The sequence below is a fragment of the Acinetobacter sp. A3 genome, from assembly GCF_012371415.1.
In the GTDB taxonomy this organism is placed as follows: Bacteria; Pseudomonadota; Gammaproteobacteria; order Pseudomonadales; family Moraxellaceae; genus Acinetobacter.
In genome coordinates this window covers 210181-254244 of record NZ_JAAZQW010000001.1, presented here as the reverse complement: position 1 = coordinate 254244, position 44064 = coordinate 210181, and the positions used below count along the sequence as shown (strand labels likewise).

The following is a 44064-nucleotide window of genomic DNA, read 5'->3' as shown; positions in this document are numbered from 1 at the left end:
CTTGCTGAACATGAAATTTCAGATACAATAGCCAACCTGTTAATAACTCATTTGGAACCAAGTAAGGCATTACAAGCAAAAGCATCAAGCTTAAGCAATGTAACTAAGACCCGAACAAGTCCATAACAGTTGTGCTGGCGACAATAGCAAGAGTGAACCACCTGATCCCTTCCCGAACTCAGAAGTGAAACCTCTTCGCGCTGATGGTAGTGTGGGGTTACCCATGTGAGAGTAAGTCATCGCCAGCTCATTATTCGAAACACCTTCAACTAACGTTGAGGGTGTTTTTTTATGCTGAAAAAAAGAAAATAAAGAATACTAAAATATCTGTATTAAAAAATATTTATGATTTTAAATTAATCTATGTTATATCTTATAAAATGGCATAAAAATTGCTTATTAGAGCTTATTGGATTAAGTTGTTGAAAATCAATTATTTTAAAAGAGTAGTAAGATATGAAGTTATCGGTTGGACTTAAAGTTGCAAACTCCTTGTCACTGACACCGCAGTTACAACAAGCCATTCGTTTGCTTCAACTTTCAAGCTTGGAGTTAGAACAAGAAGTTCAAATTCAATTGGATAGTAATCCTTTATTAGAAAAAATCGAAGAACAAAGCAGTATTGAAAGCTTATCAACACTCGAAGACCAAGAGCGAGATCAGAAAGATTTAACAAAAGAACTAAATGCAGATCATTTGCCAAATGATTTGCCGGTAGATACGGATTGGGATGATGTGTATACCCACTTACCGACCAGTTTAGGGGCGGCAGAATATGAAGAGCGAGAGGATAATCGTCAAGGCCACTTAGGGCTAAAAGAACACATGCATACGCAAATTAATTTGTTGCATTTTTCGCAAGTTGAACAGTTAATTGCATATTGTATTGTCGATGCTTTGGATGACAATGGTTTTTTGGATTGTGAAGTATCGGAAATTACTACATCGGTGCAGCATCTATTGGCATCTATGGACTACGAAGATGAAGTGGAAGATGACGAAGTTCTAGTGGTGCTAAAACATATCCAGCGTTTAGATCCAATTGGGATTGGTTCACGGAATTTGGCTGAGTGTTTATCTATTCAACTTGAAAGTTTGGCTATAGATGTGCCATACCGTCAGGAAGCGCTACAGTTAATGCAGCATTATGAGCTCTTAATCTCGAATGATTTGCCGAAACTACTGAAGCAAACAGGTTTGAACACTACGCAGTTACAACATGCCGTGGCATTGTTGAAAACATTACAAGCACATCCTGGTACTGCATTTGAAGATCAGGATTCAGACTACCAAATTCCAGATGTGGTAGTTAGTAAAAAACAGGATCATTGGCATGTGCAACTCAATCCAGATGTTGTGCCTAAGCTTAGAATTAATTCCTTTTATGCCAATATGATTAAACGCGCAGATCAAAGTGAAGATAATCAATATTTGCGTAATCAAATGCTAGATGCGAAAAACTTTATAAAAAGTGTTGATGAACGTCATAAAACCTTATTAAAGGTAGCGACTTGTATTGTGCAACATCAACGTGAATTCTTTGAAATTGGCGCAGAAGGCATGAAGCCTTTAATTTTACGTGACGTAGCTGATGAAGTTGAATTACATGAATCGACCGTTTCACGGGTAACGACCAATAAATATATGCTCACTCCACGTGGATTGTTTGAATTGAAATATTTCTTTTCAAGTCATGTTGCGACCAGTTCTGGTGGAGAAGCATCTTCAACTGCGATTCGTGCAAAAATTAAAAAACTCGTCTCTGAGGAAAATCCGCGTAAGCCTTTGTCTGATAATACAATTGCAAATTTGCTGAAAGCCGAAGGTATTGATGTGGCGCGCAGAACGGTGGCGAAATATCGTGAGTCATTAAATATTGCATCATCTTCTGAACGAAAAGTCTTGATCTAATTTTTAAAATCGGTCTATTCTAAGGATTCATTATGACTAAATAATGAATCTTTTTTCTTTGAAGGAATAGTTAGACATGATTTAAAGTGACCTCTACAGTGATCTGTTATTTGGCAATCAATCATGTGAACTATGCCTTCCTAATCCTAATGAAGGTGAGGGATAGAATTATGCAAATAACAATTCGTGGACATCACTTAGCTATCACCCCTGCAATTGAAGAAAATATTCGACTTAAGTTTGCACAAATGACCAAACATCTGGATCAGGTCAATAGTATGCAGGTGAAATTAAGTAAAGATCATCAAATCGATAAACATTCTAAAAAAGGCAGTGCCAATCATATTGCTGAAGCGATTATTCGCTTGCCCGGCACCGAGCTGTTTGCGCAAGCTTGTGCGGATGATATGTATACTTCTATTAAGATGATGACTGAAAAATTAAAACGCCAATTAGAGAAGCATCGGAAGATGCAACTGGACTACCAGCCTTTAGCGATTTAGCCTTAAGGTGGTTTTAAAAGAGGTTTTTGATAAACCTCTTTTTTTATTGCGATAATGTATACGATTAATGAATAATTTTTTCTATTTATAGTAAAATGACAGGTTTTTACACCGTTGGTCCTATAAGAGGTCTTTGTGATGAATAGTGAACAGCTCACTGAAATTTTAAAAGCTGCTTTTCCAGAGGCTGAAGTTGCTGTAAGTGGGCAAGGCGGCAAGTTTGATCTTCGTATTGTAGATAATCAATTTGAAGGCAAACGTCCTGTTGCTCGTCAACAAGCAGTGTATGCACCATTGAATAGCTATATTGCCAGCGGTGAAGTTCATGCGGTAACAATTCGTGCAATGACACAAGAAGAATGGCGTAAAGCAAGCTTATTTGGAGCTTAATAATTTAATGGATAAATTTTTAATTCAGGGCGGTAAAAAGCTCGAAGGTGAAGTGCGTATTTCTGGTGCAAAAAATGCAGCGTTGCCACTTCTTGCTGCAATGATTCTTGCAGAAACGCCAATTACATTGAAAAACGTTCCAAATTTAAAAGATGTAAATACTTTGGTGAAGTTGATTGCGGGTCTAGGCATTACCATGTCCTATGAAGGCGACACGGTAATTGCGGATACTTCAACACTTGATAACCAGTTTGCACCGTATGAGTTGGTAAAAACCATGCGTGCCTCTATTTTGGTGCTTGGCCCATTGGTGGCGCGCTATGGTAGTGCAAAAGTGTCTTTACCTGGTGGATGTGCCATCGGCTCACGCCCTGTTGATCAACATCTTAAAGCTCTAGAGGCTTTGGGTGCTGAGATTGAAGTTGAAAGTGGCTATGTACATGCCAAAGTCAACGGGCGCTTAAAAGGCGCTGAAGTGGTTTTTGATATGGTGACTGTGGGGGGGACTGAAAACATCCTCATGGCTGCAGTGTTGGCAGAAGGTGTGACCACCATCCGTAATGCAGCACGTGAACCAGAAATTACCGATTTAGCGCAAATGCTGATTAAGATGGGCGCTAAAATTGAAGGCCTAGATACAGATACTTTAGTGGTCACTGGTGTTGAGCATTTGCATGGTTGTGAATATTCAGTAGTCGCTGACCGTATTGAAACAGGTTCATATTTAGCTGCTGCTGCAATTACGGGCGGTAAGGTAAAAACCACGCATACAGATCCTGCATTATTGGAATCTGTATTAGACAAGTTTGAAGAAATGGGTGCAGAAGTCACACGTGGAGATGACTGGATCGAGTTGGATATGACTGGTAAACGTCCTAAAGCAGTAAGTTTTAGAACGTTGCCACACCCTGAGTTCCCAACCGATATGCAGGCACAATTGATGGCTGTGAATGCGATTGGACGTGGTTTTGCTACAATTTCTGAAACAATTTTTGAAAACCGTTTTATGCATGTCCCAGAGTTGTCACGTATGGGTGCCAATATTCAGGTTGAAGGCAACGATGCTGTCGTGACAGGGGTGGAAAAATTATCTGCTGCACCTGTGATGGCAACGGATTTACGTGCATCGTTCTCTTTGGTATTGGCAGCATTGGCGGCAGAAGGGGAAACATTGATTGACCGTATTTATCACATTGATCGCGGTTATGAGAATGTAGAACAAAAGTTACAAGGTTTAGGCGCCCAAATTAAGCGAGTAAATTGATGAATGACATGAGAAACGATGATCCTAATTTTGACGTAATGGGCAATTTTGATCATGGTTTAACTTTGGCATTAAGTAAGGGGCGAATTCTAAAAGAAACTTTGCCTTTATTGGAAACTGCGGGAATTAATTTACTAGAAGACCCAGACAAGTCACGTAAATTAATTTTTCCGACTACACACAAGCAGGTACGTATTCTGATTTTACGTGCTTCAGATGTGCCAACTTATGTTGAAAATGGTGCGGCGGATATTGGTGTTGCAGGTAAAGATGTATTGATGGAACATGGCGCGCAAAATGTATATGAGCCGCTTGATCTAAAAATTGCCAATTGTAAATTGATGACTGCGGGAAAAGTTGGTATGCAGCGCCCGAAAGGTCGTTTAAAAATTGCCACTAAATATGTGAATTTAACCCGTCAATACTATGCGAGCTTAGGCGAGCAGGTTGATGTAATTAAACTTTACGGTTCAATGGAATTAGCACCATTGGTCGGTTTAGGTGATTACATTGTCGATGTGGTGGATACAGGCAATACTTTGCGTGCCAATGGTTTAGAGCCTTTGGAAGAAATTTGTAAAGTATCTTCACGTTTGATTGTGAATAAAGCCAGTTTTAAACGTAAGCAGCATTTGTTGAATCCAATTTTAGCACAGCTTGAAAAAGCAGTGGCAGAACGTGAGTTAGCCAAACAACAGTCGGCTTAATCACAAACAGTAAATCAATCTTAAAAACCGCCATTCAATGGCGGTTTTTTCATGTTTGCCATTATTCTATTCTTGAATGATTTTGAACGTGAATTTCCATAAAACATGCTTGCTTCGCAATGCATAGATTCCCACAAAGCCCTTGAAACAAGGTAAACTAAAGTTTTCTATCAAACCTTGTGGGTAAATTGATGCGACGTTTATCGACTCAAGATCAAAGCTTTAAACAAGCCTTTGCAGACTTGTTGGCTTTTGAAACTGTCAGTGATCCTGAACTTTTAAAAACTGTAGATCAAATTATTGCTGATGTGCGTCAGCATGGCGATGCTCAGGTTCTTAAACTCACTCAACAGTTCGATCGACATCCAGCGCATCAGTTTTCAGAACTTGAGTTAAGTCAGGAACAGCTCAAAGCTGCTTTTGATGGTCTGACTACAGAAGTCCGTGAAGCTTTGGAGTTGGCTGCGACACGTATTCGTGAATTTCACCAAGCGCAAAAACAAGACGGCTGGACTTATGTAGATGCCTTGGGCAATACGCTTGGACAAAAAGTGACTCCTTTGGATCGTGTAGGTATTTATGTCCCAGGTGGTTTAGCATCTTATCCATCTTCGGTGTTGATGAATGCAGTACCTGCACATGTGGCGGGTGTGCCTGAAATTATTATGGTTGTACCAGCACCGAATGGCGAACTGAATCCACTGGTTTTAGCTGCAGCTTATTTGGCAGGAGTTACCCGTGTCTTTACCATTGGTGGAGCACAAGCCGTTGCAGCTTTGGCCTATGGTACAGAAAGTATCCCATCTGTAGATAAAATTACAGGGCCAGGTAACCGTTTTGTGGCAGCTGCGAAACGTGCTGTTTTTGGTCAAGTCGGTATTGATATGATTGCAGGACCATCTGAAATTTTGGTTTATGCAGAAGGGGAAAATAACCCTGAATGGTTGGCGATGGATTTATTATCTCAAGCCGAGCACGATACCGTGGCGCAATCTATTTTTATTACGCCAGATGAAAAATTGCTGAATCAGGTCGAGCAAGCGATTGAACAGCACTTAGCGAACTTGCCTAAAGCAGAAATTGCCCGCACTTCTATTGCAAATCGTGGGGCATTGGTTTTAGTAAAAGATCGTCAGGAAGCGATTGAACTGATTAATCAAGTTGCGCCTGAACACTTGGAATTGTGTATGGATGAGCCACAAGTGATGGCTGAGGAAATCCGTCACGCAGGTGCAATCTTTATGGGGCGTTATACGCCTGAAGCGATTGGTGATTATTGTGCAGGGCCGAATCACGTTTTGCCAACCTCGGGTACTGCACGTTTTTCATCCCCACTTGGCGTGTATGATTTCCAAAAACGCTCAAGCCTGATTATGTGCTCAGCAGATGGTGTGAAATCTTTGGCACGTACTGCAGATATTCTGGCGCAACAGGAAAACTTGGATGCGCATGCGAGATCAGCACGTTATCGCTATCAACCATAAATAAAAAGCCAACCTCTCCCTAACCCTCACTTGCGCTTCATTTTAAAGCAGTGCTTTAAAATTGCTCAGGAGAGGGAACTTACATTGAAAGAATTAGTTGTCCGCTAAAACAATATGTAGGTTATAGGAGATTCCTCTCCCTCTGGGAGAGGTTAGGAGAGGGTAAATAAGAGAATAAACATGTCAAATATCACCACAGAACAAATGCGATTTTGGAGCCCTGAAGTACGTGAGCTTGAGCCGTATGTACCAGGTGAGCAACCTAAAATCCAAAATTTATTAAAATTGAATACCAATGAAAATCCGTATCCGCCTTCACCTAAAGTGGTGGAAGCGGTACAGCAGGTTTTAGAAAACTCGGCAGATGTGCTGCGTTTATATCCAGACCCAGATGCAAGCGAGCTAAAGCAAGCTATTGCCAAACAGCAACATGTGGCTGTTGAAAATGTCTTTGTGGGCAATGGTTCCGATGAGGTTCTTGCACATATTTTTAAAGCATTTTTTGTTCAAGAGTTGCCGCTACTTTACCCTGACATCACCTACAGTTTTTATCCTGTTTACAGTCAGTTCTTTGGGGTAAAAACCAAAGTACTACCGCTAAATGATGATTTTGAAATTGTAGTCGCCGATTATAAGCAAGCCAATGGCGGCATTATTATTACCAATCCGAATGCACCAACCAGTATTGCTTTAGGTTTATCTGCCATAGAAGAGGTGTTGCAGGCCAATCCAAATTCTGTAGTGGTTATTGATGAAGCCTATGTCGATTTTGGTGCAGAATCCGCAGTGAAATTAGTAGAAAAGTACGACAATTTAGTCGTCTGTCAAACGACTTCTAAATCGCGTTCTTTGGCGGGTTTACGTGTTGGATTTGCCATTGCACAGCCACATTTAATTGCCGCATTGGAAGCCGTAAAAAATAGTTTTAACTCTTATCCAATGGATCGTTTTGCGATAGCCGCTGCCGTAGCATCCTTTGAAGATCAGGCTTATTTTGAGGCACAATGCCAAAAAGTTATTGCTAGCCGTGAGACATTGGTTGCAGATTTAACAGTATTGGGTTTTAAGATATTGCCATCAAGTGCCAACTTTATTTTCGCATCACATCCTGAACATGATGCAGGTGAATTGGCTGCAGCATTACGTGAACGTGGCATTATTGTGCGTTATTTTAATAAGCCAAGAATCAACCAATATCTACGCATTACCATTGGTACAGACCAACAAAATCAGCGCTTGGTCGACACCTTAAAACAAGATATTTTGGCTTAATTGCTTACATTATAAAAAAGCGAGTGGATCAAATCATCCACTCGCTTTTTTGTGATTCAGCTTTTTAATTGAATCATATTATTCGGCAGGTGTGTACCATGTGTTGAGTAAGTCGAGCATTGCCGAAACTTTATCAAAACATTCCAGATATTCTGCCTCATAATCTGAAGCGATGGTAATTCCACCGCCCGCCCATAATGAAACATCCTGCTGATATTTTTGAATAGAACGAATGAGTATATTCCAAGAACCTGTGCCATCGGCATCAAAATAACCCATCGATCCACAATATGCGCCACGAGGCGCGCCTTCCAGTTCATCTATAATTTGCATGGCCCGAATTTTAGGGGCACCTGTAATTGAGCCACCGGGCAAGGCCGACATCAACACATTAAAAGGATTAATCTCAGCTTTTAAGGTTGCAGTAATCTCACTGACCATGTGGTGCACTTGATTAAAAGATTCAATATCAAATAATTTAGGTGTTTTTACGCTACCAGTTTCGGCATAAACACTTAAATCATTACGTAATAAATCCACAATCATGACATTTTCAGCTTGATCTTTTTGGGACGTTTGTAATTGAAGTTTAGATTGCTGATCTAAAAGCGGATCATCATAGCGTGGTGTGGTACCTTTAATGGGCTTGGTGGTAATTTTCCGATCTGCTTCAAATTCAATAAATAGCTCTGGTGAGCAGCTTAGAATTTCAAAATCATGGATGCGTAAATAACCTGCATAAGGCGCATTGGTCAGTTGCCAGAATTCTGCTGCAGTTGTTAAAAGTTGACCCTCAGCTTGGGCTGTAAACTCTTGTGTCAGATTGATTTGGTAGCAATCACCCGCCACGATATAGCCTTGTACACGCTTAAAAGCTTGTTGATAGTCGGTTAAATCCCAGCGTGCCTGACAAGGCGTCATGAGATGGAAAGGCTTGGCGGGTGCTGTTTGAAGTATATGGTGTGCGATAAAATCATAAATTTCTGCAGCAGATTCATCTGAGCTATAAAAATACCAACCAGTCGCTTCTTGTTGTAAATAACTTTTAAATTGACCTAAAAATAATGTGGGTTGCTGACGTGCCTGAAAATTAATATGTTGTTGGGCGGCCGCATCATAACCGACAAAGCCCATCACACTACATAAAGCCGATGTATCTGTTGCTGATGGAGAAAGATATGAAGTTAAATCTAGTGTATTGGCACTACGGGCATATTGGTCTAATGCTGTTTTTTCATAGAATTCAAGCCGCTGATTTTGTTGAATACAATAAGCATCTGCCAAAAAAGCAATTCGTGACTGTCCATTATTTTGCAAATAAATACTATGTGAAAGCCCAGCAAGTGCTTGCAAAATGCTTTCCGCTAAAAAACTGGCATCACATAATAATTTTTTAAAATGAAGAGGATAGGACATAAAGCAGAATGGTTGAGAGATTAAAACTGCTATTTTACATCATTGTTGAGAATAAAAACTGAATAACCGTTTATCGGTAAGCCGAGTATTGCGACAAACAGCAGTTGAACAAAAAACAACTCAGATATACCTTTGTATGTGCAAACCGACTACTCAAGGAATGTGTGTTAGTGTTGTCCTCATCAAATAAAAAAACAATTACTAGCACTGAGTGGTAAAACCAAAAAAATAATACTCTCGGGAGAGTAATAAGATGAAAAAATTTACTAAACTTGCTTTGGTATCATCAATTGCGTTAACGACAAATGCAATGGCAATGCAGGCAATGGATGACGCTGCATTAAGCGCAACTACTGGTCAAGATGGTTTAAGCATCGGGATTGGTATTTCTAAAGTAGAGATCGAAAAACTTTTTATTCACGATAACGATGGTTTGGCTGCTAAAGGTAAAGCTGGTGACCTAGGTTTTGGTGGCACAGGAACAGCTGGTGCAATTGTTATTAAGGGTAATGGCCTGTCAGTTTTAGATAAAGATGGTGTAGAAACAAATGTAGTAAAAGATCGAGGTGTAGTGATTGGCGCAAACTATGATAATGGTGGTGCTTATTTATTAGACTCTCGTAACTTAGCAGATTTGGTTATTGATACAGATGCGGGTACGGGCACAAATGGTGCATTTATCAACGTTGCAGCACAAGTATCTGGTTTGGATATTCAAATTGGTGAAATTGGTGTAACTGCTTCGGGCAAGCAAGGTGTTGATGATAATGCTGATTCAATTCGTCGTGGTGGTGTTGATACTAATTATAACGCAATCCTATCTGGCTTAACGTTAAAAACAGGTACAATGGATGCCAATATTCAATTGGGTGCAACGCCACAAGGTGCCATGATTAAACTTGATACCACAATGGTGGGCGGTTTAGAAATTAAAAACCTAGGTATTTTAGATAACTCAACGAAAACAGCTGACCGTGCTGCAGGTGAAATCTTTATTGAAAGCATTAAAGTTACTGATGCTAATTCTACGAACTTAACCTTAAAGCAAGATATTAGTATCTTTGGTAAAGACGATGCTAGCAATGGCTATATTCAAATCATTAGCCATGGCGGTGCTAAAGATAACTATGTAAAAGGTATCAAATTGGGTAGCCGTGATGCTGCTTCTATTGGTGACATGGAAATCCAAGGCTTGCAAACTTATTATGGCGCACCTACAGCGTTGGGTGGTGAAGGTTACCAGCAAGGTGCAAAAATCACCATTTCGGGTCACTAATTTAAACACTGAAAAAGCGCGTGAATTCACGCGCTTTTTTTTACAAATAAACTCATGAGTACGCAAAAAAATAAAGAAAGCACTGTTTTTTTTTCTATAAAACGAGTATCTTTCTAAATACAAGGAAGTAGAGTGAAAGCTCTAAAATAAAAATATCAGGCAGGTATTGCCGAGAACTAAAAAGTAAAAATATATGTTAGAGATCGCTTTGGGCTCGGCATTGATCTATTACGCTGCCACGCAAGCCTTTGATTTAAAAGAACAGCATCCAGAAGCTGTGCACTATACAGAAACTTTGGATTCTAGAAATAATTCATTTACCCGTATGCATAGAGAACCTGTGCAAATTAAACCTGCTTTAGAAGATCAATTCCGTGGCATTGTACGCCAAGCCTATGACTATAGCTGTGGTTCTGCAGCGTTAACGACGTTGCTCAATGGTTATGTTGGCACACAACTGAACGAACAACAGACCATGAGTGGTTTACTTCGTTATGGAGAGTATGAGCGAATTATCGAGCGTCGTAGTTTTTCATTGTTAGATATGAAGCGCTTTGTTGCTGCTTTGGGGTTAGAGAGTGGGGGGTATCGTGGTGAATTTGAAGATTTAGTTAAGCAAGGGCAGCCTGCAATTGTGCCAATTTCTTATGCAGGTTTTAAACATTTTGTGGTGTATAAAGCCTATAAAAATGGGCGAGTTTATGTGGCTGACCCAGCTTTGGGCAATATTAGTTTTGATGAAGAACGTTTTAAGGACGTTTGGGAAAACAACACCCTGTTCTTAATTAATGTAGCACCTCAGCATCGACAAAATATGTTGGCATTACATGAAAAAGATTTGCGTCATGTTGAAGATACTACCGTGAATCGCTATGCCTTTGTCGATATTCAATATCCACAATTTGCCATGGAAAAAATTGCCGATAAAGCATCGACTATACGTTTAGAGCGTAATTTAAATAAAGATTCTGAGAATTATGGACAGTATGAGCATCGCTATTTAAGACTCTACTATAAAAACAAATAATGCATTGTTCACAACATACAAAAATAAAAAATGGAAGGGGTAAATCATGGATCGTAAATGGATGAATAAAACCTTATTGGCGCTTAGTATCCAAATGATAATTGGGGTAGCGTATGCTGCAGAAGAGCCACAGCTAGGGGAATATGAAACAACAGCTGAACAACAGGCTGAAGTATCAGAAGCAACAGCTGAAGTTTCCGCCACAACAGCTGAAACAAACAGTACCGAGGCGGTAGAGACTCCAACAAATGGGCAGCAGGCCGTATCTTCAGCATTGCAGCAACAAGAGGGTGATGCAACCAAAGAGGCAAACTTAGAAGAAGTCTTTACCTCAAATGAACGTCAATATTCATTGATGAAACAGGGTGAAATCTCATCTTACTACGACATTGATTATACCTATTATCGTGATACTCAGCTTGATCTTGAAATGGCACAGGGTCAATTATATCAATTACGTGTTCAAGAGAATGCTACTCACGCTTTAACCAATACCTTTACTGCACAGTATGGCTTGCGTGACAACCTAACCTTGTCAGCATCTTTACCTTTAGTGGCAAAAACAGATTTATTAAAAGATACTACAGCTGCTGGTTTAGGGGATATTTCATTAGGTGCACGTTGGGAGCCGTTCCCACTTAAAGCAGGTCGTTTACCTTTAATTTTATTTGCTAACCTTTCGACCAAAACAGGTGATAGTCCGTACGAAATTAACCCTGTCAAAGATTTGGCCACAGGGAAAGGCTATTACTCGGTCGGTTTTGGGGCAAGTACCCGTAAATATATTGATCCTGTGGTCTTGTTTGCCTCAGCATCTGCCAACTATGGTTTAAAAGAAAGCGGCTTGAATCAAATTCGTGGTAGCCGAATTATTGAAGAGTTTGAACCGGGTGTTAGTGGTGGTTTTGCATTTGGTTTTGCCTACTCGTTTAACTACGATGTGTCAATGACCATGTCATATCAGCAAAGCTTTAATACTGGCTCTGAATTTACTTATCATACAGGTGAGAGCTATTCGCCAGCCGATCAAACTAGCTCAACTTTAGCAATTTCACTTGGGGTTCGTGTATCACCAGAGACCATCGTCAATGGTACAGTGGGTATTGGTTTGACTGAAGATGCACCAGACGTGTCACTAGGTTTGTCTTTCCCATTAGATATTCTCGGTTTTGGTAAAAAAATTCGCTAAGAGGCTAGTCGCATGAAAATGATACGACTTCGCCCGTTAGTGACTGCTATTTTACTATCGGGCTGTTCGGGCGCTGCATTTGCGCAGCTTGGGCAAAACTTATCTGTAGATATTCGCTCTTTAACCATGGGGAATGCAGTTACTGCCGATCCACCTGGTATTAGCGCGATTCACTTTAACCCTGCAGCACTGACTAAAATTGAAGGTCTACAAACTGATGTGCAAGGGGTATTGGCACATTTTGATGTGCAGCGTGAGCTTTCTGTACCTGCTGGTTATGATGTTTTTGGATACTCTGATGACCCTGTCGTGTGTAATGATGGGCCAGAGATCATGGCAGATTTCTGTACCGACTTTAAGGGGACAGTACAGGCAGATGTAGAGTATCCGACCCTTTATGTGCCTATTCTGAAAAAGTTTGTGGATTTGGGTAAGGGCATGCCGTTGGCAGCTCCAACCAATGGGATTGCCTATAATCCTCCAGGGTCAAAAGTGACTTTTGCCACGGCACTGTATGCGCCTTTAATTGCAGGCTTTGGCGCAGAAGATGGTAACCCAGGTAATTTTATGGGGCAGCAAGTAGCGCTAGAGCGTATTACTTATTTGTCACCATCCATCGCTTATCAAGTGAATGATGAGTTGTCGGTTGGGGCTTCCATTGGTATGTCTTATCAAGCCATTGCCATGAACACCGATTTACGTTTCCCGAATGAGTTGATCGGGATGTTGCGTATGGTGGATGAGGTCGTTTGTACCCCATTTAAAGAAAACTCAGACATTATTACTGATATTTTATTGCTCGGTATTTGTAATGCTGAAGAAGGGATGAACCCTTTTTCTCGCTTTGGACAAATGCAACTGGCAGTCGAACAGAGTCTGAGCCCAAGTTATAACTTGGGGATTCTATGGGAACCAACTGAAGATTTTAGCTTTGGTATGGTGTACCAAAGTGCCGCTAAAATGCGTTTAAAAGGCAAATATCATATTGATAACTCTAAAGCACCACGAGAGTTAATCAATGGTTTGATGTCATCTCCGACAGGGCAAATTCTAGCGGCGATTCTTGGCTTTCCAAGCTATATTCCAGCCAGTGAATCTGGTTTGGTATCTATGGATTTTGAATATCCTGCGCACTTTCAGGCGGGGATTAAATACAAAGTCATGCCTGATTTACAGGTGAATTTTGATGTCGGTTGGACAGATTATAAAGCTTGGGATAAATTTAAATTTGAGTTTGATCGTCAAATTTCTGCCCTTAAAATTGCAAAACTACTTTCAGAGCATGTTTCTGATAGCTCTTTGGCTTTGCCGCTTGAGTTTCAGTCGCCATGGAGTTGGGGAATTGGTGTTGAATATTCAGCAACCGATCGCTTAAAACTACGTGCGGGTTATGAACCACGTGGCAGTGCTATTCCTGATAATAAACGTAACACCATGGTACCTATCAACAATGCGCGTTTGTTTGGTTTGGGCGTAGGTTATCGTTTTGATGCAGATACAGATTTAGATTTATCGATTGGCTTTTTACAGAGTAAGGACAAAATACCTGCCAATACCAGTAGCTTAGCCAACAAAGAAGGTGTGAATAACTTGTTATTAAACCCTTATGCGGGGCTAAACGTAAAAACAGATACCAAAATTACAATTCTTGGATTGAGTTATAGAACACGATGGTAAGTTCAGTACAGAAAATAAAACGGACTTTATTTTCAAAGTCGATTGTGTTGCTGCTCGCCAGCACAGGATCGGTGTGTTACGCCAATCAGTTTTACACCCTTATTGGGCCAGATGGTCGTCCGATTGTGGTGCAGCGTAATGCCGCAGAAAAAAAGAAAACCATAGCCGCGCTGGAAACAGCACAAAAACAAAAGAAAGAGCAGCAAAAACCAGCTCCACCCGTTGTTCAAGCTGTTCCTGCACAACAAGTGATACCAGCCACCTCACCACAACTTAAAAGTACATCGGATAATGCTGCTCAAAAGACTCTCAAAGAGCAAATACAAGAAACTGCACCAAGCTCTAAAGTTGTTGTTCAGCAAGCAAGAACGATGCAACAGCAGCAAAAAGTACTCGTAACTCAAGATGTTGAACAATCCAAGCCATCTTTAATTGCAGAGAACACTGACATAGCCTCAAGCACACAGAAGCTTGTAAAAGCATCTAGCGTAGATGTTGCGAAAACCAAGCCAAAAATATCGAGTGTAATCGGCTTGGAAGAAAATTCTGCATCACCTCTTTCTCAGTCTGCAATTGTGGTTGAGGCGAAAGCTGAAACAGATGCGACATCATCAGGTTTTATGGAGATGGCGGGTGAGAAATATGTCAAGAGTGAATATTTAGAAGACCAAGAATTTAATTTAGAAGGGAAAAAGCGTTTTTACAGCATGCCTGAAGGGGTAATTGATACGAAGCATGGTGGTGGTGCACGTATGCAGGTGGTTGAGCGTGAACGAGGTGTGAATCGTTCTGTTCTACAAAAAATTTTCCAAAAGAAACCAGTAATTGAGCCACAAGCAATTGTTTTAGCAGCAGACTATTATCGTGTGTCCCATGCAGAAGCAGTAGCTAGTTTGGGGCAAAGTTGTTTTACTGAAACTAAAAAAAACAAAGCCAAAGTTTTAAAAGCACAACAGGATTTAAACTTATGGCCGCGCGCGCCACTTACTGAAAAGTTTGATTATGAGTTGGTCAAAGTATCCGATTCAATTCAGAATATACAAATCAACTCTTATGCGACTAAACAAAATAATCCGACTTTTTATTGGCCATTTGTGGTATTTCTAGATCAGAAAGGTTGTGTGATTGAAGGTGCTGGCGGCTTTAGAAATCAGGATACTGCCAGCAATGGATTACGCCATGAGGTTATTGAAGGTATTATTCAGCTGCCTGCAAACAGTCATTATTTACTCTTAACCCCATTGGCTTCTGCGGTAGATATGGAACATCGAGCGCTCAGTAACCAAGGACAATTAAAACTCATTGCGATACGCTAACAAAAATAAGAGAATTCAGGATGAAAATTAGACAGATTTTACCTTTTGCGAGTACGGCATTGCTGGCAGCTTTAAGTGGTTGCGGTGGAGAAAGTGCCAACATTAATCCAGAACCAAACCCTGTACTCTACGTGAATGGAAGTTGCGCCTCGAATACTACCGACTGTGTCGAGTTTGCGTTGGATTACCCAGTTGATGGTTTGAACTTTACCTGTAGTAGTGATGCCAGTAAAACTTATATGACCTTCATTGAGCCAACGAGTAATGCTGCTACTGGAAAATGTAAGGCAGGCGATAAAGTACACTTCTTTATTCAGGAAAAGACCAATCAGCAAATTGATTTGGGCACAGTATCACTAGCAGATATTGGGGTAGTGAGTGCGGCAGGTGCAGGGTTCCCACGTTTAAGCGTGTTGGATATGGCAAGAGGCTTAACTGGTCGAGCAGCCACAAGTTTAAATAATCCTAGAGATGATACTGTTCAAGTGGCGACTGCCATTGTGAGAATTTTACAGGCTTTGTCTGTTGAAACAGGAAAATCTGTCCCGGGTGATATTCAACCTTTATATATTTCAACCCTGAAAAAAGAACAATTGGCTGATATAGGCACTTCTGTTAAGGCTGCTGATTTTAGTTCAGGTGCCTACGCTTTAATTTTACGTCCTTGGGTAGATGTGTCCCCAATTTCTCAGGAAACAGCATCTCAGGCCCTGAATACTTTGGTATATATGAATAATTCGGCATTGTATCAAGCCAATTATCCAATTTTGGCTAAAGAAGATTCTCAATTACCCCAAGGTTTATATGGTTGTAACTTAACAGATTGTAAGACAGCAACCCCTGCATTAAAGCACTTAATTGGACAATATCAGCTGATTACGGACCGTGCAGGTTATACTTTCGGTTACGGCGTGCAGTGGAAAGGGGCTGTAACAGCAAGTAGTGCTAATCCAATCTTATCTGTGAGTGGTGACCTGATTCGTAACGCACGTCCTGACCGTATGACAGCAGCTCCACAAACGACTTGGGTTGATCCGCTTACCAAGCGTATAACAGAACCATTCCGTTTTAGTGTAAGCACCAATACTGCCGATGATTTTCAAATTACTCAAGGTAAAGTCTATAACGACTATTTGATTGCGGGCACAGAGGGCTTTTATAAACTTCTGACTAAATTAAGTACAGCAAATCCTGCCGATTACGGTTTGTGGCAGCAAACTATTGGGACGGATCAGTTTAAAGGTTCATTTGATGCCTATAAATTTTTTCCAGTGAACTTTTTAGATAATCGTGTTTTTAAAACCGTGAAAAATGTGAATGTTGATGAGTCTTATATTTTCCCTTTATATGCGACCTTAACTTTCAATTTTGCGAATAGCACGGCTACGCCAGTCAAACTGGGAATTGTGCTGGATGAACATGGCAATATTCGGACAGATATTGGAGCAAATGCAACGGAAACAGACATGTCGGGTCAGTGTGCAACTCTGAGTCAATCTGAAGCAAATTTGGTAGATACAAATGGTATCACTCAACATCGTATTGGAGTTTTAGGTACAGCTGATGTAGATAATAAGGCCGTAACGTTGCGTATGATATTGGCCAATTCACGTTTTCAGCAATTGGATGGAGCTGTGATTGGTTTAAATACCAAAATTGAACAGGTGGAAGGGACTAGCAATCAAAGTATCGTAGTGGGTGGGGCTCGTGCCAATATTGGCAATTTGGTGGCTGGAAATTCGACTCATATCACCTTGTCAGACTTTAGTGGTTCTACGGTGCATTGGAGTAATATTTATAATGCACAGTTAGCGACTTACGTGAATCAGAGCACAAATCAAGCTTCTGAAGCTGATCAGGCCTTAAGTAAAATTCAAGGTGGTACCGTAAGTATGGCGGTGGCAAGTTGCGATCAGGAAAATAAAGTCCGTACCTAATCGCTTCATCATGTTGAAAACAATAAGCCCATCTTGACGATGGGCTTATTTTTTAACTGTTTGTTACTCGCTGTGGAATTAAAGCTTTCATACTTAACCCGTATGATCGGTACGAGAACCTAATGTTTCTAAATGTGTGGTGAAATGATTGTTCTTTCGATCTGCAAAGTAGTGTTGCAAAGTTCTTTCTACACTCGGGAAAGCCAGTTCTGACCACGGAATTTCATCTTCGCTAAATAGGCGTGATTCAATGGTTTCCTCACCTGCACCAAATTGACCATTCAACAATTGCGCCTTGAACAGCACATAAATTTGTCCAATACGCGGAATGTTGTACATACAATACAGTTGTTCAATCTCAATTTCTGCTTCGGCTTCTTCACGGGTTTCACGTGCTGAACCTTGTTCCATGGTTTCAAACATTTCCATGTAGCCCGCAGGTAAAGTCCATAGACCATAACGTGGCTCAATGGCACGGCGGCACAACAAAACTTTATTTTCCCAAGTGACCAAGGCACCGCAAATGACTTTAGGATTGACGTAATGAATCGTGCCACAGGTACGACATACCTGACGTAGTTGTTGATCGCCAAGCGGTATTTTAGTTATTGTTTTTTGCCCACAATTGCCACAAAAGTTCATATTGATCGTCATTGCCGAAGGGAGTTCTCAGAATAACTGAAAATTTCGACTTTGGCATCCTCTCTATCTATTGCTCGTGCATTTCAGCTATGATGAAATAATAAAACAAGGAGAACAATAAAGTATGTTTGATCATTCGCTCACGCATCTATTACAGCAACGTTTGCGCTTTTCCAAAACACTAAGAGAAGCGCATGCTGCGGTATTGATTGCAATTACAGATGAGCATGATCCTAAAGTACTGTTAACACGCCGTTCTACTTTATTAAATAACCATGCAGGTGAAGTGTCTTTTCCTGGGGGGAAACGCGACCCGCAAGATACCAGTAATATTGTGGTGGCATTGCGCGAGGCACAGGAAGAAACTGCGTTAAATCCCTTTGATGTGCAATTGATCGGCGACTTGCCTATGCAAAAAGCCCGTAATGGGATGTTGGTTAAACCTGTGGTGGGGCTCATCTCTCCAGAAGTTGAATTAATTCCACAACCTTCAGAAATTGATCGAATCTTTTTTGCATCGTTGCAGCATTTGATGGAAGCACCACCCATGCCTTATGAGGTGAATTTTGCCCAACAAAAATTATATTTTCCGAGTATGCAAGTTGAAGATGAAGTGGTTTGGGGCTTAACCGCGCGCATGTTGGTGTCCTTGTTTGAATACGGTCTGGATTATCGTAAAGAATGGCCGTTCTTACTGAACTCACCCAAATTTAAAAAATAAGCTGACTTTATAACAAATACCGACATTTACACTCAAAGGAAGGAATCATGCTGTATAAATTTCAAGGTCATGCACCTAAAGCTTTACAACAACCGTGGGATGGCTGGGTGGCTGATAATGCCACAGTGATTGGTCAGGTAGAGCTTGGACAAAAAGTCAGTGTTTGGTTTGGCGCGGTGATTCGAGCCGACAACAGCAAAATCAAAATCGGGCATTTTAGTAATGTGCAGGAAAATGCGGTTTTGCATACCGATGCAGGCATTGAAATGAATATTGGTGATTATGTCACCATTGGGCATCAGGCCATGCTACATGGTTGTACCGTGGGCGATAATAGCCTGATAGGCATTAATGCTGTGGTGTTGAATCATGCTGTGATTGGGAAAAATTGTATTATTGGTGCCAATGCTTTAATTCCTGAAGGCAAAGTCATTCCAGATAATTCTGTGGTGATGGGCTCACCAGGCAAAGTCGTGAAAACTTTAGATGAGTCGGCTGCAGCGCGTTTAAAAATGAGTGCTTTGCATTATGCAGAGCACTTTCCGCATTTTGTGAACTTGGAGCCTGCTACGCTTTAGGTGCATCTATTCTGTTGCTATTGGTGCGTATTCAATATAACGCTGCAAACCTTTCAGCAATAAATCTTGCTCGACTTGTGGTTGATATTGCTGCAAAAACTTGGCAAAGAGCGGGGCATCGCCACCTGTTAAAATCAGTTTACGTGGCGATTGCCGAATTACATGTTCAATGGTGCTGAGTAAACCCAATAGAATACCATGATGAACCGCGTCGATGGTGCTGCGTCCTGGGGAGAGTTCATCAAAGGCCGCATCTGGAATTTTAATGCCTTTGGTATTTTGAATGAGCGCATCACGTTGTAAATACAGATTCGGTAAAATGTAGCCGCCTATATGAGTTAATCCATCAGCTAAATCAATAGTCAAAGCTGTACCACAACTGATGACACAGTAGTTTTCTTGTGGATCACTGGCAACGGCAAGCACTTGTAGCCAGCGGTCAATCCCAAGTTGCTTAATGTCATATTCACAGTGCAAGCCTGCATAATCTGCATGTACTTTGGCATAAATCACAGGCACATTCAGAGTCTTTAAAATCAAATGAATGCGTTGGTTGTTCTTCTGATCTTGTACTGAAGACACACCGACTTTATGCACATTCAGGCTTTTAAAATGTTGAATTAAGCCAAGTAATAAATCGGCAGGAGATTGCAAATGTAATTCTGCCTCATGCTCGATCACACGTTCATTCTCAGTTACCCAGTACTTCAGGCGGGTATTACCAATATCTAGCCATAAATTTTTCATGATGTTGACTCGGTGGCTAAATCAAGCGGGCGTAATCGACCTTGATAAAAAACTTCGATACCCTGTGCCGTTTCAATTTGCACTGCGCCATCATCCTGAATACCTAAAAACACACCCTCGCACGTGCCTTTAAAGTGTTCAAATTCCACTCGTTGTTGTTTGAATGCTGCATAGTGATTAAAGCGGGATGCTAAATTGTAGCAATCATGATTAAACCAGTCGCAGGCTTGCTGGATAGCAAGATAAAGTTCTGCAACTAAACTGACACGGTTTATTGAGGTTAAACCAAGCTCGGTCAGAGATGTGGTTTTTTGATCAATGACGGGTGAGCTGACAGGTGAAAGATTGAGTCCGACACCGACGATTACTTGCTGAGCCGAAATTGGCTCAATTAAGATGCCGCCCCATTTGCCTTGTGGGCTGTATAAGTCATTCGGCCATTTTACTTGTAGATCAAGCGCCTCTAGACTCGGCATTTGCAAGATATTTAACGCAACTTCTAAAGCTAAACACCCATTTACAGGTGTTCGTAAATTTAGCAATGTGCTTAAATAGATGTTCCCTTCGGGTGATACCCATTGCCGTTGACGTTGTCCTCGACCATGCGTTTGTCTGGTACTACAGACCAAGACACTCTGCACACCTTTTTGTGCAATTTCCCGTACATCATCATTGGTAGACGTGGTAATCGGCTTCAGGATGAGTACTTCTGGAAGCTGACCTGCTTCTGTGAGTTGTTGTTGCAGTTGTCGGGTTTCTACATCCATACGAATTTACAAATAGTGGAATATATTTATGGAGTTAATCATATATTTATTGATTGGTGCAATTGCCGGATTTACAGCAGGGCTGTTTGGTGTCGGTGGTGGCTTAATTATTGTGCCAATTTTATATATTGTGTTCACTCAGCTCAATTATGATCCTTCGGTGTTAATGCACATGGCCGTGGGAACGTCATTGGCGACCATTATTGTGACTTCAATCAGTTCAGTCAGTGCGCATCATAAAAAAGGTGCGGTGATGTGGTCTGTGTTCCGTAATCTTGCACCAGGTTTGGTGGTGGGTGCATTTGTGGGAGCAGGCATTGCCGATTTTCTTTCTGGTCAAGGCTTACAGTTACTCATTGGTGCTTTTGCGTTGTGGGTCGCTTTTAAAATGTTTAGAGGGGCAAATGTTGCAGTAGCTCCATCTCATCATTTGCCATCTACACCAATGCAAGTCATGGCAGGCGGTGGAATTGGCATCGCCTCTGCGATTTTTGGTATTGGCGGCGGCAGTTTAACTGTGCCGTATTTAAGCCGTTATGGTGTCGTGATGCAAAAAGCTGTAGCAACTTCAGCAGCTTGTGGTTTGCCAATTGCAATTGCAGGCGCATTGGGTTTTATCTGGTTTGGTAAGCAAGCAGAAGTCGCTGTACCGAATACCATTGGTTATATTCATATTTATGCCTTTATTGGTATTAGTGTGATGAGCTTTATTACGGCAAAAGTAGGCGCTAAAGTCGCACATCGCTTATCGCCAGCAATGCTAAAAAAATGTTTCGCCTGTTTGTTGACCACAGTCGGATGTTACTTTGTCTATCAGGGGCTGCGTGCATTTTTCTAATTTCTGCGGGCAGTATTCTTTATTTTTTATCTATTTTCTTTATTTTAAGCCGTGTAAAATTGGCTATAGCGCCATGAAATTGTCAGACAATGTCATGGTTATGTGATCTGTTTCGCAGTAAAAAAGTCAGATGCTTCGTTTGGGACTGTGGTGTTGCAGTAAGTTTGCTGCTCAATACTTATGCAGTAGCTGTACATCACACAGTCCTGAACTTCATCGCTGCATCTTATAAAAACAAGATAGGAACAGTATGCAACAACAAGAATCAGAGAGTTTGTCGGAACAAATAGCCCAACATATTGCCGAGCAAATTATTAGTGGCGATTTGGTTGAGGGTGAGCGTATTCAGGAACTGCGCATTGCCAAAGAGCTAGATGTCAGCCGTGGATCGGTGCGTGAAGCGTTGTTGTTATTGGAACGTACCCATCTCATTGAAATTTTTCCGCGCCGTGGGGCAATGGTGACAGAAATGTCGGCACAGCAAGTGCGGGCGTTATTTGATAGCAGCAGGTTGCTGTTGGGCTATATTGTGCAACGCATTGCCGATACGTGGCGCATAGATGAAGCTGAAATCTTACAGCAGCTTTTGCTGCAGTTGGCAGAGCAATGTCGTTTGGGCAATACCGAAAAATTTTATGATTTAATATTTCAATATTTGGCACAGCAGCCCGACATGGTTGGCAATATCTATTTGATGAAGTTTTATCAGGAATTGTTGCCTTCACTAAGACGTAGCTATTTTTTAACCTTAAATACCTCGCGTCGGGAGTTACAAGAATCTTTGGAATTATTTAAACTGGTGAGTGATGCAATTTTAAGCAGAAAATCACAACAAGCCACTTTATTTATGGAAGATTTTTGCCGACACTTGCGCAACTTGGTGTTGGAATCTCTGACCCGTATGAAACAGATCGAGCTTGCCTGGGCAAGACGTTCACGCCGTTAATTGGGACATTATGCGTTTAAGCAGCTTAAAACTTTCTGGCTTTAAATCTTTTGCCGACAATACGACCTTACATTTTAAAGCCAACCGTACCGCTGTGGTGGGGCCAAATGGCTGTGGTAAATCCAATGTGATTGATGCCATTCGTTGGGTGATGGGTGAGTCCAGCGCACGTCAGTTGCGTGGTGGCAGTATGCAGGATGTCATTTTTACGGGAACCGCCAAGCGTAAACCGGTAGGCGTGGCCAGTGTAGAACTGCGTTTTGACAATACCTACGGCAAATTAGGCGGTGCCTATAATGCCTATAATGAACTGTCGGTACGTCGACAGGTCAACCGTGATGGCAAGTCAGAATATTTTTTAAATGGTACCAAATGCCGCCGTCGCGACATTACCGATATTTTCTTGGGCACAGGCCTAGGCCCACGCTCTTATGCAATTATTGAACAGGGTATGATCAACCGTTTGGTTGATGCCAAACCTGAAGAAATGCGGGTGTTTATTGAAGAAGCAGCTGGCGTGTCACGTTATCAGGCGCGTCGTCGTGAAACCATGCTGCATTTGGATCACACCACACAAAACCTTGCGCGTTTGGAAGATATTGCTGCCGAACTCAAATCACAGCTGAAAACTTTAAAGCGTCAGTCCGAAACAGCCATTCAGTACAAAGCACTTGAGAGTGAAATTCGTACCATTAAAGTAGAAGTGCTGTCTTTTCAATGCGAACACAGTGCACGTTTACAGCAAGAATATACCTTGAGTATGAATGAACTTGGGGAAAGCTTTAAACTGGTACGCTCGGAGCTGACCACATTGGAACATGATTTAACTGCAACCAGTGAATTGTTTCAGCGTTTGATTCAGCAATCGACGCCGTTGCAGCAAGAATGGCAGCAGGCAGAAAAAAAACTGGCTGAACTCAAAATGACACTGGAACAAAAACAAAGTTTGTTTCAGCAAAATACTGCAACCTTATCGCAATTGGAACAACAAAAAGCACAAACCAAAGAGCGTTTGCAGTTAATTGAATTGCAGCTAGAGACTTTGTCCGATCAACAAGATGAACAGCAGCGTAATGTGCAGCAGCAAGACCAGTTAGCGCAGCAACATCAACAGCAGTTGCAGGATTTAAAAGCCCAGCAAAGTGGTCAAACCGAGCAGTATGCACAAATCAAGACACAAGTAGAGCAACAACAGCAAAAACATGTGCAAATGCAGGCACAAAGTGAGCAGCTTGCCAAAAACATCAGCCGAATTGAACAGCAAAAACAAACCCTGACTCAGCAATTTGCACAGATTCAGCAGCAGGATGGGCAAGACAACCTACAGCAATTACACGATGACAAGCAGCGTTTGCAGATGGAATTAGGCGTTTCAGAACAGCTTATTCAGGAAACTACGCTGCAACTGAGTACATTGCAGGCACAGTATCAAGCGCATCAAACACAGTGTGCAGCGCTGAAATCCGAAATTCAGATTTTGCAGTCTGAGCAGAAAAATCTAAATCAATTGCTTATTAAGCAAAGCCCCAAAGTGGCAAACGATGTAGTGCAGTTGATGCAAGTATTACAACTTGCAGATACAGCCAAAGCACATGCCAGTTTGATTGAAAAGTTTTTATCTAAATGGCTGTCTGCACAGCTGGTCGATTTAAATAGTACCTTTCAGGACAGCTGCGCACGTCAGTTAAAAGTTAATGCTGTTATAGATCACCAAATATCGGCCATGCAATTGTCTGGCTGTGAATGTTTAAGTGACTGGATTACTGCACCACAAAGTTCTTTATGGCAACAGGTTGCGATTGCAGAAAATTTATCACAGGCTTTTGCTTTGCAAACGCAATTGCAAGCAGGGCAATCTATTTTAAGTTTAGATGGTTATCATGTTGGCCCTGATTGGGTGATTGGGCTGTTTTATGATGAAGCCGCGCAGGCGGGGCAAGGGGCGCTCAGCCATCGGATTCGTTTGGATGAAATTGAGCAGGCTTTGGTGCTGCAATTGCCGCAATGGCAACAGGCAGAACAGCATTTGCCTGAATTGCAGCAACAACTACAACACATCCAACAGCAATTACAGCAGCAACAGCAGGTGCTGAAACAGCAGCAACAGGCTGTACAGGCCGTGGATGTACAAATTGCGAAAGCCGAAAGTGCAGCGCAGGCCTTTGCTGTACAGCAACAGCAGTTGCAAAATCAATTGGCACAGTTAGATGAGCAGCTTGAAGAAGATGCCATGCAAAAAGATGATCTGGAAATTGATTTGCATGCTTTGGCATTTAAACTTGAGCAGGCCTTGCCGCAATATAAAACCTTGCAATTTCAGGTCGAGCAGCTGAACGAGCAATTTGATACAGCACAACAATCATTTCAGCAGCAGCAACAAGAGCTAGAGTTACTGCGTCGTCAAGCAGTGCAAACCCAGCAGCAGACTGAATTATTGGAAAAAGATGCCACCTTTTTAAAAGCACAGTATCAACAAATTGTGGCGCAAATGGAACAAGCCAAAAAGTTTGTTGATCCAGTCCAACTAGAATTACCTGCGCTGGAAACGCAGTTTAGCGAGCAGCAGCAACAGACTGAAAAACTGCAAAAAACTTGGCAGGAATGGCAAGTAGAATTGAACAGTGTGCAGTCTAAACAGCAGCAATTGACCGAACAGCGCCAGCAACAGCAGCAGCAAGATGAGCAGCTACGTGCACAGCTTGAAGAAAAGCGTTTGGCGTGGCAGTCGGCCAAGTCGGACTATCAGCATTATTCTGAACAGTTAAAAGATTTAAACAGTGAAATCATTACTGGTTTACAAATTGATGTGACTGCACATCAGCAGAAGCTGGTCAAAGCGCAGCAGCAGTTTGATAAATTGGGTGCAGTCAATTTGGCGGCATCGGAAGAATATGAAGAAGTTTCCACACGTTTTGCGGAACTGAGCCATCAAATTGAAGATTTGGAAAATACTGTGTCGCAGTTGCAGGCGGCCATGAAAAGTATTGATCAGGAAACCCGTAAATTGTTTATGAGTACTTTTGATCAGATCAATGCCGAATTGCAGGAGCTGTTTCCAAAAGTCTTTAATGGCGGTGAAGCGAGTCTGAGTTTGGAAGATGATTGGCAGTCTGGGGTAAAATTAATGGCACGTCCACCAGGCAAGCGCAACAGTTCCTTAGCTTTACTTTCTGGTGGTGAAAAAGCACTGACTGCGTTGGCATTGGTTTTTGCAATTTTCCGTTTAAATCCAGCGCCATTTTGTGTGCTCGATGAAGTTGATGCACCGCTAGATGATGCCAACGTGGGACGTTTTTGTAATTTAGTAAAAGAACTTTCTGAACAAGTCCAATTCATTTACATTACACATAATAAACTTGCTATGACGATGGCAACCGACCTCTTAGGTGTTACCATGCCTGAACCGGGAACCTCAAAATTAGTAACCGTAAATTTAGAAGAAGCCGCAGAATACGGCCTAGTCGCGGAGGCATAATATGGAAATCACCACAATCGTTGGAATTGTCATCGCTATTATTATCATGGCGTTTGGTTTAAAAATGATTCTGAAAAAACCAGCAGATTCAGCGCCGTCATTGGACTCTGAATTGCAGTTTAATGCAGATAGTCAAAAACCAATTATTCCACGGCATGTACGTGATCAATTGCAGAGCGACGCCACTCCAGTTCGGGTAGAACCGACTTTGACTGCAGATGCCGTTCATGAACCCCCAGTTTCTGCCAAGACTGAACCACAGGCATTTTCTGATGATACTGCAGATAAAAGTACTGAAGCGACTCAATCTACGGCAAATCTACAGACCGATGTGTCAGCTCAAGATGCCTCTGAAACGACTGCTCAGGTAACGACTGAAACAGCGCCAGTAACTGCCGATGTCGCTGAGCCAAGCACTGCAACAGTATCGACCACATCTAACACGACCGAATATTCATTGTCAGATGAAATTCAACAGGTAATCGCAGAAACTGAGCCAAACACCAGTGAACAGGCCAAAACATCAAATGAATACAGCCTGAATCAACACATTGAAACTGCGGAAATTTCAGAATTTAACGAAGAAAGCAGCATTTTAGATTCGCACTTGCATGAACAAAAAATCATGGATGAAGAAAGTGCTTTGGCCACAGCGGAATCTTTTATTGCGCTGAATGTATTCCCAGAGCGTCGCATACTTTCGGGTGATAAGGCCTTAAAAGTATTGATGAAATACGGTTTGCGTTTTGGTGAAATGTCATGTTTCCATCGTTATAACGAAGATGGCACTAAGCTATTATTCTCTGTGCTACAAATTAATGATGAAGGCGCAGATGGCTTTGATTTAGAAACGCTATCGACTGAACAGGTTAAAGGTTTGGCATTTTTCCTCGCTTTACCGCATAGCGATGTGCAAAATGCTTTTGACACCATGGTTAGTATTTCGGGACTGATTGCGCGTGAAATTGATGGTACGGTCTATGACCAAAACCATTTGGAATTTACCCCACAATTACGTGAGCACTGGCGTCATCAAGCGATTGATTATCGTGCGGGTCAGGCAAGTCATAGCTAACATGCTGCATTTGTGCGCAATGTAAGCATAATTGCGTAGAGTATTATTGATCAAAGTGATCTGAGATAAATTGCAACTTGTGGTAGGCATTTTTATAATGCTGTCAGCAAAATGGTAGCCTCGGCTACATAGAAACAGAAGGGCGGAACAAGACCGCCCTTTTTTATGGTGGAAAATATGTCTGTAGATTTAACTGTCGTGGCGCAAATGCGTCAATTGATTCAACTGCTTGCCAAGCACAATCATGCCTATTATGTGATGGATCAACCGACAATTACAGACAGTGAATATGATCAGCTTTTCCATCAGCTCAAAGCGCTAGAACAGCAATATCCAGATTTGGTGCAGCCTGATACCCCAACCAATAAAGTCGGTGGTACGCCTTTGGCGAAATTTACCAGTGTGACGCACACTGTACCGATGCTGTCTTTAGGCAATGTTTTTAATCAGGAAGAATTATTTGCCTTTGCACGACGTGTTGAAGAGCGCTTGCCTAACCAAACTATTGAATACGATGTTGAACTCAAATTTGATGGTCTGGCCATTTCGCTTTGGTACGAGCATGGGGTATTGGTGCGTGGTGTGACCCGTGGTGATGGCGAAACTGGAGAAGATATTACCCACAATGTCAAAACCATCCGTAATTTGCCTAAAGTCTTGAGTGCGGATGCAACTGCCATTCCTGAATTTTTGGAAGTGCGTGGCGAAGTGCTAATGCCAAAACTTGGCTTTGAAAAACTTAACGCTGCCAATACAGCCAAAGGTGAAAAAACTTTTGCCAATCCACGTAATGCGGCAGCGGGCAGTTTACGTCAGTTAGACCCGAATATTGCCGCATCGCGACCTTTGGCATTCTATGCTTATGGTATTGCGCAATGTGTACCGCATCATGGGCAAAGTACCATGTCAGACAGTTTAACGTGGTTGGAACAGTTTGGTTTTGAAATTGGCGAACGTCATTTTGTTTGCAAGAGCATTCAAGAGGTTCAAGCTGCTTATGAACAAATTAACCTTGAACGCCCGAATTTAAGCGTTGAAATTGATGGCATGGTGGTCAAGGTCAATGAGCTGAAACAGCAACAGCAATTGGGTTTTTTAAGTCGTGAACCACGTTGGGCAACTGCTTATAAATTCCCTGCCGTGGCGGCTTTAACTACTATTGAAAATATTGACTGGCAAGTAGGTCGTACTGGTACGCTAACTCCCGTAGCGCGTTTAAATCCAGTCGCAGTGGGTGGTGTGACAGTATCTAATGTGACCTTGCATAATATTGGTGAAATTCACCGTTTAGATGTGCGTTTAGGCGATACCGTTAGCGTTTACCGTAGTGGCGATGTGATTCCGAAAGTGGAAAAAGTCTGGCCAGAATTCCGCCCTACAGATGCACAGGAAGTCCATTTGCCAGAACAATGCCCAGTGTGTGATTCACCTGTGGTGATGCCTGAGGGTGAGGCACTGGTACGTTGCTCGGGTGGTTTGTATTGTGCCGCACAACGTATTGAGGCGATTCGTCATTTTGTCTCACGTAAAGCCATGGATATTGAAGGTTTGGGCGATCGTTGGGTCGAGTCCTTGCTGCACCTGAACTTACTGCAAAATGTGGCGGATATTTATCATTTGCATGAACACCGTGATGCCTTGCTCAGCATTGAAAAAATGGGTGAAAAGTCAGTTCAGAACCTGATTGACTCGATTGAAAATAGTAAAAAAACCACATTGGCAGCGTTTATATATGCTTTAGGGATTCGGGGGGTGGGTGAAACCACAGCACGCATGCTTGCCAATACTTTCCAGACTTTAGAGGCTTTGCGTGAAGCAGACCTAGAAGCATTAAAGAAAACTCCAGATGTGGGGGATATTACCGCAGAATGGATTTTAGATTTTTTCCAAGCACCGCATAATTTAGAAGTCTTGGACCGATTATTGGCAGCAGGCATTCATTGGGATGCTCCGATTGCACCAACACGTCAGCCGTTAAATGGTGAGAGCTGGGTGATTACGGGTACTTTAAGCCAAATGGGACGTGATGAGGCAACCCAACTATTGCAAGCGTTGGGTGCACGGGTCAGCGGCAGTGTGTCAGGCAAAACCAAATGTGTTGTGGCAGGTGAGAAAGCTGGCTCAAAGCTAGAAAAAGCTGAGAAGTTGGGTGTGCAAGTGATGAATGAAGCTGAGTTTATTCAGTTGATGCAAGAATATGGTGTGCTTGAATAAGCATCATCCATGCATATTTTATCTGCTTTAAAAACAAAGGCACTTCCATGATGAAGTGCCTTTGTTTTATTTAGAGAAGTTGACGATTTAGCGTTTTTTCACAATCCCGTCATCAATCAATTGCTGAAAGTGCTCTACCAAACTGGTTTCAATATTGCGGTAGTGCATGTTTAATTCACGCTGACTTTTTTCCGCATTAAAATAAATTGGGTAGCCCATATTCAGTTCCACAAATTTACGGGAAAAACCAAGTAAAGGACCAAAGGCTTTAAAGGCAAATTTAGGCAACTGATTACGTGGGAACGGATATTTACGGCCAAAATGCAGCGCTAAAATTTTGCCCATTTCCAGCAAGCTGAATGTACCACCACTAATAATATAGCGACCTTGCGCTGCAGGGTTAAAAGCGGCTTGAATGTGGGCATCGGCAACATCTCGTACATCTACAATACCATTCCACATGGCTGGCACACCTGCTAGCGTTAAGCCATTGGCAAATTGCAAGAGAACCTCCACGCTGCCCGATTGCGTGTTTTTGGTTAAGGATGGCCCGAGCACCAAAGCAGGGTTAATACAGACCAAATCCCAGCGTTGCTGTGCTTGTACCATTTCCCAAGCTTTACGTTCTGCTGCTACTTTTGAATAAGGATAAGGCTGATGTTCAGGACTACTGGTCGTATTCCAATGGCTTTCATCAAAACGGTTGTGTGCAGTCTTTAAAATATCAATCGCATCACCATAGGTTGCGGCAATACTAGAGGTGACCACCACACGCTTTACCGATGCAGTACGGTTAACACTGTTTAAAACATTTTCGGTGCCAATCACCGCAGGTTCAATAATGTCTTTTACTGCGTCTTTATAATTGGTGACCACAAAGGGTGAAGCCATGTGCAGCACAATTTCACAGCCCTGCATGGCGGCATCAAACGCACCATCTTCAAGTAAGTTGGCCTGAAATAATTGCAAGCTGCCAGTGCTGTTGGCTGCAATATCGGTCAGGTGCTGAAAACTGTGGGTTTTGTTGAGGTCACGGACTGTGGCATGCACTTGATGACCTTGCTCCAATAAGTTTTTAATCACCCAACTGGCAATATAGCCTGTTGCGCCTGTGACTAAAATGGGTGCAGAGGGATTTAGATTTGTCATTATTTTACGTAAGTGATGGAACTTGTGGCTATGATAATGCAGCTGGGTTTTAAAATCCGCTTTTCGGGTATTTTTCACAATACCTGAACGTCAAAATGAGTTTTCATTCTGTATTTACAAAATGATGCAAAATCATTGTGTTGTCATTTTTATTGCACCGTTTTTCCAAGCGTTTGTTTTATATATGGGAATTTTTAAACTAAATTGCAAATGCGTATGTTTCTCATTTTAATTTTATAAAAATCATAGGTTTACAATAATTAACTTTTGCAATTTAAACCGAATATGTCCATAATGACTAGATCAAGAAAGGGAGTGAAGAAAATGCGTGGCAATCCAGAAGTCGTAGACTATCTAAATATGTTGATCGGTGGCGAACTGGCTGCTCGCGATCAATACCTGATTCATTCGCGTATGTATGAAGATTGGGGCTTAAGCAAAATTTTTGAGCGCATTGACCATGAAATGCAGGAAGAAGCGCAACATGCAGATGCCTTGATTCGCCGTGTGTTATTCCTTGAAGGCACACCGAATATGCAACGTGATGATGTTGATGTGGGCGAAGATGTGGTGTCTTGCTTAAAAGCCGATTTAAAACTGGAATACGAAGTGCGTGAAAAATTGGCGCAAGGCGTAAAATTGTGTGAAGAAAAAGGCGACTATGTCAGCCGTGATATGTTGCGTCAGCAAATGAGCGACACCGAAGAAGACCACACTTACTGGTTAGAAAAACAATTACGTTTAATTGAGCTGATTGGTTTGCAAAACTACATTCAATCGCAAATGTGATGTAAACAAATACCCCAAAGCCCGATCTATTCAGATCGGGCTTTTTTATCTGTGTTTTAAATTGAACAAGCTATGATGGCTGAGCAGATTGGGTATACTGAAGCTATTTTTCAATTTGAGAGTAAGCAGCGTGCAACAACAAATTTTATTGATTACGGGCTGGGGCGGTGGCACTGCTTTATTGAACCCATTGCAGCAAGCTTTGATTGCACAAGGTTTTCGGGTTGAACTGATCAATATTTTTAACGCTGCCGATGCACAAGTGTTACAGCAACAGGTGGAATTGGCACGCCAGTTTGATGTGATTATGGGCTGGTCACTCGGCGGTCAATTGGCAACACTACTGGTCGATGCGATTGCCCATCAATATGCAGAATATAAAACCTTAATCACGATTGCGTCTAATCCGTGTTTTGTGGCACACGCAGGGTGGGATACCGCTATGCCTTCAGCGACTTTTGCTCAATTTAAACAATCTTTTGAACAAGACCCAATTCTGACGTTAAAGCGATTTGGTTTTATGGTGTGTCAGGGTGTCAGCAGCAGTAAAACCGATTTGCTGCAATTGCAAAGTTTGGTGCAGGCACAGCCTCAATCTTTACTCAAACACGGTTTGGCTTTACTGGAAAACCTAAACTTGGTGAATAAGCTACAACAGTATGTAGGTCAGCAGTACCATATTTTTGCCGAGCAAGATGTTTTAGTTGATTGCAAAGTTGCTACTAAACTTCAAAATTTAGCTGCAAAGTTCTTAAGTGTAGATGTTATATCAGGCTCGCATGGGCTGCCATTGTTCCATGCAGATGAGCTGACTAGCAAAATCTGCCAATATTTACAGAAAAATCCGTCAACTCAGGGATAAGTGACAAATCTCGCAATTTATTTTGCAGGCAGACAGGTTTAAGATTTACGACAGCTTAGTTTTGTAATTTCAAGGATGAGGACAGGATGACAGAACAGATGGATTTGGCTTTTGATCGTGAACATCTTTGGCATCCTTATACCTCTATGACTCAGCCGCTGCCGACTTTCAAAGTAAAGCGGGCATTTGGCAGCACCATTGAACTTGAAGATGGTCGTCAATTGATTGATGGTATGTCATCGTGGTGGTGCGCGATTCATGGTTATAATCATCCTGAACTGAACCGTGCTGTCACAGAACAACTCGACAACATGGCACATATCATGTTTGGTGGTTTAACTCACAGCCCAGCCATTGAACTTGGGCGTTTGTTACTGCAAATCACGCCACCAAGTTTAGATAAAATTTTTTATGCAGATTCAGGTTCAGTTGCGGTAGAAGTCGCCTTGAAAATGGCCGTGCAATATTGGACTGCACAAGGCAAGCCTGAAAAAACCAACTTTATTACCACTCGTTCTGGCTATCATGGCGATACATGGAATGCCATGTCAGTCTGTGACCCTGTCACAGGGATGCATCAGGTTTTTGGCTCAAGTCTGGCACAGCGTTATTTTGTTTCCACACCGCAAGTCGCATTTGATCAAGAGTGGAATCCTGACGATATTGCAGAGCTGGCGCAAAGTTTGGCAGACCAGCATCACAATATTGCTGCCATGATTATTGAGCCAATTGTGCAAGGTGCAGGCGGTATGCGCTTTTATCATCCCGAATATTTGCGTCAGGCTAAATTGCTCTGCGAACAATATAATGTTCTGCTAATTTTTGATGAAATTGCTACAGGGTTTGGGCGTACAGGCAAGCTCTTTGCCTGGGAACATGCACAGGTCGAACCCGATATTATGTGCATAGGCAAAGGACTGACAGGCGGTTATATGACTTTGTCTGCAACCTTGGCCACAAAACAGGTGGCAGAAACGATTTCGCAAGGTGAAGCAGGTGTGTTTATGCACGGCCCGACCTTTATGGGCAATCCATTGGCCTGTGCGGTTGCGCTAAAAAGCACTCAATTATTATTGTCACAAGACTGGCAAGCCAATATTCAACGTATTCAGCAGCAACTTGAACAGCATTTAACGCCATTAGCGAATTTGGCATGGGTGCAGGATGTGCGGGTGCTCGGTGCTATTGGTGTCGTGGAGTTGAAACATGCGGTAGATATGCAACGTCTACAACAACAATTCGTGCAACGTGGTATTTGGGTACGTCCATTTGGAAAATTGGTATATGTGATGCCACCGTATGTGATTACAGCACAAGAGTTGGATACGTTGTTGCAGCAGCTGGTAGCCGTAGTGTGTGAAATGCAGGAAGCAGACGCATGAATTTACTTGACCACTACGCAGAACAGCTCGATCAACTTCGTCAGCAAGGTAATTTTCGTCAATTTCGCAGTAATCAGCAACACGGCAAAATGATTGAAATTCAGCAACAACACATGCTGAACTTATCTTCCAATGATTATTTGGGTTTGGCCTCTGACTTGCGCTTGCGTGAACAGTTTTTTGATGAAACGCCAAATACTGAACGCTTGATGAGTGCATCTTCATCACGTTTGTTAACAGGAAATTTCCCTGCCTATGAACAGCTTGAAGCCGAGCTGAGTCAATTATTTCATGGACGTGCCGCCTTGCTGTTTAACAGCGGTTATCACATGAATATTGGTATCTTACCCGCCTTAGCAGATGCAAAAACGCTCATTTTGGCCGATAAACTGGTACATGCCAGCATGATTGATGGGATTCGCTTGTCATCTGCCAAATATTTGCGTTATCGCCATAATGATTTGGCACATTTGCAGCAATTGCTCAGCCAATATCATGCCGATGATAATTATGAACGCATTATTGTGGTGACCGAATCCATTTTTAGTATGGATGGCGATGAAACTGATTTAGCCGCTTTAGTGGCGCTTAAACAGCAATTTGCCAAAGTCATGTTATATGTAGATGAAGCACACGCCATTGGCGTACGTGGCGTGCAAGGTTTAGGTTGTGCTGAACAATATGGCGTGATTGATGCAATTGATTTTCTGGTCGGGACTTTTGGTAAAGCCGTTGCTTCGATTGGGGGATATTTGATTTGTGATCCGATTATCCGTGATTACTTAATTAATCGGATGCGTCCACTAATTTTCAGTACCGCACAACCACCTGTTTGTATGGCATGGACACAATTCATGCTCAAGCACATTGTGCAAATACAGGCACAGCGTCAGCATTTGGCTGCCTTGAGCCAATATATGCAGCAGGGGATTCGTGCACAAGGCTTTGCGTGTCCATCTAGCTCACAAATTGTTCCTGTGATTATCGGCGACTCCAGTGCAACCGTAACTAAAGCTCAACAATTACAGGCCGCAGGTTTTTATGTGATGCCTGTGCGCCCACCCACCGTACCGCAAGGCAGTTCACGTTTGCGCATTTGTTTAAATACGCAATTTGAAACAACAGACTTAGCGCCGTTGCTGAGCATGCTTTGAGTATCTTGGCATGAGTATAGATAAAGCACAGGTCGCACAGCGTTTTGCCCGGGCACATGCAAGTTATAAATCGCATGCGGTGGTACAGCAGCAAATTTGTCAGCATTTAATCACTAAAATGCAGCAATGTTTTGTGCAGCACTCAAGTCATACACAGCCTTGCACAGCACTATCGCATGTACTTGAAATCGGTTGTGGTTCAGGCAATTTGACTGACTTGTTGTTAAGCAAGTTTGATATTCAGCAGCTGACTTTAAATGACTTATATACTGAAGTTTTACAGCCTTATCTGCACTTGCCGCATACAACAACACACATTCACGGTTTAATTGGCGATATTGAACAGTTGGCTTTTCCTGAGTCGTTGGATTTAATTTGTTCCAGTTCAGCCCTGCAATGGGTTGAAGACCTAGCTGCTTTACTACACAAGGCCCATCAAGCGTTAATACCACATGGATATTTGTGCTTTTCGACATTTGGCCCTCAAAACTTGATGGAAATGAAGCAACTAACAGGGCAGGGCTTAGACTATTTCAGTGCAGTTGAGTTTCAACAACTGCTGCAACAGCAAGGCTTTGAAGTGCTACATTGTTCAGAGCAATTACAGCAACTGAATTTTCAGCATCCCAAACAAGTTTTACAGCATTTAAAAGCCACAGGGGTGACAGGCACCGCGCAAGGTCAGCGTTGGAGCAAAGCCAGTTTAATGCATTTTTATCAGGGCTATGAACAATTTAGTCAGCAGCATCCCACCCTGCCAAAAAGCTATACATTGACCTATCATCCTATTTATTGTCTTGCACGGAGAATGCCATGACCGCCCAAGTGTACTTTGTCAGTGGTATAGACACAGGTATTGGTAAAACTTATGCCACAGGCTATTTGGCCAAGACCATGAATGCACAAGGCATCCGTACCATCACTCAAAAATTGATTCAAACGGGCAATCAGCATATTTCTGAAGATATTGAGCAGCACCGTAAAATTATGGGCAGTGAATGGTTACCTGAAGATGATGACAAGCTGACCATGCCTGAAATTTTTAGCTATCCTGCTTCACCGCATTTGGCGACACAAATTGATGGTCGAGAGATTGATTTTGCCAAAATTGCAGCAGCAACTGAACAATTGGCAGCCAAGTATGATGCGGTGTTATTAGAAGGTGCAGGTGGTTTAATGGTGCCGCTGACCACAGATTTACTCACCATCGACTATATTGAGCAAAAACAATATCCTGTTATTTTGGTGAGTTCTGGGCGTTTGGGTAGTATCAACCACACTTTGCTCAGTTTGGAAGCTTTAAAAACACGTGGTTTGAACTTGTATGCACTGGCCTATAACTTAAATGATGAATTGCAAGACCCTTTAATTTCGCAGGATACTGCCAAGTATTTAAAAAATTATTTGGCTCATAGCTTCCCGAATGCACAGTGGATTGAGATTCCTGTATTAGCAGCTGCTGAATTTTGATTTGAAAAGCTTTAAACAGCAGTCTGAATGTACTTCAGTCCAAAATGCAAAAAGCCACTGTGAAAGTGGCTTTTTGTTGCGTATTAAGTTTTCAGTTTTGATATTGAAAGCTTAAAACTTTTTAAAGCTTTTATTGCCAAACGGTTTACGTGGTGCATTTTCGTCACGGCGTTCACGGTTGCCATAACTGTTACCGTCTTGGCGCTGCTCACGATTGCCGTAGCTGTTACCGTCTTGGCGACGTTCACGGTTGCCGTAGCTATTACCTTCTTGACGATAGTCACGGTTACCGTAGCTATTGCCATCCTGACGGCGTTCACGCTGACCATATTGGTTGCCTTCACGACGTTCACGGTTGCCATAGCTGTTACCATCCTGACGTGGTTCACGGTTTGCATAGCTATTGCCATCTTGACGACGTTCACGCGGTGCTACAAAACCTGTATTTTGCGCAGCTTCTTCGGTGTCACGGCGTTGCTGACGCAAGAAACCACCACGACGTGCTGCTAATGGTTTTTCCTGCATACGTTCATTGCGGCGTTTTGCCATGCCGTACAAACCTGTGCCTTGACGTGGTTTAAGTTCTACCGCTTTGGCAAGGTTGTCGATGTCATTTTTATCTAATTCCATCCAGCGACCTGTACGCAATTCACGCGGTAAAATCACGGTACCGTAACGAGTACGTAATAAGCGGCTGACTTTCAAACCTTGTGATTCAAAAATACGGCGAACCTCACGGTTACGACCTTCTTTAACCACCACTTGATACCAACGGTTAATACCATCACCGCCAATTTCAGAGAAAGATTCAAACTTGGCAGGGCCGTCATCTAGCACGACACCGCGCAGCATGTTGTTTTTCAGTTGTGGCGTCACTTCACCCATAACACGAACCGCATATTCGCGTTCAATTTCGTTAGATGGGTGCATTAAACGGTTGGCGAGTTCACCGTCATTGGTAAATAACAATAAGCCTGTCGAGTTAATATCCAGACGACCAACCATCACCCAGCGATCATTTGCAATTGCAGGTAGGTTGTCAAATACAGTTGGGCGCTGTTCTGGGTCATTGCGTGAGCAAATTTCGCCTTCTGGTTTGTAATAAATCAGAACACGACGACGAATTTCATTTTCAATTTGGAACTGAACTTTACGACCATCGATGCGAAGCTCATCGCCTGGTTCGATTCGTTCACCCACTTGGGCAACTTGGCCGTTGACACTCACACGACCAGCGGCAATGACTTCTTCCATATAACGGCGAGAACCCAAGCCTACTCGTGCGAGTACCTTTTGCAACTTTTCACTCATGACAGCACAACCTTAGAAATGATCATCAACAGTTTACCTATTCAAGACACAGACGCAGATGCATCGAGTGCCATGAAAGCTTCCTTGGCATCCTGTAGGGGAGGCAATTGGCTTAAGGAGTTCAAGCCAAACGCATTTAAAAATTGGGGCGTTGTAACTAACAACGCAGGTCTTCCTGGGAGTTCTCGAAAGCCAGATTCCTTAATCCAGTTCCAGTCAAACAATGTACGTAAAATTTGACTATTGTTTGATACTCCGCGAATTTGTTCAATATCTGCACGGGTCACAGGCTGGTGGTAGGCAATCACGGCCAATATTTCCAGCATAGAGGGTGAAAGTCTAGTCGGACGTTCAGGCCACACCTGTGTAATAATTGTACGATACTTTGCCCGTACCTGAAAACGAAAACCTTGAGCGGTTTCGATCAGTTCAATCGAGCGACCATGTTGTAGCATGGCAAGTTGTTGTAAAAACTGACGTAATTGTGTTTTGCTATATTTATCCTGAAAGGCTTCTTTTAGGCGCGCCAAAGACACTGCGCTATCACTGGCAAAAATAATAGCTTCAAGTTGCATTAGCAATTCATGCTGTTGCTCACCTTCAGACAGGTTTGAAACAATCTGTTCTGAGTTCATGCCTGCGCCCCTTGAATACTCAATGGTGCTTCAATACCACTGCTCACAATGCATACCTTCTGCTGGCGAGTCAGTTCTAAAATAGCCATAAACGTCACCACCATACCCATTCGCCCCTGACTTGGCTTGAGTAGCGCATCAAAACTGAGAATTTCACCCGAGGCGAGTTTAGCTTCAATAAACGCAATTCGTTCTTCGAGCAAAACAGGTTCTTGCAAAATTTGATGGGTCACAGGTTCAGGACGGTTAAAAATGCAGAACAACGCATCACGTAATTGATCGGCCGCATAGCCGACATTATTCACAGCAGTGTGTCCTAAGCCAACATTGGTGGCAAAGGTATCACGTTCTAAAACTGGCATTTGCCCAAGGCGTTCCGCCGCTTGCTTGACTCTTAAATATGTTTCTAGGCGGTCAATCAGCTCTTGTTTCGGGTCTTTCTCAATTGCACTGGCGCTTGGTGCTTTTGGCAATAACAGCCGTGATTTTAAGTCGGCCAATAGTGCAGCCATCACCATATAGTCAGCAGTGAGCTCAATATTCAGTGATTTCATAGCATCCATATACGACAGATATTGCGATGCAATAGGGGCAATATCTAACTGGAGTAAATCGAAGCCATTTTTTTGAATCAGGTAAATCAGAAAGTCGAGTGGTCCTTCGAAATGCTCTAACAGAATTTCAAATGCTGCAGGAGGAATATATAAATCCTCTGGAATCGACTCTTGCCATTCATCTAACACACGAATGTGTTGGGCAGGTTCCATCGCATTGTGGAGGGATTGATTCATTACAGTATTGGGCCACGCGAATTTTCAAAAGCATGCAAACGCTATTTCCGCTTTAGATAGGAGGAGCGGTAGAGAAATAGCACAAAATTAATAGCGGCTAGTCTAAAGGATATCGTGGTTGAAATAAATCTGTTCTACAACCAAATGTCAAAAAAAGCCAAAAATAAATAGGGGTATTTTCTAGGGTGATGATGTCACGAAAATAATAAATACAATGTGAATCAAGGAGTGCTTATTCAAAAGCACTCACATCACCCACACCACGACGCACAATTTGCGGGCTGTCACCCGACAAGTCCACAATACTGGTGGTGCTGAGTGTGCCTAAGCCACCATCAATCAGTACGTCTATGCGTTTACTGAGCTGTAAATCAATCTCGTAAGGATCATCTAATGGGTCTTCCTGACCTGGTAAAATAAGGGTGCTGGTCAGTAAAGGTTCACCCAGCTCTTTCAGTAGCATGCGGCAAATTGGGTTGCTTGGAATACGCAAACCAATAGTTTTTTTATTCGGATGCATTAAGCGACGTGGCACTTCACTGGTCGCAGGCAAAATAAAGGTCGTTACCGCTGGGGTATTGTTTTTTAGTAGACGATACATGGCATTGTCTACTTTGGCGTAGGTGGCAATATCCGATAAATCGGCACAAATAATGGCGTACTGGTGTTTGGCACCTAAACCACGAATTTGTGAAATGCGCTCCATCGCATTTTTGTTACCAATCTGGCAACCAATTGCATAGGCAGCATCGGTTGGATAAACCACCACATCGCCCGCGCGTATGCGTTCAACCGCTTGGCTGATGAGACGCGGCTGCGGATTTTCAGGATGTACTCTTAAATGCAACATATGAATTCCCTCAGTGCGTAATTGTGTTCGTCGCTTCATTATGAAAGGGGAAGGACGTCACTTGCAATCATTGCCCCATGCTTTATTGCATTTAATCTAGATTTTTACGTTCAAATTCTTCAATTTGTAATGTTTTGCCACCTCGGGTGCAGTAACAAATACATTCAATCAAGCGTTTTGCATCGCGTGGTAATTTAGCTTCGCCATTAAAATAACGCTGCACTTGTGCAAAGACATTGTCTTTAAAAGTGCTGCCATCTCCACCTTCACCCGTCAGGTTGTCTAAAGACACACGGAATTTACGGCCAAATGCTTGAGCAAACAGCCATTCTATCGCCTGCGGCTTTATTTCGACTTGTTCAAACAAGGCTTGTTGTTCTTGAGTGCGACCATCGGGGGCATACCAATAGCCTAAATCAGGCAATAGGCGGCGTTGTTCACCTGCAATGGTCCAGTGGCTAATTTCATGTAGTGCACTATTAAAGAAGCCATGCGCAAATTGAATTCGTGCAGGTTGGTCTGGCGTAGCAGGAAAGTACTCAGGTTCAAAGTCACCTTTGACCAAGTTCACATTTAGGTGGGAAAACCAGTGATTAAAGTGTAAGATGAGCCAGTCCACCTGTTCCGCTTCTGTATTCAGTTTGGCCCAGTCCGAGAGTTGCACTTGGGGGGGCGAAGTGTCAGAATTGGTGGTTGGAAGTGTGCTCACAAGTGATGAAAAATTCACTTCTGTTTGCGGCTGCAACAGATGCATGACTGTGTTACCCAAAATTGGTCTGTCTAAATAAGTACAAAATTGTATCTTAATCTTTGACAGAGTACTGATGAATTTGTAGAATTGCCGCCTTAATTATGTCAGCAAATACCTTTCCGGCACAGATTGAGCCGTTTAAATGGGCTGAACAGGGCTTTACATGGTCAGGTAACCTGCCATTGTCTCGCTTTGCTCGTATCGCCCGTGAAGCTGTTGGATCAATTGATGATCAATTGGTTAACATAGACTGTAAGCTATCAATGGATGCGTATCATCGCATTGCATGGCTAGATGGTCATATTGAAACGAAAGTTCCAATGGAATGCCAGCGTTGCTTGGGTTCTGTAGAAATAGACCTCGTTTCAGATTTTCATCTAGCTCTTGTGGATGATGAGTCACTGATAGAGCGCTTGGATGAGGATGCTGATTTCATTGTATTAGGTGAAAGTGAAGCCACCAGCAAAGGCGATTATGACTCGCCAGCGACGGCTAATTTACTGACACTTATAGAAGATGAATTGTTATTGTTGTTGCCTTTATCTCCTAAGCATGATGCTTGCGAGCATAAGCATCAACCTGCCATTCAGAACATTGCTGAAGAAAAACGTGATAATCCGTTTGATGTTTTGGCAAGTTTGAAAGGTAAACTTAACTGAAAATTATGTTATAATTTCCAGTTAAGACAACTCAATTTGTTCTGATCCATTTTTTCGATCTTTGTAAGGAGCCATCATGGCCGTTCAGCAAAACCGTAAAAGTCGCTCTCGCCGTGACATGCGCCGTTCACATGACGCTTTAACCGAGAATGCATTAACTGTAGACCAAGCTACTGGTGAAACTCATCGTCGTCACCACGTAACTAAAGATGGTTTCTACCGTGGTCGTCAATTATTCGCTAAAGCAGCAGATGCTGAATAATTGGTGATGTATTAAGCGTCAAGCTTAGTAGAAAAAATGGGAGCGTAAGCTCCCTTTTTTTGTGCCCGATTTTTGTTGTATTTGGCAATTACTAAAAGCAAAATTAAGTGTTAAATTTTCGCTCCATAACTGAGCTTACATGAGAAGGTGTGGATTGTAGCTGCTAAAAACTACAATTTGCGCATCTTAATTAAAGGATTTTTTATGTCTGCTAAACGACTCGAGCAAGCAGCTCAAGCCACTAAAACTGCATTTGTCTTTCCTGGTCAAGGCTCACAAAAAGCCGGTATGTTGGCTGAGCTTGCAGAACAGTTTAGCGGTGTGCGCGAAACATTTGCAGAAGCCTCTGAAGCAATTGGCTTTGACTTATGGCACATTGCACAAAGTGGTGAAGGTTTAGACCAAACAGAATTTACTCAGCCGGTATTACTCACTGCAAGTATCGCATTATGGCGTGTGTGGTTAGAGCTGGGTGGTGTTGCACCAAAATACTTGGCAGGGCACTCATTAGGCGAATACAGCGCATTGGTTGCAGCAGGCAGCCTAAGCTTGGGCGATGCAGTCAAATTGGTGAACTTACGTGGTAAGTTAATGCAAAATGCTGTACCACAAGGTCAGGGCGCTATGGCGGCTATTTTGGGTCTTGAAGATGCCAAAGTGCTAGAGCTATGCGAACAAGTCAATGTACAAGGTCGTGGCTCTGTAGAAGCAGCCAACTACAACGCACAAGGCCAAGTCGTGATTGCAGGCGATAAAACTTTAGTCGAAGCTGTAATGGCATTGGCCAAAGAAAATGGTGGTAAAGCCATTGCCCTGCCTGTGTCTGTACCTTCGCATTGTTCATTGATGAAACCTGCGGCAGAACAGTTTGCACAAGCTTTGGAACAAACTGCCATTGAGCTACCGCGTATTCCTGTAATACAAAATGTCAACGCTGGAATCGCGGCAGATGTTGCGCAATTAGGTCAGGCACTTACTGCGCAATTGTATCAATCGGTGCAGTGGACACAAACTATGCAATACCTACAAGATCAAGGTATTGAATATATCGTGGAATGTGGGCCAGGCAACGTATTGGCGAATCTTGCGAAGCGTTTACCGAATATCGAAAAAGCATTCCCACTCGACACACAAAGTCGTATGGAAGATGCGCTAAATGCCATTTTGGTGGCAGAAGGGAAAATTGCATGACACAAGAACGTAAAGTTGCATTAGTCACAGGTGCAAGCCGAGGGATTGGTGCAGCCATCGCTCAGCAACTTATTCAAGACGGTTTTTTTGTGGTAGGTACTGCCACTTCTGAAGTGGGCGCAGAAAAATTATCGGCAAGTTTTGCAGAAAACGGTGCAGGTAAAGTTTTAGATGTTCGTGATGGTGCTGCCATTGATGCCTTAGTTTCTGACATTGAACAAAGCTATGGTTCAGTTTTGGTATTGGTTAACAATGCGGGCATCACCAAAGATAATTTGTTACTGCGTATGTCAGAAGATGACTGGGATGACATTCTCAATATCCACCTGAAAGCAGTTTACCGTTTATCTAAACGTGTCTTGAAAGGCATGACCAAAGCACGTTTTGGACGCATTATTAATATTAGTTCTGTGGTGGCACATTTTGCGAACCCAGGACAAGCCAACTATTCTGCGGCAAAAGCTGGTATTGAGGCATTCAGCCGAAGCCTTGCTAAAGAAATGGGCAGTCGTCAAATTACAGTAAACTCGGTTGCGCCGGGCTTTATTGCAACTGAAATGACAGATCAGTTAAGTGAAGAAATTCGCAAAAAAATGAGTGAGCAAGTGGCATTAAACCGTTTAGGTGATCCACAAGATATCGCAAATGCAGTGAGTTTCTTGGCTTCTGACAAAGCTGGTTACATCACTGGTACAGTGTTACACGTAAATGGTGGTTTATACATGAGCTAAGCTCAAGTATAAACTTTCAAAATTTTATAGATTCAATTAAACTAACGGCATTAAAAACGCCACAAGCAATGAGGAGAATTCCTGTGAGCGATATCGAACAACGCGTTAAACAAGCGGTTGCAGAACAACTTGGTCTTAAAGCTGAAGAAATCAAAAACGAAGCATCTTTTATGGATGACTTAGGTGCTGACTCTTTAGACTTAGTAGAGCTTGTAATGTCTTTCGAAAACGATTTTGACATCACAATCCCAGACGAAGATTCTAACGAAATCACAACAGTTCAATCAGCAATTGACTACGTAACTAAAAAACTTGGTTAATTGTTGATTTCAGCACTGCTGAAATGAAAGCCACCGCAAGGTGGCTTTTTTATGTGCTGGAGTTTTTAAAATGAAACATGAAAAACGGCTTGTTTTTGAATATGTGATGCAGTTTACATTTTGTTACCAAGCTAATGTCTAATCACAACCGAAGTGGCTTATTTTTTAGTTATAAATAAATGAGAACATCGTGCTCATGCAAATGAGTGACGCTTTATAACAGCAGAAAAGAAAATAGGAGCACCTCATGGGTCTTTTTGATTTTGTAAAAGGGATTGGTAAGAAAAACACAGCACCTGCAGAGCCACAAGCTGCACCAAGCACACCAGCAGAACCTTCTGCACAAGAAATTGCCAATAAACTTTTGGGGCATGTAAAAAGCTTA

At 42.3% G+C, this 44064-nt stretch carries 41 protein-coding genes, 1 rRNA gene and 1 pseudogene (1 of these 43 only partly in view); 33 read left to right on the top strand and 10 right to left on the bottom strand.

All coding sequences use genetic code 11. The features are described 5' to 3' along the window. Nucleotides 1-133 precede the first annotated feature (133 nt). From rrf to hisC, 8 genes are all read left to right on the top strand, one after another. Nucleotides 134-248 (top strand): 5S ribosomal RNA (gene rrf, locus HHA42_RS01195). A 208-nt stretch (nucleotides 249-456) separates the two neighbouring features. Next, nucleotides 457-1911, top strand: coding sequence for an RNA polymerase factor sigma-54 (locus HHA42_RS01190; protein ID WP_168461255.1), 1455 nt, complete (start codon nucleotides 457-459; stop codon nucleotides 1909-1911). Nucleotides 1912-2081: 170 nt separating this feature from the next. Then, the gene (gene raiA / locus HHA42_RS01185) at nucleotides 2082-2414 is read left to right on the top strand and encodes a ribosome-associated translation inhibitor RaiA (RefSeq protein ID WP_096902101.1); all 333 of its coding nucleotides are present in this window, start codon (nucleotides 2082-2084) and stop codon (nucleotides 2412-2414) included. 138 nt (nucleotides 2415-2552) lie between these two features. Continuing rightward, nucleotides 2553-2804, top strand: a complete 252-nt coding sequence (gene ibaG / locus HHA42_RS01180; RefSeq protein ID WP_004975198.1) for a BolA family iron metabolism protein IbaG — start codon at nucleotides 2553-2555, stop codon at nucleotides 2802-2804. Between the two features lie 7 nt (nucleotides 2805-2811). Next, a complete protein-coding gene (gene murA / locus HHA42_RS01175; RefSeq protein ID WP_168418791.1) occupies nucleotides 2812-4068 on the top strand; it encodes a UDP-N-acetylglucosamine 1-carboxyvinyltransferase in 1257 nt (418 codons plus the stop codon). Further along, the gene (gene hisG, locus HHA42_RS01170) at nucleotides 4068-4775 is read left to right on the top strand and encodes an ATP phosphoribosyltransferase (RefSeq protein WP_168418792.1); all 708 of its coding nucleotides are present in this window, start codon (nucleotides 4068-4070) and stop codon (nucleotides 4773-4775) included. Before murA ends, hisG begins: the two co-directional genes overlap by 1 nt. A gap of 179 nt (nucleotides 4776-4954) precedes the next feature. Beyond that, entirely contained in the window at nucleotides 4955-6259 is a 1305-nt protein-coding gene (gene hisD, locus HHA42_RS01165) for a histidinol dehydrogenase (protein ID WP_168418793.1), read from the top strand. A gap of 180 nt (nucleotides 6260-6439) precedes the next feature. Continuing rightward, nucleotides 6440-7531 (top strand): histidinol-phosphate transaminase, encoded by a 1092-nt coding sequence (hisC, locus tag HHA42_RS01160; protein ID WP_168525137.1) that lies wholly within the window; start codon nucleotides 6440-6442, stop codon nucleotides 7529-7531. Nucleotides 7532-7609: 78 nt separating this feature from the next. Here hisC and HHA42_RS01155 read toward each other — a convergent pair whose 3' ends face one another. Beyond that, a complete protein-coding gene (locus HHA42_RS01155) occupies nucleotides 7610-8947 on the bottom strand; it encodes an anthranilate synthase component I family protein (RefSeq protein WP_168525135.1) in 1338 nt (445 codons plus the stop codon). 253 nt (nucleotides 8948-9200) lie between these two features. Here HHA42_RS01155 and HHA42_RS01150 point away from each other — a divergent pair, with 253 nt between their 5' ends. From HHA42_RS01150 to HHA42_RS01125, 6 genes are all read left to right on the top strand, one after another. Beyond that, nucleotides 9201-10223, top strand: a complete 1023-nt coding sequence (locus HHA42_RS01150; RefSeq protein ID WP_168525133.1) for a DUF6160 family protein — start codon at nucleotides 9201-9203, stop codon at nucleotides 10221-10223. A gap of 193 nt (nucleotides 10224-10416) precedes the next feature. Next, nucleotides 10417-11250, top strand: coding sequence for a C39 family peptidase (locus tag HHA42_RS01145; RefSeq protein ID WP_168461250.1), 834 nt, complete (start codon nucleotides 10417-10419; stop codon nucleotides 11248-11250). 46 nt (nucleotides 11251-11296) lie between these two features. Beyond that, nucleotides 11297-12439, top strand: coding sequence for a hypothetical protein (locus HHA42_RS01140; protein WP_168525131.1), 1143 nt, complete (start codon nucleotides 11297-11299; stop codon nucleotides 12437-12439). Between the two features lie 12 nt (nucleotides 12440-12451). Beyond that, nucleotides 12452-14116, top strand: coding sequence for an outer membrane protein transport protein (locus tag HHA42_RS01135; RefSeq protein WP_168461246.1), 1665 nt, complete (start codon nucleotides 12452-12454; stop codon nucleotides 14114-14116). Beyond that, a complete protein-coding gene (gene filE, locus HHA42_RS01130) occupies nucleotides 14110-15432 on the top strand; it encodes a putative pilus assembly protein FilE (RefSeq protein WP_168525129.1) in 1323 nt (440 codons plus the stop codon). Before HHA42_RS01135 ends, filE begins: the two co-directional genes overlap by 7 nt. 20 nt (nucleotides 15433-15452) lie before the next feature. Then, nucleotides 15453-17369: a flagellar protein FilF gene (locus HHA42_RS01125; protein WP_168525127.1), complete on the top strand. Its 1917-nt coding sequence runs from the start codon at nucleotides 15453-15455 to the stop codon at nucleotides 17367-17369. Nucleotides 17370-17462: 93 nt separating this feature from the next. Here HHA42_RS01125 and HHA42_RS01120 read toward each other — a convergent pair whose 3' ends face one another. Continuing rightward, nucleotides 17463-18011 (bottom strand): NUDIX hydrolase, encoded by a 549-nt coding sequence (locus HHA42_RS01120; RefSeq protein ID WP_168461241.1) that lies wholly within the window; start codon nucleotides 18009-18011, stop codon nucleotides 17463-17465. Between the two features lie 124 nt (nucleotides 18012-18135). Here HHA42_RS01120 and HHA42_RS01115 point away from each other — a divergent pair, with 124 nt between their 5' ends. Together HHA42_RS01115 and HHA42_RS01110 are read left to right on the top strand one after the other, a co-directional pair. Continuing rightward, nucleotides 18136-18732: a CoA pyrophosphatase gene (locus HHA42_RS01115; protein WP_168418802.1), complete on the top strand. Its 597-nt coding sequence runs from the start codon at nucleotides 18136-18138 to the stop codon at nucleotides 18730-18732. A 47-nt stretch (nucleotides 18733-18779) separates the two neighbouring features. Then, entirely contained in the window at nucleotides 18780-19310 is a 531-nt protein-coding gene (locus HHA42_RS01110) for a gamma carbonic anhydrase family protein (protein ID WP_168525125.1), read from the top strand. Between the two features lie 6 nt (nucleotides 19311-19316). On the opposite strand, the gene HHA42_RS01105 is transcribed toward HHA42_RS01110, so the two are convergent. Both HHA42_RS01105 and HHA42_RS01100 read right to left on the bottom strand, forming a co-directional pair. Next, nucleotides 19317-20057 carry a type III pantothenate kinase gene (locus tag HHA42_RS01105; RefSeq protein ID WP_168525123.1) on the bottom strand — a complete coding sequence of 247 codons (741 nt, stop codon included), beginning with the start codon at nucleotides 20055-20057 and terminating at the stop codon, nucleotides 19317-19319. After that, nucleotides 20054-20824 (bottom strand): biotin--[acetyl-CoA-carboxylase] ligase, encoded by a 771-nt coding sequence (locus HHA42_RS01100; protein WP_168525121.1) that lies wholly within the window; start codon nucleotides 20822-20824, stop codon nucleotides 20054-20056. The genes HHA42_RS01105 and HHA42_RS01100 overlap by 4 nt, the downstream gene beginning before the upstream one ends. Nucleotides 20825-20852: 28 nt before the next feature. Here HHA42_RS01100 and HHA42_RS01095 point away from each other — a divergent pair, with 28 nt between their 5' ends. From HHA42_RS01095 to ligA, 5 genes are all read left to right on the top strand, one after another. Beyond that, the gene (locus HHA42_RS01095) at nucleotides 20853-21662 is read left to right on the top strand and encodes a sulfite exporter TauE/SafE family protein (RefSeq protein WP_168461233.1); all 810 of its coding nucleotides are present in this window, start codon (nucleotides 20853-20855) and stop codon (nucleotides 21660-21662) included. A gap of 250 nt (nucleotides 21663-21912) precedes the next feature. After that, nucleotides 21913-22608 (top strand): GntR family transcriptional regulator, encoded by a 696-nt coding sequence (locus HHA42_RS01090; protein WP_168525119.1) that lies wholly within the window; start codon nucleotides 21913-21915, stop codon nucleotides 22606-22608. 10 nt (nucleotides 22609-22618) lie between these two features. Next, a complete protein-coding gene (gene smc, locus HHA42_RS01085) occupies nucleotides 22619-26083 on the top strand; it encodes a chromosome segregation protein SMC (protein WP_168525117.1) in 3465 nt (1154 codons plus the stop codon). Nucleotide 26084: 1 nt separating this feature from the next. Then, nucleotides 26085-27158 (top strand): cell division protein ZipA C-terminal FtsZ-binding domain-containing protein, encoded by a 1074-nt coding sequence (locus HHA42_RS01080; protein WP_168461227.1) that lies wholly within the window; start codon nucleotides 26085-26087, stop codon nucleotides 27156-27158. A 177-nt stretch (nucleotides 27159-27335) separates the two neighbouring features. Further along, entirely contained in the window at nucleotides 27336-29372 is a 2037-nt protein-coding gene (gene ligA / locus HHA42_RS01075; RefSeq protein ID WP_168525115.1) for an NAD-dependent DNA ligase LigA, read from the top strand. An 87-nt stretch (nucleotides 29373-29459) separates the two neighbouring features. On the opposite strand, the gene HHA42_RS01070 is transcribed toward ligA, so the two are convergent. Continuing rightward, nucleotides 29460-30521, bottom strand: coding sequence for an aldehyde reductase (locus tag HHA42_RS01070; protein ID WP_168525113.1), 1062 nt, complete (start codon nucleotides 30519-30521; stop codon nucleotides 29460-29462). Nucleotides 30522-30845: 324 nt separating this feature from the next. On the opposite strand from HHA42_RS01070, the gene bfr reads away from it, so the two are divergent. The 6 genes from bfr to bioD all read left to right on the top strand — a co-directional run bounded on the left by bfr (nucleotide 30846) and on the right by bioD (nucleotide 36178). Then, entirely contained in the window at nucleotides 30846-31310 is a 465-nt protein-coding gene (gene bfr, locus HHA42_RS01065) for a bacterioferritin (protein WP_168418812.1), read from the top strand. Between the two features lie 130 nt (nucleotides 31311-31440). After that, the gene (locus HHA42_RS01060; protein ID WP_168461220.1) at nucleotides 31441-32172 is read left to right on the top strand and encodes a hydrolase; all 732 of its coding nucleotides are present in this window, start codon (nucleotides 31441-31443) and stop codon (nucleotides 32170-32172) included. 98 nt (nucleotides 32173-32270) lie between these two features. Beyond that, nucleotides 32271-33554: an adenosylmethionine--8-amino-7-oxononanoate transaminase gene (gene bioA, locus HHA42_RS01055; RefSeq protein ID WP_168525149.1), complete on the top strand. Its 1284-nt coding sequence runs from the start codon at nucleotides 32271-32273 to the stop codon at nucleotides 33552-33554. Continuing rightward, complete coding sequence (locus tag HHA42_RS01050; protein ID WP_168525111.1) at nucleotides 33551-34708, top strand: 8-amino-7-oxononanoate synthase; 1158 nt, start codon at nucleotides 33551-33553, stop codon at nucleotides 34706-34708. The genes bioA and HHA42_RS01050 overlap by 4 nt, the downstream gene beginning before the upstream one ends. Before the next feature lie 10 nt (nucleotides 34709-34718). Then, on the top strand, nucleotides 34719-35525 hold the full coding sequence (gene bioC / locus HHA42_RS01045; RefSeq protein WP_168525109.1) for a malonyl-ACP O-methyltransferase BioC: 807 nt from the start codon (nucleotides 34719-34721) through the stop codon (nucleotides 35523-35525). Beyond that, entirely contained in the window at nucleotides 35522-36178 is a 657-nt protein-coding gene (gene bioD, locus HHA42_RS01040) for a dethiobiotin synthase (RefSeq protein ID WP_168525107.1), read from the top strand. Before bioC ends, bioD begins: the two co-directional genes overlap by 4 nt. Nucleotides 36179-36616: 438 nt before the next feature. On the opposite strand, the pseudogene rluB reads toward bioD, so the two are convergent. The 5 genes and pseudogenes from rluB to HHA42_RS01015 all read right to left on the bottom strand — a co-directional run. Further along, nucleotides 36617-37489: pseudogene (gene rluB, locus HHA42_RS01035) on the bottom strand (23S rRNA pseudouridine(2605) synthase RluB); the annotation flags it as partial. A 41-nt stretch (nucleotides 37490-37530) separates the two neighbouring features. Continuing rightward, the gene (scpB, locus tag HHA42_RS01030; RefSeq protein ID WP_168525103.1) at nucleotides 37531-38124 is read right to left on the bottom strand and encodes an SMC-Scp complex subunit ScpB; all 594 of its coding nucleotides are present in this window, start codon (nucleotides 38122-38124) and stop codon (nucleotides 37531-37533) included. Then, the gene (locus HHA42_RS01025) at nucleotides 38121-38915 is read right to left on the bottom strand and encodes a ScpA family protein (RefSeq protein WP_178319277.1); all 795 of its coding nucleotides are present in this window, start codon (nucleotides 38913-38915) and stop codon (nucleotides 38121-38123) included. The genes scpB and HHA42_RS01025 overlap by 4 nt, the downstream gene beginning before the upstream one ends. 232 nt (nucleotides 38916-39147) lie before the next feature. Continuing rightward, the gene (locus HHA42_RS01020; RefSeq protein ID WP_168525101.1) at nucleotides 39148-39765 is read right to left on the bottom strand and encodes an L-threonylcarbamoyladenylate synthase; all 618 of its coding nucleotides are present in this window, start codon (nucleotides 39763-39765) and stop codon (nucleotides 39148-39150) included. 91 nt (nucleotides 39766-39856) lie between these two features. Beyond that, nucleotides 39857-40519, bottom strand: a complete 663-nt coding sequence (locus tag HHA42_RS01015) for an elongation factor P hydroxylase (protein ID WP_168525099.1) — start codon at nucleotides 40517-40519, stop codon at nucleotides 39857-39859. Between the two features lie 98 nt (nucleotides 40520-40617). On the opposite strand from HHA42_RS01015, the gene HHA42_RS01010 reads away from it, so the two are divergent. From HHA42_RS01010 to lysM, 6 genes are all read left to right on the top strand, one after another. Then, entirely contained in the window at nucleotides 40618-41175 is a 558-nt protein-coding gene (locus tag HHA42_RS01010) for a YceD family protein (protein WP_104853113.1), read from the top strand. A gap of 76 nt (nucleotides 41176-41251) precedes the next feature. After that, nucleotides 41252-41437, top strand: coding sequence for a 50S ribosomal protein L32 (gene rpmF / locus HHA42_RS01005; RefSeq protein WP_000290730.1), 186 nt, complete (start codon nucleotides 41252-41254; stop codon nucleotides 41435-41437). A 204-nt stretch (nucleotides 41438-41641) separates the two neighbouring features. After that, nucleotides 41642-42628: an ACP S-malonyltransferase gene (gene fabD / locus HHA42_RS01000; protein ID WP_096902067.1), complete on the top strand. Its 987-nt coding sequence runs from the start codon at nucleotides 41642-41644 to the stop codon at nucleotides 42626-42628. Then, entirely contained in the window at nucleotides 42625-43359 is a 735-nt protein-coding gene (gene fabG, locus HHA42_RS00995; RefSeq protein WP_168525097.1) for a 3-oxoacyl-ACP reductase FabG, read from the top strand. The genes fabD and fabG overlap by 4 nt, the downstream gene beginning before the upstream one ends. 83 nt (nucleotides 43360-43442) lie before the next feature. Further along, nucleotides 43443-43679 carry an acyl carrier protein gene (acpP, locus tag HHA42_RS00990; RefSeq protein WP_001279871.1) on the top strand — a complete coding sequence of 79 codons (237 nt, stop codon included), beginning with the start codon at nucleotides 43443-43445 and terminating at the stop codon, nucleotides 43677-43679. A 247-nt stretch (nucleotides 43680-43926) separates the two neighbouring features. Further along, on the top strand, nucleotides 43927-44064 hold the 5' portion of the coding sequence (gene lysM / locus HHA42_RS00985; protein ID WP_168418821.1) for a peptidoglycan-binding protein LysM. Its footprint extends 336 nt past the window's final position; the window shows 138 of its 474 coding nt (coding positions 1-138); the start codon lies at nucleotides 43927-43929; its stop codon lies beyond the right edge, outside the window.

Coding starts and splice junctions, on each gene's coding strand:
- HHA42_RS01190 (WP_168461255.1), top strand. CDS start 457: ATGAAGTTATCGGTTGGACTTAAAGTTGCAAACTCCTTGTCACTGACA.
- raiA (WP_096902101.1), top strand. CDS start 2,082: ATGCAAATAACAATTCGTGGACATCACTTAGCTATCACCCCTGCAATT.
- ibaG (WP_004975198.1), top strand. CDS start 2,553: ATGAATAGTGAACAGCTCACTGAAATTTTAAAAGCTGCTTTTCCAGAG.
- murA (WP_168418791.1), top strand. CDS start 2,812: ATGGATAAATTTTTAATTCAGGGCGGTAAAAAGCTCGAAGGTGAAGTG.
- hisG (WP_168418792.1), top strand. CDS start 4,068: ATGAATGACATGAGAAACGATGATCCTAATTTTGACGTAATGGGCAAT.
- hisC (WP_168525137.1), top strand. CDS start 6,440: ATGTCAAATATCACCACAGAACAAATGCGATTTTGGAGCCCTGAAGTA.
- HHA42_RS01155 (WP_168525135.1), bottom strand. CDS start 8,947: ATGTCCTATCCTCTTCATTTTAAAAAATTATTATGTGATGCCAGTTTT.
- HHA42_RS01150 (WP_168525133.1), top strand. CDS start 9,201: ATGAAAAAATTTACTAAACTTGCTTTGGTATCATCAATTGCGTTAACG.
- HHA42_RS01145 (WP_168461250.1), top strand. CDS start 10,417: ATGTTAGAGATCGCTTTGGGCTCGGCATTGATCTATTACGCTGCCACG.
- HHA42_RS01140 (WP_168525131.1), top strand. CDS start 11,297: ATGGATCGTAAATGGATGAATAAAACCTTATTGGCGCTTAGTATCCAA.
- HHA42_RS01135 (WP_168461246.1), top strand. CDS start 12,452: ATGAAAATGATACGACTTCGCCCGTTAGTGACTGCTATTTTACTATCG.
- filE (WP_168525129.1), top strand. CDS start 14,110: ATGGTAAGTTCAGTACAGAAAATAAAACGGACTTTATTTTCAAAGTCG.
- HHA42_RS01125 (WP_168525127.1), top strand. CDS start 15,453: ATGAAAATTAGACAGATTTTACCTTTTGCGAGTACGGCATTGCTGGCA.
- HHA42_RS01120 (WP_168461241.1), bottom strand. CDS start 18,011: ATGAACTTTTGTGGCAATTGTGGGCAAAAAACAATAACTAAAATACCG.
- HHA42_RS01115 (WP_168418802.1), top strand. CDS start 18,136: ATGTTTGATCATTCGCTCACGCATCTATTACAGCAACGTTTGCGCTTT.
- HHA42_RS01110 (WP_168525125.1), top strand. CDS start 18,780: ATGCTGTATAAATTTCAAGGTCATGCACCTAAAGCTTTACAACAACCG.
- HHA42_RS01105 (WP_168525123.1), bottom strand. CDS start 20,057: ATGAAAAATTTATGGCTAGATATTGGTAATACCCGCCTGAAGTACTGG.
- HHA42_RS01100 (WP_168525121.1), bottom strand. CDS start 20,824: ATGGATGTAGAAACCCGACAACTGCAACAACAACTCACAGAAGCAGGT.
- HHA42_RS01095 (WP_168461233.1), top strand. CDS start 20,853: ATGGAGTTAATCATATATTTATTGATTGGTGCAATTGCCGGATTTACA.
- HHA42_RS01090 (WP_168525119.1), top strand. CDS start 21,913: ATGCAACAACAAGAATCAGAGAGTTTGTCGGAACAAATAGCCCAACAT.
- smc (WP_168525117.1), top strand. CDS start 22,619: ATGCGTTTAAGCAGCTTAAAACTTTCTGGCTTTAAATCTTTTGCCGAC.
- HHA42_RS01080 (WP_168461227.1), top strand. CDS start 26,085: ATGGAAATCACCACAATCGTTGGAATTGTCATCGCTATTATTATCATG.
- ligA (WP_168525115.1), top strand. CDS start 27,336: ATGTCTGTAGATTTAACTGTCGTGGCGCAAATGCGTCAATTGATTCAA.
- HHA42_RS01070 (WP_168525113.1), bottom strand. CDS start 30,521: ATGACAAATCTAAATCCCTCTGCACCCATTTTAGTCACAGGCGCAACA.
- bfr (WP_168418812.1), top strand. CDS start 30,846: ATGCGTGGCAATCCAGAAGTCGTAGACTATCTAAATATGTTGATCGGT.
- bioA (WP_168525149.1), top strand. CDS start 32,271: ATGGATTTGGCTTTTGATCGTGAACATCTTTGGCATCCTTATACCTCT.
- HHA42_RS01050 (WP_168525111.1), top strand. CDS start 33,551: ATGAATTTACTTGACCACTACGCAGAACAGCTCGATCAACTTCGTCAG.
- bioC (WP_168525109.1), top strand. CDS start 34,719: ATGAGTATAGATAAAGCACAGGTCGCACAGCGTTTTGCCCGGGCACAT.
- bioD (WP_168525107.1), top strand. CDS start 35,522: ATGACCGCCCAAGTGTACTTTGTCAGTGGTATAGACACAGGTATTGGT.
- scpB (WP_168525103.1), bottom strand. CDS start 38,124: ATGAACTCAGAACAGATTGTTTCAAACCTGTCTGAAGGTGAGCAACAG.
- HHA42_RS01025 (WP_178319277.1), bottom strand. CDS start 38,915: ATGAATCAATCCCTCCACAATGCGATGGAACCTGCCCAACACATTCGT.
- HHA42_RS01020 (WP_168525101.1), bottom strand. CDS start 39,765: ATGTTGCATTTAAGAGTACATCCTGAAAATCCGCAGCCGCGTCTCATC.
- HHA42_RS01015 (WP_168525099.1), bottom strand. CDS start 40,519: ATGCATCTGTTGCAGCCGCAAACAGAAGTGAATTTTTCATCACTTGTG.
- HHA42_RS01010 (WP_104853113.1), top strand. CDS start 40,618: ATGTCAGCAAATACCTTTCCGGCACAGATTGAGCCGTTTAAATGGGCT.
- rpmF (WP_000290730.1), top strand. CDS start 41,252: ATGGCCGTTCAGCAAAACCGTAAAAGTCGCTCTCGCCGTGACATGCGC.
- fabD (WP_096902067.1), top strand. CDS start 41,642: ATGTCTGCTAAACGACTCGAGCAAGCAGCTCAAGCCACTAAAACTGCA.
- fabG (WP_168525097.1), top strand. CDS start 42,625: ATGACACAAGAACGTAAAGTTGCATTAGTCACAGGTGCAAGCCGAGGG.